Consider the following 57,671-nt stretch of genomic DNA (forward strand, 5'->3'; position numbering starts at 1 on the left):
AATAAAATCCCTGTACATAATCACAGCTCATTGATTGTAACAAACTCTCTTGCTCTACTGTTTCTACCCCTTCAGCAACTACTGCTAAATTTAAACTATGAGCAATTTCAATAACGGATTTTACAATCGTTCGTTCTGGTTGTGCGTGATCATAATGAAATTCACGAATAAAATTACGATCAATTTTTACAATATCCAGTGGTAGTTGTTTTAAATAATATAAGGAAGAATAGCCAGTTCCGAAATCATCCAAAGCAATTAAAACACCCATATTTCTTAATTCTTGTAATGTAGCAATAATATAATCAAAATGGCGAACTGCAATGCTTTCCGTTATTTCTAATATTAAACGGTTCGGAGGAAAACCAGTTCTCTTTAAAATGCTACGTACAGACAAAATAAAACGTTTCTGCATTAATTGTTGTATAGATAAATTCACAGATAACTTTAGTCCTTCTTGGTAATTTGGCAATGTTTTAAACAATCGGCATGACTTTTCTAATACCCAGTCTCCTAGCTTTATAATAAGTCCAGACTCTTCAGCAACAGGGATAAATTCGCTTGGTGAAATAGGTCCGTCTTCTGTCATACAACGTACTAGAGCTTCTATACCAGAATATCTCTTCGTTTTCAAATCAATAATAGGCTGCAATGCTACATCTAACTCTTCATCACGAATTGCCTTTTGCAAAGCAAACTCAACTTTCATTCTACGATTTATTTTCGCGCGTAGCTCATCTGTAAAGAAACATGCAGCGTTTCTCCCCTGTTCTTTTGCACTATACATAGCTAAGTCAGAGTTTTTCAATAAAGTTTCCACATCTTGTCCGTCTTGTGGATAAGAACAAAGTCCTAGACTAGCTGAAATGTATACTTCATGGCCTTCAAGGATAAATGGTGCCTGGAAACATGACAACACAGATGTCGCTAACTGACTCATATCATCTTGTCTATGATTTTTTGTTAACAGCACAAATTCGTCGCCACCTAGCCTAGCCAGAACATCTTTCTCTCCTAGTACATAATGCAACCTTGAAGCAACTTCGCTTAAAAGTAAATCTCCTATCATATGACCTAACGTATCATTTACTAATTTAAAACGGTCCAAATCAAAGTAAATCATACCAAATTCTTTTTTATCTGCAATCAATTTATTAACGGTCGTTATTAATTGTAAACGGTTAGGCAAACTCGTTAAAGCATCATGATAGGCAAGCTCCCTATAACGACTTTCACTTAGCCGCAATCTATGTTCCGCTTCTTTTCTACTACTAATATCATTTCGAATTGCGATAAACTGGTATGGCTCTCCTTTTTCATTTAAAAATGGAACAATTGTTGTTTTGACCCAATAATATGTACCATCTTTTGCTCGATTCCGAATCTCACCTGTCCATACTTTCCCATTCAAAATACGTTTCCATAAGTCTTGAAAAAAGGTTTTTGGATGATGTCCTGAATTTAAAATACGGTGATCTTTTCCAATTAATTCTTCTCTTTTGTATTTAGAGATTTCACAAAATTTATCATTTACATATGTAATAAGACCTTTTCGATCTGTAATTGCAACAATTGAAGACTCATCTAATGCTAACTTTAAATCTCGCAATGAAGAGTCATATAATGCATGACCTCTCTGTTCTAGCATGCGCATCTCTCCTTGCTTCTATCTGACTAAAACACAACCTGTTTCTCTTCATAGAAATAGAGATATTTCATTTTCTAATACTAGCCCATTACATAAATTATCTTTTTAAATAGACCGATTAAAATAACATAATATTATTTGTAATAAAAAGCAATATTATACCGTTCCAATTATAACTAGTAGCTTCTCATCTCCCTAATTATTTCGCGCCTTATTATACTGCAATCCCTTTAAGTGGCTCTATGCAAGCCTTGTTTCCAACTAATACCACTCACATCTGATCTCTTTGTTTTTAATAACGAAATAGAAATTAGAACATACTACATAACTATTCACGAATAATAATATAAAACTCTACATCAATGTATATGTTTTTGAATTACAATAACAAAATATTAACATATTTTCACCTTAATTTTGGAAGTATTTTATAAATAAATACCGTATTAAACTAAAAAAGAGGATAGCCTCTTTTTTAGTTTAATACGAATATGGTATTTGCTGATAACCTGGGTATGGCATTGGATACGTTACAGGGTATGGTGATGGATAAGCTACTGGATATGGAGCCGGATAATATCCTCCACTTGTTGCACCTGTTAATGCACCCGCTGTCAGTCCGCCTAATACTCCTCCTGCAAAGCTTCCAGGGAAAAATCCGCCTCCCCATGAACTACCACCACCCCAGCCCCATCCGCCTCCGTGATGATGATGGTGATCATAGTGATTGTGTCCTCCATGGTGATGATGTCCGCCGTTATGATTGTGCCCACCATGATTGTGTCCTCCATGATGATTCCGATAGTACAATCCATTATTTTCTATATAATTCATGTTTCTCCGCTCCTTTTCGATTTTTTCATTTTCATATGCGTTAAGAGTGAGATAAAAAATGGGATAGTACACTGTATGTAGGACAAATGCGGAAAGTATAGGTGAAATGTCTATATTTTGTAAAAAAAGCAAAACACCTTATAATAAAGATGTCATATTACATCTTCTATTTAAGAAGTCTATATTGAAAAAAGATTAGGGGAATTATATAGAAATGAAGAAGCCTATCGTTCAATTACTATTAATATTTACAATTGTATCTATCGTTCTGTTCCTATTAAATACATCGTATATCTCGTTATATACATTTGTCGGTGCTCTATGGTCCATCACAATCGTAGGAATTTCATTCGTTATTTTTATAGAAAATAGATCTCCACAAAGTACATTAGCATGGTTTTTAGTATTAGCACTTCTTCCTATTATAGGTGTGCTTTTATACGCTATTTTCGGACGCAGCCGCTGGAGAAGAAAAAAACATCTCCATCGTTCAGAAGAACAAAGAAAATTATTCCGTGAAATATTAGAAGGAAGAAGACTAGAGTTATTACTCACAGTCCCACTAAATGAACGTTCCTTACATTTAACAGAAGTCATACAAAAATTTGGAGGCGGTCCTGCCGCAGATAAAACAACTACAAAACTTTTAACAAACGGAGATCAAACATTTTCAGAAATTTTGCGAGCTATAGAGCAGGCAAAACATCATATACATATTCAATACTACATTTATAAATCTGATGAAATTGGTACAAAAGTTCGAGATGCTTTAATACAAAAAGCAAAAGATGGTGTTATTGTACGCTTCCTTTATGATGGCCTTGGAAGTAATACGTTAAGAAGACGATTTTTACAACCTATGAAAGAAGCTGGGATTGAAATTGTAGAATTTGACCCTATTTTTTCAGCTTGGTTACTTGAAACTGTCAATTATCGTAACCATCGAAAAATTGTTATTGTAGATGGAGAAATTGGTTTTACCGGAGGACTCAATGTCGGTGATGAATATCTTGGCCGTTCAAAGAAATTTCCTGTTTGGCGTGATAGTCATTTAAAAATAGAAGGAAAAGCATTATATAAATTACAAGCAATCTTTCTAGAAGACTGGCTCTATGCCTCTAGTGGTTTAAATACTTATTCCTGGGATCAATTCATGAATAGACAATACTTCCCAGGTAAAGAGATTTCAAATGCAGAAGGTGCTGTTCAAATCGTAGCCAGCGGACCAAGCTCCGATGATAAAAGTATTCGTAATACATTATTAGCTGTTATGGGCTCTGCAAAAAAATCAATTTGGATTGCTACACCCTACTTTATTCCAGATCAAGAAACTTTAACATTATTACGCTTAAGTGCAATTGCCGGAATAGATGTACGGATTTTATATCCAGGTAAAAGTGATAGCATCATTAGTGATCAAGCATCTCAATCCTATTTCACTCCGCTTTTAAAAGCTGGTGCTTCTATTTACAGTTATAAAGATGGTTTTATGCATGCAAAAATTGTACTCGTTGATGATACAATTGCAACTATTGGAACAGCAAACATGGATGTACGTAGCTTTGAATTGAATTACGAAATTATTAGCGTACTTTATGAATCAAAAACAGTTCACGATATTAAACGTGATTTTGAAGAAGACTTTAAACATTCAACTGAAATTAAATGGAACTCTTTCCAAAAAAGAAGTATAAAAAAACGCATATTGGAGTCTTTCATGAGGCTCATTTCTCCTTTACTGTAAGCAATCAACTTCATCTTGATTGCTTTTTCTTTTCCCTTTATCCTCCTTCCTTTTCTTTGCATACCATATTAAAACAAGTTATCATAAGATGTATTACTTTATGAAAATAATGTTAGGTGGGAAATACATGTTAGAACAATTTCATATACATTCTGATTTAAAACAACAGCTTTCTACGATTCATGAAAAGAATAAACAAGAAGCTGGTGAAAATGCACATTTAATCGGAACGAAAATATATAAAGCGTCTGATAATAGCATTATTGAAGATGCGATTACAGCACTTCTTCTTGGCAAGAACATTCTATTAAAAGGACCGACTGGTAGTGGTAAAACAGTACTAGCGGAAACTCTTTCTTCTTTATTCCAAAAACCAATGCATAGTATTAACTGCTCTGTCGACTTAGATGTAGAAGGTATTTTAGGATACAACACACTACAAACGAAAGATGGTGCATCTGAAGTTTCATTCGTTAACGGTCCTCTTATGAAAGCAATGAAGAACGGTCACTTCCTATATATTGACGAAATCAATATGGCAAAACCTGAAACTTTACCGCTACTTCACGGCGCATTAGATTACCGTAAAATGATCACAAACCCATTTACACAAGAGGTTGTATACGGTGATGACGAATACCGTGTAATTGCTGCGATTAACGAAGGTTACGTTGGAACAAGTGAACTAAATGAAGCATTAAAAAACCGTTTCGTTATTATTGAAGTTCCTTACATTCAAGGTGACACATTAAAAGAACTATTATTAGCAGAATCAAAATTAAATGATGTTGCAACAATTGAAAAGTTTGTTGCATTTGCAAGCGACCTTATGCCTTTAGCTCGCGATGGACGTGTAAGTGAAGAAGCAGCAAGTATTCGTGGTATTATCGACGCATGTGATTTAGGTGTATATATTCCTGTTATGCGCGCTATTGAACGAAGCATAATTGCAAAACTTAATGATGAAACAGAACAAATGACTGTCCGTGAATTAGCAGAAAGTTATTTCTTTGAGGGATAATTTATGAGACAAATTTTTAGTGACAAAAAAATTGATGCGTCGCTGTTTCTACAAATGGAAAATTTAATGTATGCCCTTCTAAAAGAAGACGATGCCTATCTTGAATATGGCTATAAAGCATACTACGACGAAATTGAAAAGAAAGTTGTCATTAGTCACTTTTGGGATGATCGAAAAGAAGAAGATACAGTAATCGGATTAAAAAGCGAAGTGTTCTTAAAAGCACTTGGTAATAAACATTACTCGGACATGACTTTAATTCGTTCGTATGCGATTGAATTGCAAGAATCGCCCCTAAAAAAGTTTTTAACACAATTATTTGTTCTATTAGAAGATTTACGCGTTGAGGAAATCGTAAAGAACTTACGTCCTGGCACGAAACATATTTTTAAACGCCGAAAAGAAATGTACCGCAATTATTTCGGCTCTCAAAATGAAATAAACCGCGTTCGTAATTATCACGGTGATCGTCTATTTTGCCTATGCTATCTTTCATTAACGAGCGATAAATATGAAATGTTTAATAATGAATATTTTGAGCAAATTGAAGCGATTTTACATGAAACATTCCAAGCACGTAATACAGAAGATATTATGTATATCGTTGAGAAAATTCGCTATCGCTTAGAGGCGCTTCTTGAAAGTGATATGCTTAACAACTATTTCGGACATGCTCCACTTTACTTATCTGTTCTTGCAGACGAAAAGAACTGTCGCGTCGAAGATTTAGCAAATGATGATACGCAGCTTATAGATGACGATGAAAATAAAAACAAAATGGATGAGAGTTTCTCCACATGGCATCGTGAAAATAAAAATAACGAAAACGAGAACTTTTTACGCTTTGAATTAGAAAGCGGAACAAAAACAAACATGATGGGCGATACTGCTCGTGAATCAGAAGATGGCGACCAAGCACTTGGTTCTGTACAAGGTACTTCTCAAAAAAGTACACAATCCAACTTTGATGGCGCTGATACAGAAGAAGCAAGGGCTTCACACGCTTCTAGCCAGCACGACGGTGCATATGGGAAGTATAATGTAGGTGCTTCTCATACATTTAAAGAAGCTCGCAAAGTAAATATTGATGAGAAAAAAGATTACCAAGCTATCAAATCAGTCGTCAATAAAGATGTAAAAGAATTAAAGAAAATTATCGAAAAAACGATTGAAAATAAAACGAATGCGAATAGTGATAAATATTACGGAAGACTTGGTAAGAAATTCCTTCGTATTTATACCGAAAAACAACCACGGATGTTTTATAAAAAAGGACAAGAGTCACAAGAACTCGATGTTGCATTCCAACTGTTAGTTGACTGTTCTGGTTCTATGTATAACAAAATGGAAGAAACGAAGAAGAGTGTTGTACTATTCCATGAAGCTTTAAAATCTTTAAAAATCCCGCACGCTATTAGCGGATTTTGGGAAGATGCCTCTAGCGCTAAACCTGAAGATAAGCCGAACGTTATCCATGAAGTTGTAAATTATAAAAACTCAACGTTACCAAACGTTGGTCCAGAAATTATGCAACTTCGTGAAGAAGAAGATAACCGCGACGGATATATTATTCGTATCGTTTCTGAAAAGCTTGCCAAAAGACCTGAGAAACATAAATTCTTACTAGTCTTCACAGACGGTGAGCCTTCTGCGCTAGACTATCAACAAGACGGAATTTTAGATACGCATGAAGCTGTTAAACTCGCGCGTAAAAGTGGTATGGAAGTAATCGGTATCTTCATCGAAGAAGGCGAAGCGAAAGAAGCAACTTATCAATTGATGAAAAACATTTATAACCATCACTTCTTAGTTGCAAATCACGCTGAAGATTTACGTCTAAAGATTAAACCACTATTGAAAAAATTATTACTGAAGACGATTGAATAGAAAATAGGAGCCTTGTGGCTCCTGTTTTTTCGTTCAATTACTTTGTTTCTGGTTGAAACTTGTATGGAATGGCTACTTCTAACAAAGATTCAAATCCTCCGTCATAGTATGGGAAGCGCTCATTCGCAATTGTTCGATCCACCCACTCTATTGCAGAAATTTCACCTTCATCTTCCGCAATAAGTTCACCTTTTACTACATTCGCTCGGAATGTAAAAAATAGCGCATGATTCCCTGATTCTTCAAAGAATTTTTCATTAATCGCAACAAGTCCAGCTAACGCAGCAGTTAAACCTGTCTCTTCTTTCACTTCTCTTATTAGTGCTTCCTCTAATATTTCACCTTTTTCCACAGCCCCGCCTGGCAATGACCAAACGTTTTGTTCTACATTATGTACCATTAATATTTTATCTGTTTCTTCGTCATGTATTAGTGCATATACGACATCAACTCTTTGCATGTTGCATTTCCCCTTCAATTAACTCATCCATTGTAAATAAGGAATGCAACTGCAATCCATCTTCTAATAAGTTATCTCTTCCTTCTTTTGTTCGTTCAATCACACCTAGAACATGATTAACTTTCGCACCTAGTTCTCTTAAATCTTTCGTGCTTAATAATATTTGACCGCCTGTCGTAATGACATCTTCAACAACACAAACATTTTTCCCAGCAATATCAACACCCTCTGCCAACTTACATGTGCCGTACTTCTTCGCTTCTTTTCTTACAAATACGACTGGTATACCTGTTTGTAAAGATAATGCCGTTGCTACTGGAATTCCTCCCATCTCTAAACCAGCGAGTGCTTCTGTATCAGGAGGAATGAGCTCTTTCAACTGTTTAGTAATTTCTAATAACAGTACTGGATTAGATTCAAATAAGTACTTATCAAAATATTGATTTGATACTTGTCCTGATCGAAGTTTAAATGTTCCCGTTAAACGTGACGTATTGTAAATTTCCTTTGCTAACTCCCATTTCTCCATTCCTTGTCTCCCCTTTACACACAAATTAACTCATTCTATCACATTTGTAATTATTTGCATATTCCCAAAATACAAATAAAAAGAGTCGATTCCTAAGAATCGACTCTTCCTATTAATTCATCACTAACTCAGCTGTGAGCTTTTTTTTTAACTTAGCCAGCATGTCAGTTGTCATTTTATCTAAATCGTATTCTGCTTTGAAGCCCCACTCTTTCATTGCTGCTGTTGCATCAATAGAGTTTGGCCAGCTATCAGCGATCGTTTGACGAGCTGGATCTACTGCATAATCCATTGTAAACGTCGGAATGTGTTTACGAATTGACGCTGCAATTTGCTCTGGCTCGAAGCTCATTGCTGTAATGTTAAATGCATTTCTATGCACTAGCTTACTTGGATCAGCTTCCATTAATGAAATGATCGCTTGTAAAGCATCAGGCATATACATCATGTCCATGTACGTTCCTTCAGCAATGTATGAGGTGTATGCACCTTTTTTAATCGCCTCATAATAAATTTCAACTGCATAATCAGTTGTTCCGCCTCCTGGAGGAGCTACGTAAGAAATTAAACCTGGGAAACGGACACCGCGCGTATCTACGCCAAATTTTTGATGATAATAATCACACAGTAATTCTCCTGCTACTTTGTTTACCCCATACATCGTAGTAGGACGCTGAATTGTATCTTGCGGTGTATTATCTTTTGGCGTCGATGGACCGAATGCACCGATAGAACTTGGCGTGAAGAACTTACAGTTTAATTCACGAGCTGCTTCTAGAGCATTTACAAGTCCACCCATATTTAAATTCCATGCAAATAACGGATTTTTTTCTGCTGTTGCTGAAAGTAAAGCTGCTAAATGAATAATTGTATCTACTTCATTACGCTTTGCGATATCATGTAGTTTTTGTCCATCTGTTACATCTAACGTTTCAAATGGACCAGACGTTACTACTTCACTGTCTGTTTCACGAATATCTGTTGCAATAACATTTGATGCGCCGTATACATCACGAAGTTTCATTACTAGTTCAGAACCAATTTGCCCTAAAGAACCGGTTACTAGAATTTTTTTCATTTTCCCCACTCCTCATTTGCAAGCTATTCAAAAGATGTCGTTACTTAAATGATGCCCATTTCTTTCCCTACTTTTTCATACTTACGAATTGCTTCATCTAACATTTCTTTCGTATGAGCTGCTGTAGGCATATTACGAACACGACCTGTTCCTTTTGCTACAGTTGGGAACACGATAGATTTTGCGTATACGCCTTCTTCATTTAGACGTTTACTAAATTCTTGTGTTAATACTTCGTCCCCAATAATACAAGGTGTAATTGGCGTTTCACTTTCCCCTATGTTAAAGCCAAGTTCTTTTAACCCTTGTTTTAAATAGCGACCATTTTCCCATAGACGATCATGTAACTCTGTGCTTTCCATTAAGATTTCAATTGATCTCATGCAAGCTGCCGCATCAGCTGGTGTTAATGCTGTAGAGAATAAGAATGGACGTGAACGAACTTTTAACCAGTCAATTAAGTTTTGTTTCCCTGCTACATATCCACCAATTACCCCAATTGCTTTTGATAATGTACCAATTTGGAAATCAACTTTATCAGAAAGACCGAAGTGCTTTACAGTTCCTGCACCTTTTCCAAGTACACCTGAACCGTGTGCATCATCTACGTATGTCATTAAATCTAACTCTTCTGCAATCTCAACAATTTCTGGTAGTTTTGCAACATCTCCATCCATTGAGAAAACACCGTCTGTAATTACCATTAATTTATTATAAAGACCTGATTCTTTCGCCGCGATTGCTTTTTGGCGTAAATCTTCCATATCAGAATGTTTATAAACAATAATTTTTGCTTTTGATAGACGACTACCGTCAATAATAGATGCATGATTTAATTCGTCTGAAAGAATCGCATCATTTTTATCCATAACAGCTGAAATCGCTGCCATATTACAGTTAAATCCTGATTGATAAGCAATCGCTGCTTCTGTATGTTTAAACTTTGCAATTGTTTCTTCTAACTTAATATGCAAATCTAAAGTACCGTTAATTGTACGAACAGCCCCTGCTCCAACACCGTACTTATGAATAGCACCAATTGCTGCTTCTTGCAAACGGCTATCTGTTGCTAATCCAAGATAGTTGTTTGAAGATAAGTTAATATATTCTTTTCCGCCAATTGTAATGATTGGTCCATTCGAACTCTCAAGCGGATCAATTACGTTATAAAGCCCCTTTGATTTTAAATCCTCTAAATTTTCTTCTAAAAATTTCGCAAGTGTTTTACTAGACATTGTGAAGCCTCCCATCGTTCATGTAAGCGGATTATTGTCTTAATAGTTCTAATAATCCCTCTACTAGCTTAACACGTTTTCAGAATTTATTATAGAAAAATAGTTTAAAGTAACCGCTTACAATTCTAGATTATATATGATTCATTACAATAAATCTATCATTTACTTTTCATATTTGATAGAATTAAAAAAATATTTAGGGAGGCTTCAAACATGGCATTTACAGAATCTGATGTATACAATAACACAGCATTTTTCGAACAATATATGAAACGAAGATACCGAGAAAATAGCCCAAATGAATCCATTGAAAAACCAGTATTCTTTCAGCTCATTGGTCATGTGCAAGGAAAACAAATTCTCGATTTAGGCTGTGGTGATGCTAAGTTTGGTGCGGAATTATTAGAGAAGGGATGCTACTCTTACACCGGCATTGAAGGCTCCGAGCTTATGTATGGAAAAGCTAAAAAACAACTAGAAAATAAAAATGGATCTGTTCATTTTTTAAACCTCAAAGATTATACCTATCCCTCTTCCACTTTTGATTTAGTAACCTCTAGACTCGCCTTACATTATATTGAACATCTTGATATCATTTTTCAAAATGTGTTTCAAACTTTAAAAACAAATGGCACCTTTACCTTTAGTGTTCAACATCCCGTTATTACTTCTTCATTTGAAAGCTTACAAACAAGTGCTAAAAGAACGAGTTGGCTCGTCGATGATTATTTTAAACTAGGCAAACGGGTTGAACCATGGATTGACCAAGAAGTTATTAAATATCATCGTACAACGGAAGAGTATTTCACATTATTACAGCAAGCCGGATTTACCATTACATCATTAAAAGAAGCTACACCAAATCCAACCTATTTTCAAGATGAAGAAGAGTATAAACGTCGCTTACGTATTCCTCTCTTCCTGTTATTCTCTTGTACCAAATAAAAAAAACGATGACTCACTCATCGTTTTTTTATCTCATTGCCTGAGCAACTTCTTTAACTACACGTCTTCCTCTTCCGTGAGGGATACAAAGCGGTGTTCCAAACAACGGATCCGTACTAATTTGACACTCCATTCGGAATACATCACGTACTAGTTTCTCATCTACCACTTCTTCAGGTTTACCTTGTGCATATATTTGTTTATCTTGAATTGCTACAATGTTATCTGCATAGCGGCATGCTAAATTCAGATCATGTAATACCATAACAATTGTTCTTTGTTCTGTTTCATTTAATTCGAATAATAAATCTAGCACTTCAATTTGGTGAGTCATATCTAAGTATGTAGTTGGCTCATCCAGTAAAATGATATCTGTATCTTGTGCAAGTGTCATTGCGATCCAAGCACGTTGACGCTGCCCACCTGAAAGAGCATGCACATCACGCTCAGCAAATTCTGTCATACCTGTTGCTGCAAGTGCCTTCTGTACCATTTCCTCGTCTTTTTCTGACCATTGCTTCAGCCATGTTTGATATGGATAGCGTCCTTGCTTTACAAGTTGTAATACTGTAAGTCCTTCTGGTGCTTGTGGTCCTTGCGGTAAAATCGCCATTTGACGAGCAATTTGCTTCGTTTGCATACTTTGAATTGCTTGATTATCTAACAAAATATCACCATTTGTTGGCTTTAATAATCTGGCTAGTGAACGTAATAAAGTTGATTTCCCACAACCGTTAGAACCGATAAAAATTGTAATTTCTCCTTTTGGAATTTCTAAGTTCAGCTCATCAATAATAATTGTTTCACCATAAGACAACGTCAAGCGTTTCGTCTCCAATGCTTTTTGCATATTCATCTCCCTTTATGAATTCCGACTTTTATAAAGTAAATAAATGAAATAAGGTGCACCAATTGCTGATGTAAATACCCCTGCTGGAATTTCAAGTGGTGTGAAAATTGTACGCCCTATTAAATCTGCAGCAAGTACTAGAATTGCACCGACAATAGCTGCAACTGGGAGTAATGCACCGTATAAAGAACCAACTAATCTTCGTGAAATATGAGGTGCCATTAAACCGACAAATCCAATCCCTCCGGCAAAAGCTACCGCACCACCAATTAAAGCTGTACTAAGTAATAACATAAATACACGCGACTTCGTTAAAGGAACCCCAAGTCCTACCGCTATATCATCCCCTAGCTCTTGTGCATTTAAATGCCTAGCTGCGATAAATGATATTACTGTTAAAATGAGAACCCAAGGCGCAAGTACCATAACATTTTGCCAAGAAGAGCCGTAAACGGTACCCGTAATCCATACATTCGCTTGGCTCGCTTGATAAATTGGTGCTAGCAACATAAATAATGTTGTCGCCGCCTTCGTTAATGCCCAAAATCCAACACCAATTAAAACGAGACTAATTGGTGATAATCCATCATTTTTCCATGCAAATAAGTATACAAAAACCGCTACAATCGTTGCTCCTGCAAAAGCTGCAAGCGGCATATAATGAATACTTACCGTTAGTGCATTATTTTTATCACTAAATAGCGCTAAAAATAATACAACTGCGACACTTGCCCCGCCCGTAATCCCGATGATATCAGGAGAAGCAAGTGGATTTCGAACGAGCCCTTGTAAAATACAGCCCGCTACCGCAAGCGCAATTCCTACGAGGATAGCAATTAAAATACGTGGCATACGAAACTTATTTACAACCATATTTGACATTGCATCGCCATTTCCGGTAATTGCTTGCCATACGTCATAAGGAGCAATTTTCATGTCTCCCATACCTGCGCTCGCAAAGAATAATCCTATTAAAACAACTAGTAAACTTAACAAGACGAGACAAGCTCGTTTATACATTAAAAACGAGAGCTCGCCTTTTCCTATACGAAACGGAATATATTTCTTCATTTGCTAAGCCCTCTCTTACGTGCAATATAAATAAAGAACGGTGCTCCAATAAATGCTGTCATAACTCCTACTGGTACTTCTTGTGGCATAATGACATATCTTGCTGCTATATCAGCCAATATTAGTAGTATTGCCCCTAACAATCCGCTATAAGGTACTCTCCACCTGTGGTTAACTCCAACAAGAAATCTAGCAAAATGCGGAGTAATAATTCCAATAAATCCAATTGGACCAGCAACCGCAACTGAACCACCAGACAACAGTACAATAATAAGTAACACGAATGATTTCATTAAAATTGTTCGTTGTCCAAGTCCTTTCGCGACGTCTTCTCCCATCATCAATGTATTTACTTTCCCTGCCATCATAAGAGATGCAATCCATCCTATTAATAAATATGGGAATACAGATTGTAAAATTTCTAACTTTCTCCCTTGCACAGATCCAGCAAGCCAAAATAATACCTCTTCAAGTGCTTTTTCATTTAACACAAGTAATCCTTGTGTTAATGATGAAAATAACGCACTAATTGCGACCCCTGCTAACGTTAACTTAAGAGGAGTAGTCCCTTCTTTTCCTAAAGAACTAGAAGCAAATACAAGTACAGCTGCAACCGCAGCTCCTAAAAAGGCAATCCATGTGAAAGCTGATAATGATGTTACTGAAAAGATTACAATTGCTACAACTATGAAGAACGCAGCACCTGAATTTAATCCAATAAAATCTGGAGAAGCAAGTGGATTCTTAGTTAAAGTTTGCATAAGACAACCCGCGATGGCTAAACTAGCACCAACACTTGCTGCTATAAGTGCCCTTGGAAGGCGCACATTTTGAATAATAATATGTTCATTAGAACCATTAAAATGGAAAAAAGCATCTAGCGCTAATTTCCAGCTCGTATTTGTATATCCGAAAATAATACTTCCCCAAATACAAATAACGACTGCAATGATTCCAACAAATAATCCAATCCATTTTGCTTGATTTGTTTTTAATAACATGCAGCGTTTCCCCTTCAATGTATAATGATACGTTGTAAGTGTATTTCAACTTAATTCTTATTGTCAACGGAAATGAGAATTATTTTCAACCATATGTATTGACAATCAAAAGATAAAGGCTTAATATCATGCTTGCTATTGAAAAATATTCTCAACATGTAGGGGGTACATAATGAATTTCATGCGGAAAAAATCGTTTACAGTATTTGTATTTTTACTAGCATTTTCAATGCTTTTAAGCGCTTGTGGAAAATCAAATAACAAAGAAGAATCTACAAAAGAAGATAATAAAAAAGAAGTGGTTACTGTAGAACATGCAATGGGTAAAACAGAAGTTCCTGCTAATCCAAAACGTGTAGTTATCTTAACAAATGAAGGAACTGAAGCTTTACTTGAATTAGGTGTGAAACCAGTTGGTGCTGTAAAGTCTTGGACGGGTGACCCATGGTATCCACATATTAAGGATAAAATGAAAGATGTAAAAGTTGTTGGTGATGAAGGACAAGTTAACGTTGAAACAATTGCTTCTTTAAAACCAGACTTAATTATCGGTAACAAAATGCGTCACGAAAAAGTGTACGAACAACTAAAAGCAATTGCACCTACTGTGTTCTCAGAAACATTACGTGGGGAATGGAAAGATAACTTCAAATTTTATGCAAAAGCATTAAATAAAGAAAAAGAAGGTCAAAAAGTTGTAGCTGATTACGAATCACGTATGAAAGATTTAAAAGGCAAACTTGGCGATAAAGTAAATCAAGAAATCTCTATGGTTCGTTTCATGCCTGGTGATGTTCGTATTTATCATGGCGATACATTCTCTGGTGTTATTTTAAAAGAACTTGGATTTAAACGTCCTGGAGATCAAAACAAAGATGATTTTGCAGAGCGTAACGTATCTAAAGAGCGTATTTCTGCTATGGATGGTGACGTATTATTCTACTTCACATTCGATAAAGGAAATGAGAAAAAAGGATCTGAACTAGAAAAAGAATACATAAACGATCCTCTATTTAAAAATTTAAATGCCGTAAAAAATGGTAAAGCATACAAAGTCGACGATGTTATTTGGAATACAGCTGGCGGTGTAATGGCTGCTAACCTATTACTAGATGATATCGAAAAGCGCTTTGTTAAATAATTTCATTCTAACCAGCTCTCTCTTTGATGGAGCTGTTTTTTTCATTTCACTGAAGTGTCACATTATTTCATTTTGTATTTTTATTCCCAATATGTTATATTATAAAAGTAAATAAAATATATTTTCTCTATATCAGAATAAATGTTTTAATCTAAATTTTCTGATTAATCACTATTTTATTTTCTTTTAGAATTCAATTATTACATTTGAAAACGCTTATCATCTCGTTTTCAGGGCAAAATACAGTAACGGTTGAAGAAAAATAGAACTTTTTTAGAAATTTTCTTTCTATTTCCATATAATTCTATTGACTTCTAAATATTTTGTAAATTAAAATGATTACATAAATATCCGTTATACAGGATTAGGGGGAAACAAACATGGATGCAGCTTTAAAATTAGACAAAGCTGGAGAGCAACAATCACCAAAAAAACATCCACCAGGGTTATACTTGTTGTTCTTTACAGAGGCATGGGAAAGATTTAGTTATTACGGAATGCGTGGCTTATTAGTTCTTTATTTAACAACGAGCTTAGTAAGCGGCGGTTTAGGATTTGATAAAGCAGTTGCAGTTCAAATTTACGGTATTTTCACAATGCTTGTATATTTCACACCTATTATTGGTGGTTGGTTAACTGACCATTTCATTACGAAGCGACATGCCATTACTATTGGTGGTATCATTATGGCGCTTGGTAACTTCGTACTATTTTCAATGAATACGAAAACTGGACTATTTTTAGGATTAGGATTATTAGTTATCGGTAACGGATTCTTCAAACCGAATATTTCGACTTTATTAGGTCAATTATATAGCGACAACGATTCTCGTCGTGATAGTGCCTTCACTATCTTCTACATGGGGATTAACTTAGGAGCTCTTATCGCTCCATTCATTTGCGGGTACTTCGCAGATTATAGATACGGTTTCTTAACAGCTTGTATCGGTATGATTATTGGACAGATTGCATTTAACTTATTAGCACCTCGTTACTTAGGATCAGCTGGAACAACAGTTGTGGGTAAAAAATCTAAAGAACAAAATGCAAAAGCTGTTGAGAAAAAACCTTTAACACCACAAGAGAAAAAACGTACTGTTGCAATTTTAATTTTAACTTGTTTCGTTGTATTCTTCTGGGCAGGCTTTGAACAAGCTGGTAGTTCTTTAACACTTTACACAGATAAGTTCGTAGATCGTACAATTGGTGGATTTACAATTCCAACACCTTGGTTCCAATCTGTAAACCCACTATTCATTATCTTACTAGCATTACCTGTTTCTGCGTTATGGATTAAGCTTTCAAAAACAAAAAATGGTGATTTAAAAATCCCAACAAAAATGGCATTAGGTATGATTTTACTAGGGATTGGATATTTAGTTCTAACTTTAGCTGTTTTAAAAACTGGTAGCGATGAAGGTAACATTACAATGAAAGCAAACTTACTATTCATTGTATTCACTTACATGTTCCACACAATCGGTGAGTTATTCTTATCACCAATCGGATTATCTATGGTAAGTGCAATCGCTCCTGTTAAATTAGCATCATTATTAATGGGTGTATGGTTAGCTGGTACTGGCTTCGCAAACTTATTAGCAGGACAATTAGCCGCTTTCACTCAATCTTTAGGATATTTAGAAGTATTCGCAAGCATCGGTATTATCGTAATTGTACTGGGATTAGTACTTCTTATGTTCTCTAAGAAAATTGCACATATGATGGAATAACAAAAAGACGCTTCTAAAATTAGAAGCGTCTTTTTTATTATTTCTCCTCTAAAGCTGTCACGTCCACATGAACGCTCTCACCAGGATTAGATACATCATACACTTGAGCACTCCCCTTCTGCTCATCACAGCTCTCAATCCATACTGGTACGCCCTCATATGTAACGTCAATTCTACTTGAAGAAGATAAGATTTGTTTCACACGTTTCACATCCATACTAATATCCCTCCTTTTGCTTACTACACTCCTTTCTATTTTTTCTTTTCCTTTTAGAATATATTCCGTAAAGCAGCATGTTGATTGATAGTCATTTCTTCCTCACATGCTAATATTTACTCTCTCGCTACCTTTCTGACAAATAAAAAAAGACGTATATTCTACACGTCTTTTTCCATAATATTCAAATTTTAAGAAAATAATGTTTTTACTACCGCACTTACTTTATCATTATGGATTTGGTAATACACTTCTAATCCTCGTCTTTCAAAGCGCACTACTTTATTTTGCTTTAACTTCGTTAAATGTTGTGAAACCGTTGATTGCGGAATTTCTAATACTTCCTGTAGTTGTGTTACATTACATGTTCCTCTTTGCATAAGTTCCATTACTAGACGTAGACGAAGTGGGTGAGCTAACGCTCTTAACATTTGTACATCTTCTTCTGAAATACGACATTCGAATTGATTTTGGCTCATAAAGTTCCCCTCATTTTCGTTTTTATTTGCGTTTTTATGTTCTTTTTATTTATTTATATATCTGTTCTTATATTTCCTGTTACGACATAACTTTATCAACCTATAAAGCCGAAAAATTTTTCCATTTTCATCAACAAAAATTCAGGAAAAAATCCTTGTTGATTTTGAATATTATACTATATGATATAACGAAAAAGCAAAATAATGGCCTACGAATACTTTGCTTGCAAACGTTGTTTTATCAGGCTTTTTGTTATATTTTCACCTCATTGAAATGCACAGTAACGGTATTGTAAAATACCGTCTATAATTGATAACCTATCGTAATGTAGCTGAACTATACTTAACCTCTTTGTTACGCTAAAAGGAATTTTCAGTAAAAAGAGATGATGTGGTATTAAAAATTTGTTTCTAATTTTTTATTCGTATTGCAAGCGGTTGGACTGTTGTGCAAAACTTCCTATTAAATCCACTCACCATTCCTCCCTCACTAGATCAAACAGGACAGATCAGTTCATATATCAAACTTTATACTCGATATAAAAGATGGCATCTAATATACGCCTATAAGGAACATGCCATCTGAATAAGCAAAATAATATGCAAATAACTTATACAGCACACTTAAATTCATTTGAGTGTGTTTTTTGTCTACTTTATGAACAAAGCTTTTCTTTTAACACTATTATGGAATAATTATACTTTTTTACGTTGACAATAGTGTTGAAGGAGAATATACTAAGCATGTAAGTTGATTGTGAATAGTTTCACAAATAATGTGAATTTCTTCACATATAATAGATAGGAGTTGTCATTATTATGAGTACTTGGACACAAATTTATGACCCATTAAACAATATTTGGTTATCTGCACTAATCGCAGCACTTCCAATCTTTTGTTTCATCATTTGTTTAATGGGATTCAAAATGAAAAGTTACATGGCTGGTCTTTATAGTGTGATTGTCGCTATTATCCTTGCAATATTTGTTTATAAAATGCCAGCAACAGTAGCTGTAGCATCTGCCGGGTTCGGTGTTTTATCTGGATTTTATCCAATTTGTACTATCGTTATCGCTGCAATTTTCCTTTACAAATTAACTGTTAAAACAGAGCAATTCAATATTATTCGCGATAGTATTTCAAGCATTACAAATGATCAACGTTTACAAGTGTTATTAATCGCTTATTCTTTCGGTGCTTTCTTAGAAGGCGCAGCTGGTTTAGGGGTTCCAGTTGCTATTACAGCTGCACTACTTGTAGGTATGGGATTTAACCCATTAAAAGCAGCAGGTATTTGTTTAGTAGCTAATATCGCTGGTGGTGCTATGGGTGCTATGGGTATTCCAGTTACAGTACCAGCACAATTAACTGAACTTGACGCATTAACTATCGGTCGTCAAACTGTTCTTATTTTACCTTTCATTAGTATCATCTTACCTTTCTTACTTGTTTCAATGGTCGATGGAATTAAAGGTATTAAAGAAACTTGGCAAGGTATTCTTGTAAGTGGTGTTTCTTTCGCAATTACTCAGTTCCTTGTAACTTACTTCTTAGGTGCAGAACTTACTAACATTTTCGCAGCCGTTGTAAGTATGATTGCTCTTGCATTATTCTTACGTGTTTGGCAACCAAAATCTTCTACTAAAGAAGAAAAACAAGAAACTAAAGTATCACATACATTCAATCAAATTTTATATGCTTGGTCTCCATTCGTATTCTTAACTGCATTTGTAACAATCTTTAACTTAAAACCGATTAAAGCTTTATTTGCTCCAGATGGTGCGTTAGCAAACTTAGTATTTAACATTCAGTTCCCTGGTCTTCATAATGCTGTTATGAAAACTACACCAATTACAAAAGCTGATACACCTTTCGCAGCTGTTTTCAAATTCGATGTATTCTCTTCTACAACTACTGCGATTGTACTAGCAATTATCGTTTCACTTATCGTTTACCGCGTAAAAGGTAAAATGGTTAAAGAATTAATGATTGAAACAATGAAAGAATTAAAAGCTCCAGTATATACAATTTGTAGCGTTATCGCTTTAGCTTACGTAGAGAACTACTCTGGTATGTCGTCTACACTTGGACTTGCATTCTCTTCTACTGGTAATGCATTCCCAGTTCTTTCTCCAATCTTAGGATGGATTGGCGTATTCATTACAGGTTCAGTAGTTTCAAGTGGTTCTTTATTCGCACCACTTCAAGCAGTAACAGCAGACCAGTTAAACATCGTTCCTTCTACACTCGTTGCCTTAAACGTAGTAGGTGGTACAATGGCAAAAATGGTTTCACCACAATCTGTAGCAGTTGCTTGTGCCGCAGTTGGACTAGTTGGGAAAGAATCTGCTCTATTTAAAACAGCAATGAAATACAGTTTAATCTTCTTAGCTGTTATTAGCTTACTTCAATTAAACGCTGTATTTAATATCTTTTAAAAATAAAACACCGATCCAAATGGATCGGTGTTTTTCACATTACATTTTTTTATTTTTTAATAAAGAAGCTCCAGCAATTTCAGGGTGAGTCATTTCGAATGGATCTAAAATAATATCCAATTCCTCTTCTGTCAGTACACCATGTTCTAAACATAACTCCCTAACAGATTTTCCTGTTTCAATTGCTTCACGTGCAATACGAGATGCTGCTTCATAACCAATATGAGGATTAACTGCTGTAATAATTCCAACACTTTTCTCAACATATTGCTTCAGCAATTCTTCATTTGCTGTAATTCCTTCAATACAATATTCACGGAATACACGGAATCCATTATTCATAATACTTATAGATTGAATTAAATTAAATACAAGCACAGGCTCCATTACGTTTAACTCTAATTGTCCTGCTTCTGATGCTAAGCAAATTGTATGATCGTTTCCGATTACTTGGAATGCGACTTGGTTAATCACTTCTGCCATAACTGGATTTACTTTACCTGGCATAATCGATGAACCCGGCTGACGTGCTGGCAATTGAATTTCAGCTAACCCAACACGTGGACCAGACGCCATAATACGAAGATCGTTTGCAATTTTAGACATGTTCATCATACATACTTTAAGTGCTGCAGATACTTCTGTGTATGCATCTGTATTTTGCGTTGCATCAACTAAATGCTCTGCACCAACAAGTGGGAATCCACTAAACGTTCTTAAATGTTTTACTACTTGTTCAATATACGTAGGATTTGCATTTAATCCTGTACCAACAGCTGTCGCCCCCATATTCACTTCATATAAATGTTGACGAGACTGTTTAATTCTTTTTATATCACGCGCAAGCACTCGGCTATACGCTTCAAATTCTTGCCCAAGGCGAATTGGAACTGCATCTTGTAAATGTGTGCGTCCCATTTTAATAACGTGATCAAACTCTTTTGCTTTTTTACGAAAAGCAGAATGAAGTTCTTCCATTGTAATAAGAAGCTTTTCTAACATCATAAGAGTTGCAATATGAATCCCTGTTGGAAACGCATCGTTCGTTGATTGGGCCATGTTCACATGAGTGTTTGGGCTAATTTTCGCATACGCCCCTTTTTCATATCCCATACGTTCTAACGCTCTATTCGCAATTACTTCATTTGTATTCATATTAATAGAAGTTCCGGCTCCGCCTTGAATAGGATCCACGATAAATTGATCATGAAACTTTCCATCAACAATTTCTTGCGCTGCTTCTGCAATTTCATATCCAATGTCTTTAGCTAAGTAACCAGTATCTATATTCGCAAGCGCCGCCGCTTTTTTCACAATTGCCATTGCTGTAATGAGTGATGGATGAATGCGATATCCTGTAATTGGGAAGTTTTCTACGGCACGTAATGTTTGTACACCATAATAAGCTGCACTTGGTACTTCTTTTTCACCTAAAAAATCTTTTTCTATACGTATATCCTTCATTGCTATCATTTTTATCACCTATACTTTTTCATTCTAAATCCTTATCCAAAAAATCCGCCCTCTAAAAACACGAGTATCATTCAGAAGAATTTTTCAGTATCCACCTTCACTATATAGCACCTTTTTTGAAAGCGCAAACATTTATTTTTCTGTATATCCTTTTTATTAAAGTTTATAGAAAATCATTCTTCTACTTTCCTTATTTCCACTCGTTTAATTTGATGCATATCCTTTTCAAGGACTTTAAAATAAAAACCGTGTTTCTCAATAACATCTCCTTCAGCAACGATTTGTTTTTGTACCATAATCCAGCCACCAATTGTATCTACATCATCAGCAATTAAATGTATGCCAAGCAAATCATTTACTTCACTAATAAGCACTTTTCCCTCTACGATTTTATACCCTTCACTTACATGCTCTATAGGTGGATTCTCATCTTCATCGTATTCATCTCGAATTTCTCCAACAATTTCTTCTAAAATATCTTCTAGTGTAACAATCCCTGCTGTACCACCATATTCATCATACAATACAGCTAATGGAATGTGTTTTCTTTGCATTTGTAATAGTAAATCATGAATTGGAATATTTTCTAGCACTTCAATAACTGGCCTTGTATATGGCATAATCGAGCACTCCTCGTCCCGATTCCCATCCATATAACGAATAAATAAATCTTTTACATTAACCATCCCAATAATTTCATCTTTATCTTCACCAAATACAGGATATCTCGTGTACTTTTCTTGTGCGATTACTTTAATATGTGTTTCAAATGGTTCGTCCTCATATAAGCCTACAACTTCCGTACGAGGTACCATAATTTCTTTTGCTACTCTATTATCAAATTCAAAAATATTATTTACATATTTAAATTCCCTTTGGTTAATCTCTCCGCTCTCATAGCTCTCAGATAAGATTAACCTTAATTCTTCTTCTGAATGAGCTACTTCATGTTCAGAAGCTGGATGTAATCCGAATAAACCAGTTACAACCCTCGCTGAACCATTCAAAGCCCAAATAAACGGATACATAACTCGGTAAAAATAAATAAGTGGTTTCGATAACAATAAGCTAACTTGTTCTGCTTTTTGTATAGCAAATGTCTTTGGAGCAAGTTCCCCAATGACAACATGTAAAAATGTAATTACTGCAAAGGCAATAATAAATGAAACTGTACTGGAAATTGCAGGTGAGAATTGTAATTTTAAAAACAACGGCTCGAGTAAGTGTTTAATAGTTGGTTCCCCTAACCACCCGAGCCCTAAAGCAGTAATTGTAATACCTAGCTGGCAGGCCGATAAATATTCATCTAAATTTGACGTTACCTTTTTAGCTGCCAGTGCACCTCGTCTTTTTTCGCTAACGAGTTGATCAATACGACTGCTACGTACCTTAATAATTGCAAACTCAACAGCCACAAAAAATGCTGTTAACCCAATAAGAATGACTACCATCAATAATTTTAAAATATCCACATATGTCCTTTAGCTTTCTTAGCTAAAGTTACACCTCCTTTTAAAAAGAAGTTTCACTTTAGTTTCTTCAATTATTGGAAAGCAACTCTATATAAAATCCACCAATTTTCAAACCTCATACAATTCTAAAGGTAAACCATCGGGATCTTGGAAAAAGACGAATTTCTTCTCCGTTATTTCATCAATACGGATCGATTCTGTCTCAACACCACATTGATTTAAATGCTTCACAGCTTCTTCTATATTTGTAACAGCAAATGCTAAATGTCTAAGACCTGCTGCTTCTGGAAAACTTTTGCGCTCAGGCGGATTTGGAAATGAAAATAATTCGATTTGATACTCTTCTCCTACACATAAATCTAATTTATAAGAATCTCGTTCCTTTCTATATACTTCATTCAGTTCTTTAAATCCTAATATTCTAGTATAAAAATCCTTTGACGTCTCATAATTCGAACAAATAATTGCAACGTGATGCACTCTACATATATTCATACTCTCTCTATTCCTTTCTTTACCAAAGATGCATATTCTCTCTTGAAATGAAAAACATATATAGCAGAATATCTCTTTTAGGGGGCTTATCATGAAATTCATTACTTTTTTCGTCGGACTAATTGTTGTTTTCTTGCTCGCTTATATTGCTAGCAATAATAAGAAGCATATTAAATTTAAACCAATTTTTATCATGCTTATTATACAGTTAATTTTAACCTATTTACTACTAAATACAGAAGTCGGCCTCATACTAATTAGAATCATTTCCAGTTTGTTTACCAAGCTACTCGAGTATGCTGCTGATGGAATAAATTTCGTATTTGGTGGTCTTGCAAATAAAGGTGAAATGCCATTTTTCCTTAATGTATTATTACCAATCGTCTTTATTTCTGTTTTAATTGGTATATTACAACATTTCAAAATACTACCATTTTTTATTCATTGGATCGGGTACTTTCTTAGTAAAATAAATGGTCTTGGGAAATTAGAATCTTACAACGCTATCGCCTCTGCCATTGTCGGCCAATCAGAAGTTTTTATTACAGTGAAAAAGCAATTGGCTCAAATTCCAAAACACCGTCTTTATACACTTTGTGCCTCTGCTATGTCAACCGTATCTATGTCTATCGTAGGTGCCTATATGACAATGATTGAACCTAAATATGTAGTAACTGCACTCGTTCTCAATTTATTTAGCGGTTTTATTATCGTACTCATCATTAACCCTTACGACGTTAAAGATGACGAAGATATTTTAGAAATCAAAGGTGAAAAACAGAGCTTTTTTGAAATGCTTGGAGAATACATTCTTGATGGTTTTCGTGTAGCCATTGTTGTCGGCGCTATGCTCATCGGATTCGTCGCATTAATTAGTTGTATTAATGACCTGTTCCTCATTATATTCGGTATTACGTTCCAACAATTAATCGGCTATGTATTTGCACCTATCGCATTCCTTATCGGTGTACCAAGTTCTGAAATTGTCGCAGCTGGCAGCATTATGGCAACGAAGCTTGTAACGAATGAATTTGTTGCCATGATGGACCTCAGTAAAATTTCTAATAGCCTTTCTCCCCGTACAGTTGGTATTATTTCTGTTTTCCTTGTGTCTTTTGCCAATTTCTCTTCCATTGGTATTATTTCAGGTGCGGTAAAAGGACTAAACGAGGAACAAGGAAACGTTGTCGCGAGGTTTGGCCTTAAATTACTATATGGAGCTACTCTCGTTAGCATTTTATCTGCAATTATCGTAAGCATTATGTTGTAATTAGGTAAAATTTTATCATTTTCTTATCCCTATCTTTTGTATACAATAACGAATAGATGTCTTATAAATAATCAAGACATCTATTTTTTATACATGTACAATCGCTTTTATTTAGCGTAAAATATTTTTTATGTGTTTGAATACACTTCTAAATGTATACACTTTGATAGTTTTAAAGGAGAAAAAATGATGAAATCCGACACGAACAACAATACGCGAGCCAAAAAAGGACGCTCAAAGAAAAAACGCCTACTTTGGTTCCTTCTTATTCCATTACTAATTGTAGCACTTGGAGCAGGAGGCTACTCCTTCCATATATACAGTAAAGCAAAGTCCGTCTTAAATAATGCTTATGCTGAACTAGGTCGAGGAGATAAGTCCAGCAAACGTGAAAAAGCTGTTAAACCTATGACCGACAACATTTCCGTACTTATTATGGGTGTTGATGAAAGTGAAATTAGGGAAAAAGGTTATGGAAAAGCGACTCGAACAGATGCGTTATTACTTGCAACAATTAATAAAAACGATAAATCCGTTAAACTTGTAAGCATTCCACGTGACTCACGCGTCTACATTAAATCACGTGATAAATACGATAAAATTACACATGCGCACGTATTCGGTGGTGTAGACAGCACAATTGATACGGTAGAGAACTTTTTAGATGTTCCAGTTGATTACTATGTAAAATTCAACTTTAAATCCTTTATTAAAATTGTTGATTCTCTTGGTGGTATTACTGTCGACGTTCCAGTTGAGTTCACAGAGCAAAATAGTAAAGATGAAGCAGATGCAATTCATCTTAAAAAAGGACGTCAACATTTAAATGGAGAAGAAGCATTGGCGCTAGCTAGAACTCGTCATATCGATAGTGATTATATGCGTGGCCAACGACAACAGCTTGTATTAGAGGCCATTGCTGAAAAGGCACTATCTCTTAATTCCATTAATAAAATCGGTGGCCTACTAGACGCTGTCGATAAGGATTTAAAAACCAATTTAACGTTTGATGATATGATGACAATTACAAAAAATTCAATGGATTCAAATTTAAAGATGGAAAAAATGCAAGTAGAAGGTACAGATAAATATATAGGTGGTATTTATTATTACGTTCCAAATGAAAAAAGCGTCGACACTATTTCAACTACCCTTCAAAAACATCTCGGTGTTACGAATAAAAATGAACATAAAAAATTATAATAAAAAGGCTGCTAGATCTTTCTAGACAGCCTTTTTATTATATTTTTCAACATATTTTTCATACACATTGTGACAATAAGTGACAATTATTACAGCGATGTAACATTTTTTATGAAAACATTACACACACAGTGAAAATAATAGTATACTAGTACGTACATAATGTTATTTTCATCATTTTTATACAAAAAATGTAATACATATATTTATACATAAATTTCTGGGGGGAAATAAATGAAGCTAAGTAAAATACTGATTGGTTCTGCAATTGCTGGGGGCATATTACTTTGTGTAGGCGGTGTTGGGGGATATAAATATGTATCCAAATTAAATAATCAATTAGATACTACTGCATTACCAAATACTACATTTGAAGGTATTTCTCTCGAAGGAAAAAATAAGAAAGATATTCAAGCAATTATTAATCAAAAGGTAACTGAGTTAGATCAAAAATCCCTTACCTACATATTCCAAAACGATAAACAAACTTACACATGGAAAGATTTAGGGATAAATTATAAAGAAAAAGATATTATTGACAAAATCTTCAAAGAACAAGAAGGAAACGTAATGAATCGTTACAAAATGCGTAAGCAAGCTGAAAACGGTGAATTAAAACGTGACTATAAATTAACACCACAATTAAATGCAACAGCTTATGAAACCTTTATAAAAGATAAATATAATGAAACATTAAAAAATCCTGTTAATGCAGAATTGAGTATTGAAGGCTCAACAGTAAATGTTAGTCAAAGCCAAAACGGAGAAAAAATTGATAAAGGGAAACTAAACGGTTTAACAAACGAAGCTATTACTACTGGTAAATCAGATGTTACATTGCCAGTTACATTTATAAAACCAGAACGTTCTACAGAAGACATACAGAAAATGGGTATTAAAGAAGTCATTGCTGAATATTCTACGCCAATGGCTGGCCGTAACGGAAATCAATCATTTAACGTAAATAAGTCAGCCAATACTTTAAGTGGGGTTATTGTCGCACCTGATGAAACATTTAGTTTTAATGGCCGCGTTGGCGTAACTGATGCTGCACATGGTTATAAATCTGCAGCAGTATATTCACAAGGTAAAGTAATACAAAGTGCAGGCGGAGGAGTTTGCCAAGTCAGTAGTACTTTATACAGCGCAGCTTTAAGGGCAGATTTAGGCATTGTTTCTCGAAGCAATCATTCTATGCCGGTAAATTATTTACCACTTGGGCAAGATGCAGCAGTAGCAGATTATGGTCCAGATTTAAAATTTAAAAATAATACGGGCAATCATATTTATATTCAAGCATTTTCAAATGGAGGTAGTATTACTACACGCATTTTCGGTACAAATACTGGTAAAAATGTTGAAGTTTCTTCTCAAGTAATTAGTAGGACTAGTGATAAAATCACAGCGGTTACGTATAAAAAAGTAACACAAAACGGGGCAGTAATATCAAATGGACAAATTTCAAAAAGCGTATATAAAAGCGCTCCAAAAGAATAGATAATATCAACCGAATAGCATAAAGAAAAAGGCGTGATTTAATCACGCCTTTTTCTTTTGCAGTAATAGTAAAAAAGTTTCAAGATGGTCCTTCGTTTCTTCTAAAGACCACATACGATTGCCTTGCTTCGCAGCTAATACACACGCCTCTTCCCACGCGTTCTTTTTCTTCATATTTATTAATTCATCACGTAATTTCAAAACAATTTCTTCGTCTTCTTGTTCAATAAACTCTTCCATCACGCTTACTATTTCATCCTCATGAATACTTAACGTACAGTACGATTTAAGAAAGTATTGTAATGTCGTATACATAATGTACTCCCCCTTCTTATTTATCAGATGGATAAGAAGTAATAATCTTAAACCCTAATTCTCCTGACTTATCTCTTGCTAAAACAGTAACAGTTTTTACCAACTTGTCTTTTACACTCATATTTTTCTTTATTACCGTTTTTCCAACCGGGAATGAATGTGTTGTATTTAGTACGAGACGAGCCTCTTTAGAATTTTTTAACCAGTCTTGAATTTCCTTATCATGCTGCTTCAAACTATCTTTTACAGCTTTCGTTGCTGTTTCCTTGTCATAGTATGTACTTGCTGCTGATACTTTATCTGTCTTCAAGCGATTCTTCAAATCTTCTTCTGATTTGCCTACATGTCTTTCAATCGTATGGCCATTTTTAGGTGGCCCTTCCATTTCATCTAAAATATTATCACTAATTTTTTCTACTGATGTCGATTGATTCCCTGTTTGTTTCTCTGTTTTTTGTTCTTTTCCTGCACATCCACTTAAGATCAGCATTAGTGCCAATAAACCACTCAAGAAAAGACTACTTATTCGTTTCATCATATCACCTCTTTCATGATTATTATCGCAACTTCACTAAAAGTCAATTTCACAACGAAAAAATCTATCAGTTTTCATTTTTTTCATCTATTTTTCCATATTTATCCGCGCAATTTCATCAATCCTCTATTTTTCGACTTTTATAATATATACCCCCTATATTTTATGATTATTTCCCATATGAAAACACTGATAATATCACTATAAAACTCTTTCACGAAAAGGTTTTTATAGTGTTTTTCAAAACATTTTAAAATACCCCTATTTTTATATACCCAATACCCATATAAGGTATAACTCCCCTTCTTATCAACGTTTTTCTACATTATGTAAATTTACCCTTGCCTATACAAACGAAATATGGTGTAATGCAAAAAAAGATAAAGGATTTTAAACAATGGCTGAAACGATTCAAAATTTCTTAACAGAATACTATTCAATCGCAATTCCACTTAGTATCTTAATTAACATCATCATTAGTCTTTTAGGCGTTATTCCTAGCATCTTTTTAACCGCCATTAATATACAGCTCTTCGGTGTAACAAATGGCACAATCATTTCGATCGTAGGTGAGGCCTTAGGGGCTATTATCTCGTTTTATATTTACCGCATAGGCCTTCAAAAGTTCACTCACGATAAAGTAAATAAGTACCCAAAGGTAGAGCGTCTTCTTTATGTACAAGGTAGAGAGGCCTTTCTACTCGTTCTATCGTTTCGATTGATACCTTTCATCCCATCAAGTATCGTGACTTTATTTGCAGCTCTAGGGAAAATGTCATTACTCTCCTTCAGTATTTCCAGTACAATAGGTAAAATACCGGCATTATTGATTGAAGTATATTCGGCATACCAAGTCATGAACGGAACAAATGAAGCGAAGTGGATTGTGACAATCGCAGGTTGCATTGGATTGTTCTATTTGTGGAAAAAATGGAGAAAAAAATAAAGAAGGAGCCTATGCTCCTTCTTTATTTTTGAGGTATCTTATTAATAGCTATCCTTTAAATCCTTAGTTAATACCAACAGCACTAAATGATTGCTTAACTGCTGCTACTTCCGCAGAAGTCGCACCATATAAATCAGCTGCAGCTTGTACTGCACCAGCACGAGCTTGGCTAAATGTAGTAGATTGCGTGAAATATTGTGTATTTGCACGGTAGTAAATCGCACCTAACTTATCTTTACCAATGCCCGTTACAGTTACACCCGAATGCGTACCACCATTTGCTAATAAATAAGCTTGTTTGTTAATGATACCACTGTTTGTATGAACCCCACCGTTATCACTAGTACCAGTGTAACGCTTAGAATAATGGTCTGGGTCACCATATTTCGCTGGATCACTCATAGAGCGAAGCGCATCTCCTGCTTTACCAGGCGTGTAAATATCTTCACCAATCTCCCAATCTGGGTTACGGTTATCATAGAATTCTACTAAAGTACCAAAGATATCAGAAATCGCTTCATTTAACGCTCCTGATTCATTTTGATAAATTAAGTCCGAGCTATTTTCCGTAACAGCATGCGTTAATTCGTGACCAATTACGTCAATTCCACCAGATAATGAAGTGAATGTTACACCATCTCCATCTCCGTATACCATTTGTGAGCCGTTCCAGAATGCATTATTATACTTACTTCCGTAATGAACTGTTGATTTTAACGGTGCCCCTGCATCATTAATAGAGTTTCTATTAAATGTAGCTTTATAATAATCATATGTTTTACCTGCATAGTAATGAGCATCTACTGCCGCTGCATCATACGCTGCATTGAAAACATTATCTGCATCTACCCATAAAGTTCCTGGCAATGTAGTACGATTTTTCGCATCATATGTGAAAATCGTTGCTCCGCGCGTATTATCTTGTAAGTAGTAAGATGAGCCAGATAATGTTGTATTGAGTGATTTCGTATCTCCTAATACACCTTTACCAGTTCCTACTTTATTTGTTCCTGTTACAGGTTTTACTACTGCTTTCGCATCCTGTTTAGGAGCCTCTTGCTTAATTGGTGATTTATCTTCATTTGCTACATGATCCAATTTATTATATTTATTTAATACTTTACCGCTGTCTGCCTCAATGAAATAGTAGTAGTTTCCTGGACTTGGATCTAAGAAGTTTAGATTTACAACGTATGCATATGTTGTTTCTTCACCATTTTGATATACATATAAGTCCGCTTTTGGTTCTACCTCATATTTCGGTGTTACCCCTAAATCTTGCTGTGCGATTTCAATCGCTTTTGCGCCTTCAATCTTATTTTTATTTTTCAACTTTTCCTTCTTGTCTAAATCAGGTGCAACTGTTCCAGACAATACTTTTAAAGAACCGTCTTTACTTACGTGAGCTACTTGAGTAGAACCCCATACAGGTACTCCTTCGTAAACTTGTTGCATACGTACTACTGTTGAATCAGTTACAGCATCTTTCTTCACTTGTTTCACTTTGAAAGAATCTTGCGCACTCTTTTCCCCTAGCTTGTAATCACCTTTTGCTGCGTTTAAGTAATCAAACACAACAGATTCTGCTTTCTTACCAGTCGCTCCAGTTAGATCACCAGAAATAAACTCAGGTGACTGTACTGTCTCATTGTACTTCTTCGTAGAGAGTACATTTTTAGAATCCGCAAATGCAGAGCCTGTCCCTCCAAACGTTGTAACTGCCATTCCTGTCGCTAACACTAACGCTAAACTTTTCTTTTTCATGAACCTTCCCCCTAATAAAAATTTTTTTGAAAAAGAGTAGTTTCATATTAGCATTATGTTTCCACTATTAATATACTAAAAATTCAATTAATTTATTTCTCAAGTTTTGTAGAATTTTGAGGAACAAATATTGAAAAACCCCCTTCCGATTGGAAAGGGGTTTCTGTTAAGAATTTATTAATTCTACTACTTTTTCTCCTTGACCATAAATATCCGATGTCCAAGCATATTGCGGTTCCAATACCACTAATACAGCTACCAAAGCCAAAGCACCAATAATTATTTTTTTCATATTATTTTCCTCCCTTTTCTTCTAATAAATTAATTGCTAATTTATAGTAGTTATTACTTTCCTTAAATTCTAGTAATTCCTCGTGATATCCTGCTAGTTCTAAATACACCATTTTTAATTCCTTTTTATTTTCTTCGCCTCTAAAAAATGGGATTGCCTCAACTTCTAAAAATCTTTTATAAACATCTTTCGTTTCAAAGTATTTATTCTTAAGCATTGAAAGTATATATAGCATACTTTTATACTTTTCATCCCTCTTGGCAACATCTATTCCTTTATTAATCCAATCTTTCGCTTCTTCAAATTCTTTTAATTCAATACACTGCAAAGCGATTTCATACACTGCATCAATATAATTTAAATCCTCTTCCTTTTTGTACTTTAGGCATTGTAAATAATAATCTTTTGCTTTTGAATAATCTTTTAAGTTATAGTACAAGAAGCCTAAATTATTTAAAGCAATAGCTGTTATACTTTCTTTATCAGCAAAAGAATTTGCTTCCCTCAAAATATTATTATAAATAGATAGTGCTTCATTATATTGCTTTTTTTGTATATAACTCAACGCAATAAGTAACTGGCAATTTATCACATAACGGAATTTATATTCATTCTTAAATCCTTCCATTGCTACATTAGCAAAATGTAAAGTCATATGTTCAACTTCTAATTCATTATAAACAAGAGCCAAATTGAAATATATTCCATTCTCATGATAACCTTGTTCCTTTGCCATTACTTCTGTTCGAGTCAAATACTCCAATGCCTTCTTATATCTATGTTGTAAAAAATAATATAACCCTTTGCTATACGTATATAATAATTTTTGGAATGGTGAATACTTTTTGTACATCTTCTTTAAGCTCTCTAACTCTTTTTCGACAGCAGGAAAATCCCTTTTCATAATTAAATAACGTGTATACAGCAGTTTATAATAATTTATAATTTCAAAATCCAACACATGCTTCATTTCACCTTGCAACTCTTCATATATACGTTCTACTTGTTGCTTGTCTAAATGAACTAGTGCATTTAACCATTCATCCAGCTTCCCCTTCACATCTTCTTCTACATCTCTCAAATCCGTCACGGCAATTTCTAGTCTTGTGCAGAGCAATTGTAGAATTTCTTCTGATGCTTCGATCTTTCCATTTTCAATCTTACTTAAGTATGAGACAGAACAAATGCCCTGACATAATTCTTCTTGTGTCATTTTTTGCTGGAGCCGTTTATAAAAGACTTGTTTGCCTATTTTTTCTAATGTTTGTTGCATTGTCCTCCTCCATTCTCATTACCCCCATTACTCTAATAATACATAAAATTTGGAGAAATATAAATTGATAAATATAAATTTTCTAAAAAATATGCATAATTTCATTTTTTTCTCTCTTGACTTCACATCAATATCTCTTCTTTGCTACGAATGGTGAAAAATTGGTATACTATAACCAAATTATGGAGGTGTTCTCGCGATGACTCATTATAAAGACGATAGTTATGCCTTACATACAGACCTATATCAAATCAACATGGCTTATACATATTGGAAAGATGGTATTCATAATCGCCGTTCTGTTTTTGATTTATATTTTCGAAAGCTTCCATTTGAGAACGGCTACGCTGTTTTTGCTGGCCTTGAGAAAATTGTAGAGTACATAGAAAATTTCAGTTTTACTGAAAGCGATATCGCTTACTTAGCAGAATTACAATTCGAAGAAGAATTCCTTCATTATTTACAAAATATGAAATTCACTGGGACGATTCGCAGTATGCAAGAAGGTGAAGTTGTATTTAATAACGAGCCTTTATTACGTGTTGATGCACCACTTGGTGAAGCACAAATTATTGAGACTGCCCTCTTAAATATTGTGAATTACCAAACATTAATTGCCACAAAAGCAGCACGTATGAAACATGCTGCAAGTAATGATGAGCTTTTAGAGTTCGGCACAAGACGTGCCCATGAGTTCGATGCTGCCCTTTGGGGGACGCGTGCTGCCTTTATTGGCGGTTTCTCCTCTACAAGCAACGTTCGTGCTGGGAAACGCTTTGGCATCCCTGTAGCTGGCACACACGCTCACTCTTTCGTTCAAGCATATCGCGATGAATACGTCGCGTTTAAAAAATACGCTGAAACTCATAAAAAGTGCGTCTTTCTCGTTGATACATATGACACATTGAAATCTGGTGTTCCAAATGCGATTCGTGTTGCAAAAGAATTTGGGGATCGTATTGATTTCTATGGCATACGTCTTGATAGTGGTGATATGGCTTATTTATCGAAAAAGGCACGAAAACTACTAGATGAAGCAGGGTTTACAAATACAAAAATTATCGCTTCTAGCGATTTAGATGAATACACAATTATGCACCTTAAATCTCAAGGAGCAAAAATTGACGTATGGGGTGTTGGGACGAAATTAATTACGTCCTTTGAGCAACCTGCATTGGGGGCTGTTTACAAACTCGTTGCGATTGAAGATACTGACGGAAAATTAAATGATACGATTAAAATTTCATCTAACCCTGAAAAAATTACCACTCCAGGACTGAAACGAATTTATCGTATTATCAATCGGGTTAACGATCATGCAGAAGGCGATTATATTGCGTTAGATTCTGAAGAACCAGGAAAAGAAGAGCGCTTAAAAATGTTCCATCCAGTTCACACATATATAAGTAAATTCGTAACAAACTTTGAAGCCCGTGAACTGCATAAAGACATTTTCGTTAACGGTGAAAGAACATATGAACTACCAAGTATATTAGATATTCAAAAATATAATGAACAGAGCCTCTCTCTATTTTGGGAAGAATATATGCGAACTTTAAACCCTGAAGAATACCCTGTCGATTTAAGCCAAGAGTGCTGGGATCATAAAATGAATTACATTCAAACAGTTCGAGAACAAGTTGAAAAAAACATACAAAAGTAAACAGAGAAGTTTCCCCTTCTCTGTTTTTTCAATACTATATGGATATTTGTAAAAAATATATTAAAATAATAAGATGAATGTATTTTATTTGTAAATTTTAATATTATACTATTTTAAAGTAAAATAATATTTGATATTATTTTATTGAGTCAATTTCAACCAAATCACCAATAAAAAAGAGGACGCGGTTCGCGTCCTCTTTTTTATAAATCTTTCACTCGTAATACACGCATTGCATTTAACACTGCAAGTAGTGTCACACCAACATCTGAGAAAACAGCTTCCCACATTGTTGCAATACCAAAGGCACCAAGTAATAAAACGATCCCTTTTACACCTAGAGCAAAGATGATATTTTGCCACACTATACTTCTTGTGCGTTTTGCAATTTTTACAGCTGTCGCAATTTTTGAAGGCTCATCAGTCATAATAACGATGTCTGCCGCTTCAATTGCTGCATCTGACCCTAAACCACCCATCGCAATACCAACGTCTGCACGGGCTAATACTGGTGTATCGTTAATACCGTCACCAACGAAGGCAATTTTTTCTTTTCCGTGCTTCGCTGCATCAATTTTTTCAATCTCTTCTACTTTTTGTTGCGGTAGTAATTCCGCATGAACTTCATCTAAGCCTAATTCTTTACCAACAGCTTCGCCAACTGGTTTTGCATCACCAGTTAACATTACTGTCTTTTTAATACCTAGTTCTTTTAACTTTTGAATCGCTTGTTTCGAATCCTCTTTTACCTCATCAGAGATAACAATATAACCTGCATATCTTCCATCTACAGCAACGTGAACTAATGTACCTACTGTTTCTGGTTGTTTAAATTCAATATTTTCTTTTCTCATTAATTTTGCATTACCTGCAAAAATTTCTTTTCCTTGTACTTTTACGACTGTACCGTGACCAGAAATTTCGTTATAATCATCGATTATTTTTTCATCAATTGATTTTCCATATGCCTTTCGAATAGATTGGGCAATTGGATGGTTAGAATATACTTCAGCAAATGCCGCATACTCTAATAACTCTTCACTTGTAGTACCTTCGCTCGGTTCCATTTTTGTAACTTTGAAAACACCTTTTGTTAATGTTCCTGTTTTGTCAAAAACAATATATTTCACATCATTTAAAGCTTCTAAATAGTTACTACCTTTTACTAACACACCACTTTTAGATGCACCACCAATACCTCCAAAGAATCCAAGAGGAATTGATACAACTAACGCACATGGACAAGAGATTACTAAGAACACTAAAGCTCTATAAATCCACTCAGAGAATGTAGCTCCTTCTAAAATAAGTGGTGGAATAAACGCCATGATTGCCGCTGTAATAACTACAACTGGAGTGTAGTAACGTGCAAACTTCGTAATAAAGTTTTCCGTTGGTGCTTTTTTACTGCTTGCATTTTGAACTAAATCTAAAATTTTCGATACAGTTGATTCACCGAATTCTTTTGTAACTTCAATTGTCAACACACCGTTTTGGTTCACAAAGCCACTTAATACATCATTTCCAACTTCAACTTCACGTGGTACAGATTCACCTGTTAATGCTGAAGTATCTACCATTGATGTTCCTTCAATTACTTTTCCGTCTAACGGCACTTTCTCACCTGGCTTAACGATAATATAATCGTCAATTTGTACATCTTCTGGTGATACTTGTTTCGTTTCATTTCCAACCTTTACATTCGCATAATCAGGACGAATATCCATTAATGAAGTAATTGATTTTCGAGAGCGGTTTACCGCAATGCTTTGGAATAGTTCTCCTACTTGATAAAATAGCATTACTGCTACGGCTTCTGAATATTGCTGAATTGCAAAGGCTCCTACAGTTGCAATTGCCATTAAGAAGTTTTCATCAAATACTTGGCCGCGAGTTATGTTTCTTACCGCTCTCCAAACGATATCTCCACCTATTAATAAATAAGCAAGGACGAATAACGGAATTGTTACCATTTGTGGTAAGCTCGCTAATGCAGCAATTGCTGTCAAAATTCCGCCGACCACTAATCTCCCTACCATCTTTTTCACGTTTGCTTCACCATGATCGTGACTATGTCCGTGGTCATGACCGTTCTTCTCTTCACGAACAACTTTCACATCTGGCTCTAACTTTTGAACGACATTTGTTATATTTGCTACAGTTGCTTCTAGTTCTCTTTTATTCGCAACTTCTACTCGTAGTTTCTTCGATACGAAATCAACAGTTGCTTCTGAGACAGCTGGCATTTCCTTCACTTTATTTTCAATTTTCATTGCACAGTTCGCGCAATCTAAACCTTCTAATATAAATACTTCTTTAGCAATTTTATTTTTTTGCTCTTCTTGCACTTTAATATGCGGTTCTAATTTTGTAACGAGTTGTTTTGCTTCCGTAACAACTTCGTTTTCTTTATTTTGTGCTGTTTCTAAGATCATTGTCTTTGTTGCGAAGTTTACAGAGCAAGAATTTACTCCTTCTATATTCCCAACACCTTTTTCAATTTTCATTGCACAATTCGCACAATCTAAACCTTCTAACATCAGTTTCTTTTTCACTAACGCTTCAGCCATCGTTCTCCCTCCTCGCGTTCTTTTTATTCTTCTTCGTTTACGTGTTCAAACGCTTGCTCGAAGATATGAATTACGTGCTGGTCAGCTAACGAATAATAAACAACCTTTCCTTCTTTACGATTCTTCACAAGTTTCGCTTGCTTTAACACACGAAGCTGATGCGAAATAGATGATTGTGTCATTCCTAATAAATAAGCTAAATCACAAACGCACATTTCAGCTTCAAATAGCGCATGTAATATTCTCGTACGTGTACGGTCACCTAATACTTTAAATAGTTCTGCTACTTTACTTAAACTTTCATCAGTTGGAATTGTTTGTTTTACTTGCTCTACAACTTCTTCATGAATTATCGTTTGAGAACATGTCTCTTGTGGTGTTTCTACTTTATTTCCAGCCATAATAGCTCACCTCTTTAATTGAACATATGAACAATCATTCATATATCTTATACTCTTATTATATGAGCGCCTACTCATATGTGTCAATGAAATCTGAATTTTTTTTATGAACATTCCGTTCACATTTTAGTAAGGCATATACATATTTTCCGCATCCTCTATATTCTCATACAAAAAAGGATGTACAATTCGCACACCCTTTTTTCATATTCCGACATAAAAATTCAACAAAGTAATATATGTTCCCTTTATTTCAACAAAAGAAAAAGCCTTGCGCGCTCCCTAGACGCACAAGGCTTACTGTGTTTATATCCCTTTAATTAGCTTGTTCTAAATTATCCTGCGAACTTCCATCGTCTTTTAAATGACTATGTTTTTTCGAATAAACAAAGTATACAACTACTCCAATCGCCAACCAAATACCAAAGTATATCCATGTTGTTAACGGTAAATTTACCATTAAGAATAGACAACATGCAATTGAAATAATCGGTAAGATCGGTACAAGTGGTACCATAAATCCACGTTGTAATTTAGGATGCGTTTTACGAAGAATGATAACAGTTACACCAACCATGGCGAATGTTAATAACGCTCCAATATTCGCTAAATTCGACAATTCTTTTAAATCGATAAATCCAGCAATTAAAGCACTACCAATTCCTGTTAACCAAACTGAAAATGTTGGCGCTTCAGTCTTCTTGTTAATTTTCGCAAAAGATTTTGGTAATAAACCGTCACGACTCATTGCGAAGAATACACGTGTTGTCGCATAAATGTAAGCGAAAATTACAGCCATAATACCGATTACAGCTCCAATAGCAATTACACCAGCCACTTTATCTTGTCCTACAACCTCTAACACATATGCCATCGCTTCTGGTACATCTAGCTCTTTATAAGAAACCATACCCGTCATAACGAGACAAACTACAACATAAATGATTGTACAAATAACTAACGAAGCAATAATACCAATTGGTAGATCACGTTGCGGGTTTTTTACTTCTTCAGCAGAAGTTGCTAATGCATCAAATCCTAAGAAAGCAAAGAATACTGCTGCTCCCCCTGCGAACACTCCACTTAAACCGTAAGGTGCAAATGGTATCCAGTTTTCTGGTTTCACGTAGAATACACCAACTGCAATGAATAAAACAACAATACCAATTTTAATTAATACCATTATGTTATTCACACGCTTACTTTCTTTCGTACCTCGTGATAATAACCAAGTTATCACTAACGTAACGATAACTGCTGGTAAGTTTACCATACCACCTTGCGCTGGAATTGTTAGCAACGCTTTCGGAATTTCAAGTCCCAGTCCACTCACTAAATTATTGAAATAACCAGTCCATCCGCCAGCTACTGCGGCAGTCGTTACGACATATACGGATAGTAATGTCCATCCCATTAAATGAGCAACAAACTCACCAATTGTTGCATACGAATATGTGTACACACTACCTGAAACAGGAAGTGTAGATGCAACTTCTGCATAACATAATGCTGCAAATCCACAAACAATTGCTGCAATCATAAATGAAAAAATAACTGCTGGACCAGCATCTCTTGCTGCTACTAATCCAGTTAATACTAGAACTCCTGTACCAATTATCGCACCAATCCCTAGCATTGTTAGGTCAAATGCCCCTAGCGTTTTCGTCAAAGTTTTACTTTTACTTTCCCCTAACAATTGCGTAACGGATTTCTTTTTAAATAGGTTGGCCACGATGTATGCCCCCTTTTACTAAGAAGAGCTAAGAGGTATTATCTCTTAGCTCTTATCATGTTGTATTATATATTGTTCGATTTTGTTTTGTATAATGCTTCTATTAGCAAGATACTGTTTCTGCTTCTAATAATTCTTTAGCACCTTTGTACTCTACACCGTGAGCTTCTGCAACTGCTTCAAATGTTACATAGCCATCTAATGTGTTAATACCTTTTAGTAATGCAGAGTTGCCTAGGCAAGCTTCTTTGTAGCCTTTGTTAGCAATTTGTACTGCATATGGTACTGTTACGTTTGTTAATGCAAGAGTTGATGTACGTGGAACCGCACCTGGCATGTTTGCAACTGCATAATGAACAACGCCGTGTTTTTCGTAAGTTGGGTTATCATGAGTTGTAATACGGTCAGTTGTTTCGAAAATACCACCTTGGTCAATCGCGATATCTACAACAACAGAACCTGGTTCCATTGATTTAATCATTTCTTCTGTTACAAGTTTTGGCGCTTTTGCACCTGGGATTAATACTGCACCGATTACAAGATCAGACTCTTTTACAGCTTCTGCAATATTGTAAGGATTAGACATTAAAGTTTTTACTTGGTTTCCGAAAATGTCATCTAATTGACGAAGACGTTCTGCACTTAAGTCGATGATTGTTACATCCGCACCTAGTCCAACTGCAATTTTAGCAGCATTTGTACCAGCTTGTCCACCACCGATGATTGTTACTTTACCACGTTTAACTCCTGGAACACCTGCAAGTAAGATACCTTTACCGCCTTTGTTTTTCTCAAGGAATTGCGCACCAATTTGTGCAGCCATACGACCAGCTACTTCACTCATAGGTGCAAGTAATGGTAGAGAACGGTTTTCTAATTGTACTGTTTCATATGCAATCGCAACAACTTTCTTCTCAATTAACGCTTTTGTTAATTCTGGCTCTGGAGCTAAGTGTAAGTATGTGAATAAGATTAAGCCTTCACTGAAGTGTTTGTATTCGCTTTCAATTGGTTCTTTAACTTTCATAACCATTTCCATGTTCCAAGCTTCTTCAGCTGTATCAACAATTTTTGCTCCCGCTTCAACATACTGAGCGTCTGTGAAACCAGATCCTAAACCTGCACCCTTTTGAATGAATACTTCGTGATTGTTACGAATTAAATGTACAACACCTGCTGGTGTCATTGCCACACGGTTTTCGTTGTTTTTAATTTCTGCTGGTACCCCAATACGCATAATGAAATGCCCCCTTATAATTAACAGAAAAAAGAGATTCTTTTTTCTTTTTGTAATAATTAATAACTTATGTCCTTATTCTAGCATAACTTAAAAGTTATGAAAACGCTAACATATCATTTTTCTAAAGTTTATATATTTAGAATAGTGTAAATATATAAAACATTGATTCTATTAGGGGTTTCGTGACATTCCATTATCTTTCACTCAATTTTTATTATACTTCTTCAAAATAAACAGTAATCATTTATTATTTGACAATAATGTAACAATGTAAAAAACTAAGCGATAACGTATACATATACAGTTATTACTTTACTTAATACTTTAGAGATATATTCTTTTCACAAAAAAACAGCTGCTAGCATTTAGCTAGCAGCTGGGTAACTTATAAATAATTTTAAAAACAAATCATCTGTCGTTTCAGTAATTTTATCAAACAGATCACTTTCTTCCGCTTCTTGCTCTTTTAACATCTTAATTGTTTCACGTGCATCTTCAGGGTAATCAGTTATGATACCATCTACGTTTAACTTATAATATGCCTTTAAATTTTCCATATCATTTACTGTCCATACGTAAATTGGTTTGTTTAACTTCCTTGCTTCTTTTACTAATTTCTTATTTAACATATATTCTTCTGCTACGTAAAAGTCAGCCTTCACATTCTTTAAGTTAGCTCTACTTGCATACAATATATACCCTACTTTTATATCTGGATTTGCACGCTTAAACTCTTTAATAAGCGGATAGTGTAACGTTTGAATTACACATTGCTTCTCAAATTCATTATCTTTAATCGTTTTTAAGACTTTGTTTACAAAGTCTTTTTCGCCCCCATGAAGCTTCACTTCTATATTAAGTTTGATTTTGCCATTTGCTAGCTTAATGATTTCATCAAGTGTACTTATTTGTCCTGAAAGTCCATCTTGACTAAGGGTAAGCTGCCTTAACTCAGCCATCGTTAAATCTGACACATGCACATTTGCATTTGCGAGACGTTTCAGCTTCAAATCATGTATAACCGCTAGTTCACCGTCTTTCGTTTGTAATACATCTATTTCAGCGTAGTCTGCTTTTGCATCAATAGCACCTTGCACAGCTTCTTTCGTATTTTCTACGCCTTTTGATATATACCCGCGGTGCGCCATAATAATCGGTTCTTTATACGAATTTGAAATAAACGTTACAATGAAGGCAACAACCATTCCGGCAGTAATAATTCCTACAATGTATACGCCAATGAATTTCCAACGATGTTTTTGGAAGAAACATTTATCTGCTTTCGTTTTCGAATAATCTAATCCTTCTTCTAATAAAACATCTTCAACCGGTACCTTTTGTAAGTATAATCGCGTAATCGCCATAATATAAAATGGCGTCACGATAAAACTAAATAAATACAATGTACTCGTTAAAAATACAGAAATCGTTGATTCTGCTAATAATGCAAATGTTCCTTTCGGGTTTGTAAATTCATAAACACCCCATAAGCACAATAAATATATTCCCAAAAATACGACATATACAATTCCAATTGAAATAAAAAATCCTACTAAAAAGAGTAGTACTTTAAAAAAGCTTTCCTTTACTAAATTTGCACTTTTACGTGCTGCCACGCGAAATGATTTTTGCTCTAAAACAACAATAGGTAGAACGAAAATCCATCGAAGATTCAAATACGCGACTACAGCAAAGAACGTGTAATAACCAACTTGCCCCATCGTTGTCTTAAACAGTTCTCCTGTAATAAAGTTAGGAATTTGAATTTGCGGGATTAATGCCGTTTCATATCCCATATTTAAAAGAGGCAACAATACGACAGCATATAAAATAAATCCTGGTAAGCAATATGTGAAAAGAGTAGGTAAATACGTTACCGTTTTATATAAAATCGGACGTAATTTCACCTTCTGTCTTTTATGAGCGAAATACGAAATAATAATAAGCACCGCAAATTCCGTAAAGATAAGAAACAGTGCTAACAATGACAAAATCACGATTGCTAAGATGCCATAAGGCGTCTTTAAAAACGCTAATAATTCATCATTTGTCGCATTTGCATAACCACCAAAATACAATAACTTATTAAAAATTATTCCAAATAGCGGAACAAACACAATCGCTGCTAATAATTTATAAGCAAGTTGAAAAGTTAATACATTCCAAAAAGCAAATTTAACTGTTTGAAAGGAATGTCTCATTACTCCTGGTATAGATAGTTTTTTACGGTGTTGCATATATTCCTCCAAATTCTAAAACGGTATTTGAGATGGATTCCATATTTCCAGTTCTAATCCATCTTTTTAATAATAATATATTCCGCTTAACATGAACACTCTTATACATATAATGAAAAAAGTGATGGCTACTTCCCATCACTTTTTCATTTATTCTATTTTTTCTCTAGCCCTTGCCCGAATGCTTTTAAAAAGCTAAAACCAAATGTAATTGCTCGATTGATATCGGGATCTTTTAATACCTTAAAGAAATCCATCACTTTTGTTTTCTTTCCGTTTTTCAGCTCATCCGTTGCAAATTGTAATCCAGTGACTAAACTAGATGTTATTTGCTTCGTTATTTCTGGGTCAACTGAAGATAACGCTTCTCCTGCCCCCATCATATTATTTAACGCATTTTTAACGGGTTCACGATTTAATTGCTCCACAGCGATTTTTGAAACATCTTCCTTCGCAGCAAGTAAACTAATTGCCGCATCTAATATACCAGCCTTCTGCAACTGTGCTAAAAGCTGCATCATTTCTTCTACTGCTTCACGATTATTAGATAGCTCATTTAGAAGTTCATCTGCTACTTGCTGTTTCTGTTCTTCCTCTGTTACAACTTTCTTTTTAATTACAGTAATTTCTTTCGCCACTATCTCCGCCCCCTAGTCCACAAGTGATACGTATTGTTTTCTTTGCCATTTTTGCTGGATTTCAACACCGTTTTGCGGATTACGCTTTTTATCTCTCGGGTTTGAAGATGGTAACGGACGATTCCCTTTTTCACGTAGTACACGCATCTTTACCATCGTTTGTTTGTACGCTGGTGTACACGTATAAAGATCTGTCGCCGTTCCAGTTAAAATATTGATTGCCTCTTCATTTACCGTTGCATGCATCGGTAAATATAGCTCTTTCCCCGTTACACGATCTGTAACAAGTGCCTGTACTTTAATTTTCCCAAATGGTGATGCTAATTCTACAAGACCACCATCTTTCACATTGCGCTCTAGGGCAAGTTCAGGCGAGATTTCAACGAACACTTCAGATACTTTAGATAAAATACCAGCCGATTTATTCGTCATATTCCCTTCATGGAAATGTTCTAACATACGACCATTATTTAAAAGTAAATCATACTCATCTGGCGCTACAACTGGTGGTACCCATTCATCTAATGATAGACGAGCTAGTTTATCTGGGAAGTTAAATCCGTCCACATATAATAGTGGTGTATCGCTGCCATCATGGCTACCCCAACATAAACTATTCCATCCTTCTAAACGATCGTATGTTGCCTGAGAATATAAAGGTGCAAGCGATGCAATTTCATCCATGATTTCACTTGGATTTTCATAATTCCAGTCCCCGCCAAGTGCACGAGCTACTTTTTGTAAAATCCACCAGTCTGGCTTTGAATCACCAAGCGGCTTCAATACTTCATATAATCTTTGAATACGGCGCTCTGTATTCGTAAATGTTCCCTCTTTTTCTAAGCTTGGTGCTGCCGGTAAAATAACATCAGCAAAACGAGCTGTTTTCGATAAGAACATATCTTGAACAACAAGGAAATCTAAATTCGCTAAAATATGTTGTACATGGTTGGCATTCGAATCTACTAAAGCCATTTCTTCACCCATAACATACATACCACGCAGTTTTCCTTCATCTGCCGCAAGTAACATTGCAATATTATTTAAGCCTGGTGCTTTCGGAATTGTAGTACCGTATGCTTTTTCAAATTTCGCACGGAGCGCATCATCTGAAACTGCTTGGTAACCTGGAAGCCAGTTTGGTAATGTTGCCATATCACAAGCGCCTTGTACGTTATTATGTCCGCGTAATGGATATGCTCCTGCACCAGGACGACGATAATTACCCGTAACAAGCAATAGATTTGAAATTGCTGCTGAAGTTGTACTTCCTCCAGTATTTTGAGTTACACCCATTCCCCAAAGTACACAAGTACCATCTGCTTCATATACCATACGAGCCATTTCTTTCAGATTTTCTTTCGAAATCCCCGTAATTTCTTCTGTATAATCAAGCGTATACTTTTCTACCATTTTGCTATATTCATCAAAATTCTTCACATTTTCAGCTATGAACTTTTTATCGTGCCAATCTTGATCAATAATATATTTCGTAATACCAGCGAGCCATACATAATCAGTTCCTTGGCGCGGATGAATGAATAAATCCGCACGCTCTGCCATTTCATGTTTACGAAGGTCCGCCACAATTAATTTTTGGTCATGTAATTTATGAGCACGTTTTACACGCGTTGCAAGTACAGGATGTCCTTCTGTTGGATTTGCTCCAACGATAATGACAAGGCCAGCTTCCGCAATATCTTTCACTGTTCCAGCGTCCCCGCCCATACCGACAGTTTTAAATAAACCGTCTGTTGCTGGAGATTGACAATAACGGGAACAGTTGTCTACATTATTCGTTCCATATATTTGACGGGCTAGTTTTTGCATAAGATAATTTTCTTCATTCGTTACTTTCGAAGAAGAAGTAAATCCAAATGCATCACTTCCATATTCTGATTTAATATGCTGCATATTGGATGCAACAACTTCAAGAGCCTCTTCCCATGAAGCTTCAACAAACATATCTCCTTGGCGAATTAATGGCTTTGTAATACGATCTTCACTGTTTACAAAATCCCATCCAAATTTTCCTTTTACACATGTGGAAATACCGTTAACCGGCGCATCTGAAACAGGCTGTACTTTCAAAATGTGGCGGTCTTTCGTCCATACTTCAAATGAACAACCTACACCACAAAATGTACAAACTGTTTTTGTTTTATTCACTTTCGTCTTACGCATCGCAGCCTCTACTTCTGAAACTGCTAAAATACTACTATATCCAGGCTCTACATCCTTTACAAAATCAATCATCGGATCTAACACATCCGGTTTCAATCCAGTCATGAATCCGGCTTCACCCAGCATTGTTTTTTCCATTAACGCATTACATGGACATACTGTTACACACTGTCCACAACTTACACAAGATGAGTCATTTATACTTACACCATTGTCCCATATAACACGTGGACGGTCTAAGCTCCAGTCTATCGATATAGTTTCATTCACTTGTAAGTTTTGACATACTTCTACACACTGTCCACAAGCAATACATTGATTTGGATCATATCGATAAAATGGATGTGACATATCCACTTCACACGCACTTACTTTTGGCTCATACGGATATTTCTGTTCCTCAATTCCCATCATATGTACTGTATTATGGACTTTACAGTTACCATTATTGTTATCACAAACGGTACAATACAGTAGATGATTCTCTAATATTCGATCCATTGCCTCAGTCTGTGCCTCTTTTGCACGCTGGGACTGTCTTTCGATATGCATACCGTTCTCTAATTTCGTTGAACAAGCACGCAATAACTTTCCATTTACTTCTACAATACACGTATCACAAGTTTGAATTGGATCTACTTCTGGTACATGACAAATTTGAGGATGTTCCAAATTACTCTCGTTAAATAATTGTAGTATCGTCTTTTCACCTGATGCAGAAAATTCTTTACCATCGACGGTTACACGGACTGTCTGTTCTGCCATAGTTTCCCCTCTCCTTACAACCAACTGTACAACACAATTATGAATCCGTTTTCAAAACCGCATTACTGTACATATTTTTGAAACGCTCTACCCAAATACTTTCTTATGAAGTCGATTCTAGATGTTATAAGGTATAACTACGAAAGCTTGAAAATATCACTATTCTACAGTTCTATTATATCGTACATATACAATAATAACCAAAATAATCTGTGATCTTCTTGTTAATAGGTGTTTTTATTTTTTCCATTGTTTTATGATAAATGTGGGAGAGAAATACATATAAAAGGGGAATTAAATATGGGGCCTACGCAAGAGACTTATACAATTGTACGTTATCAATCTGGTACATTTTCAAAACAACTTGACGAGATTGTTACAGAATCTCCTATTACTATTAAATTGAATGGTGAAGAATATGTAACAGTCGTATGCACACCAAATTATATTGAAGATATGGTAATTGGTTTTTTAATTTCTGAGGGGATTATTTCTTCCTATAACGATGTTGAAGAACTATGGGTTCAAAAAGATAACGGAATTGTCCATGTAAAATCATCAAAAGTGAATCCGCTCTATCAAACTTTATATAATAAACGATACATCACTTCTTGCTGCGGAAAAGGTAGACAAGGTTTTATTTTCGTAAACGACGCAGCAAAAGCAAAAGACTTACATGATATACATGTAAAAATTACTCCTGAAGAATGTTTTTACTTAATGAATACTTTACAACAATCTTCCACTACCTTTCGCCAAACTGGTGGTGTTCACAATACCGCGCTATGTGATCGAAATAATATCCTTCTATCAAGAATGGATATCGGAAGACATAATGCATTAGACAAAATATACGGTCATTGTTTACGCAATGATATATCTGTTAAAGGAAAAATTATCGCATTTAGCGGACGTATTTCATCCGAAATTTTACTCAAAGTTTCAAAAATCGGATGTGAAATTGTTCTATCTAAATCTGCCCCAACAAAACTAGCATTGCAACTCGCTCACGATTTAGGCATTACAGTCGTAGGATTTATCAGAAATGAATCCTGCAATATTTACACACATCCACATCGAATTGATGGTTATCAATCGAATAACTAAAATAACTCCTCAATTGAGGAGTTATTTTAGTTATGAAAATGTAATATATTAAAGACTTGAATAGTTAATAAAGTTAATATATAATTTCATTACATATTAAAAAACAAAACATTGTAGCATATATCTTTTCATTCTTTTACAAATTAAAAGAGACTGCTAACAAAACACATACACAATCTTATAAAAGTAATGGATTTATTTTATTTGAAATCGACCAAGGAGGTTACAACTATGGAAATTCGCTTATTAACGACAGAAGACGCAGAAATATATTTAAAAGTTTGTATGGAAGGTTTAACGAAGAACCCGGAAGCTTTTAGCTCTTCCTATGAAGATGTTCTTAAACATGAGGATCCTGTAGCTGCTATGGCAAAACGATTAAGCAATCCGGATAAGTATACTCTAGGGGTCTTCAAAGATGATGATTTAATCGGCATTGCTACTTTAGAAACAAAGCCTTTTATTAAACAAGAACATAAAGCAAAAATCGGTTCCGTTTTCGTTTCCCCAAAAGCGCGTGGCCTTGGAGCAGGACGAGCTCTAATTAAAGCAATTATTGAAAATGCCGATAAATTACATGTAGAACAACTTATGCTCGATGTTGTAGTTGGTAACGATGCAGCAAAAAAATTATATGAGTCATTAGGTTTCCAAACTTACGGCGTACAAGAGCGTTCATTAAAACATAACGGTCAATATTGGGACGAGGAACATATGGTTCTGTTCTTAAATGATTAATACTTCAATATAAGGTGAAACTTTACTCAGTGGGGGAGTTTTCCAAAAACATCTTTCTTAATAAGAAAGATGTTTTTTCATTACAACAATGTAATCTTCATGTCACCTTTATCGATCGTACCAAACCTTTCCATTCATTATACTAAAAATATAAAGTGAAACTTTACTCAGTGGGGAACTACATCCCGCGCTGATCGCATGTACTTGATATGTAGAGGAGAATGTGACATGAAACAAAACAAACGAGCTATGCTTTTAATATTTACTACAGCAATTGTAACTTCTGGATTAGCAATTTTACCTTGGTTTATTATATGAACACTCCCCCTAACAATGAAAAAAGCTGATTGCTTCTTAAGAAGCAATCAGCTTTTTTTATATTATAAAATCCCCAAAATTTTATTTACGCAACTTATAATAATAACCATAGATACGGCAACGCACATGACAACCGTATTACGATCTTGCTTTTCTTTTTTTGAAATTTCTTCTTTTGAATTCATGTGTATGATCTCCTTTTAAAAAAAGTGTGAGATAGGAAATTTTTCTTATCCGATGCGAGGTGAATACGAAAACCCTCTCTATCTCACATACACAATAGAATGGAATTGTCATTTTATAAATAAAATGACATGACGTTATGTCGCAACATAGGGTATTTTGTGTCGCTACGTTTTCTATTATAAAAAATAGTTGTGCAAAACTAGTGCATTTTTTATGTCAATTACTCTGAGCGAAAAAATCAGCCCTCCATTCAATCACATAAAAAGAGTTTTTTATTATTTTCATGTAAACTATACAAGTAGAATGAACAGTTTGGGGTGCACAAGATTATGGTAAAAATTTTATTAGTAGACGATGAAGAACGTATGTTACGATTATTAGATCTGTTCTTAAGCCCTCTCGGCTATTTTTGTATGAAAGCTACCTCTGGCCTTGAAGCACTAAAATTAATCGAACAAAAAGAATTCGATATTATTTTATTAGATGTTATGATGCCAAATATGGATGGATGGGATACTTGCTATCAAATTCGTCAAATTTCCAACGTTCCTATCATTATGTTAACAGCTCGCAACCAAAACTACGATATGGTGAAAGGCCTCACGATGGGCGCAGATGATTATATTACAAAACCATTTGATGAGCATGTATTAGTCGCGCGAATCGAGGCTATATTACGCCGTACAAAAAAAGATGGCTTTGTTAGTTTCAATGGTATTGAGTGGGATAAAACGAAACATACTGTCACAGTTTATGATGAAAAAATCTCGCTAACTCCTATCGAATTTTCGTTACTCGGGCTATTTTTGCAAAATACAAACCGTGCTTATAGCCGAGATGATTTAATCGAAAAAATTTGGGGCTATGAAACAGATATCGAATATAGAACAATTGACTCACACATTCGTAATATCCGTGATAAACTACGCAAAAAAGGATTTCCGATTGAAGATTACCTAGAAACGGTCTATAAAGTCGGATATAAATGGAAAAGTGAATAATTACTTCGGTCAGTGGGAAATCGTATACCACTGACTCTTTATTATGAATAAGGTATGGTGAAAAAATGAGTAAACTTTCCCTTAAAATTGGGACATACTTTTTAATATTAGCTTTATGTATTGAAACAATTGCTTTCGTATCTTTTTATAAAAGCCTTTCAAAAATGCGTATTGTAGAGGAAACAGATGCTCTTTTAGAGAAAGGTAATCGCTATAGTAAAAAAATTAAAAGCCGCGAGAGACGGGATGAATATTATAAAGAAATGAAACACGCTGAACATAATAAAAATCCTAAACGTCCTGTGTACCCTGAGTTCGATATTACGAATGAGGCTGCACACTTAGTTGAATCGGAATCAATTTCTAACTCCGATATAGCTATCATTATTACTGACCATAACGGCAAAATTATTTCCACCTCAGAACCCGTAACAAAAGATATGCAAAAACAACTTACTTGTAAAACAGAAACTGTCCCAGACGGCGGCTTAGTCGTTGAAAGGAACTGGAAAAAATCAAAGTTCATCACAACAGTAAGCCCACTTAACACAACAAAGTTTCAAGGAAAGCTATATATGTTATTAAAAACATCTTTCCTAGAAAATATGTTGCTTAAACTCATGAACCAATTTCTTATCATTAGCGTTTTAACAATTATTTTAACAACAATTTCTGTCTTTGTTTTTTCACGCGTTATTACAGAACCACTTGTAAAAATGAAAAGAGCGACAGAAAAAATATCAAAATTAAACAAGCCAATTCAATTAGGTATTAAACGAAATGATGAACTCGGTAGTTTAGCAAAAACAATTGAAGATTTATCGAGTGAACTTACGTATATGAAAAAAGAGCGCAATGAATTTCTCGCTAGTGTCGCTCATGAACTATTAACTCCATTGACCTATATGAAAGGTTATGCAAAGGTAGCAAAGAGAGACTCTTTAACAAAAGAGGAGCGAGAAGAATACTTACAAATCATTGAGGATGAAACGGATAGTGTAACCGATCTCGTCCAAGATTTATTTATGCTTGTACAATTAGAACAACACCAATTTGTTATAAAAAAACAAAAAGTACTTCTCCAGCCATTTTTAGAACGAATGGTAGAAAAAACAAAAACAACATTAACAAATAAGCAAATGCAGCTTCATGTATATTGCAAAGATGATTTAGAAGTTTGTATAGACGAAAGACGTATGGAACAAGTTATGTTAAATTTATTACACAACGCTTATCAACATTCGCCAGAAAACACAGCCATTACGATACGTGTACTTACAAAAACAGATTCTTTTACAATAAGTGTACAAGATGAAGGTGAAGGCATTCCTGAAGAAGATATCCCGCATATATTTGACCGTTTTTATCGTGTCGATAAATCTAGAACACGAGCTACAGGCGGAAAAGGCATCGGGCTAGCTGTTGCAAAGGAAATTGTAGAATTGCATAACGGTTCTATTCTAGTAACAAGCCAATTAGGAGCAGGAACAAACTTTATAATTAAACTCCCTTTTGAATAATATGCGTGTGAAAACACCAGTAGTAGTAAACACTACTGGTGTTATTTTGTTCATAAAAACAGCTCATATAAGCTAAGCTTTTGAAATTATTCTTATTTCAATATAAAATAAAGGTACATTTGCAAAGATTTGGAGGGTGATATAATTGGATATCCATGTATTAACAAAAGACGAAGCAGAAATTTACTTAGAACTTCGCGTAGAAGGATTAAAGCAAAACCCTGAAGCATTCAGCTCTTCTTATGAAGATATTATTAATAAAGAGTGTGCGATTGAATATAAAGCACAAAAATTAGCACAAGATGAAAACTATACGCTAGGTGCATTTAAAGATGGAAAATTAATCGGGGTTGCAACACTGGAAACGAAACCATATGTAAAACAAGAACATAAAGCTAAAATCGGTTCTGTATATGTATCTCCAAAAGCGCGCGGACTTGGAGCAGGAAAAGCACTTATTAAAGAATGTCTTGAGCTTGCTAAATCTTTAGAAGTAGAACAAGTTATGCTTGATGTTGTCGTTGGCAACGATGGAGCGAAAAAACTTTATGAATCATTAGGTTTTAAAACATTCGGTGTACAAGAACGTTCATTAAAATATAACGGACAATATTGGGACGAAGAGCATATGGTCTTATTCTTAGATGAAAATAAATAATAAAAAACATCCTCATGTTTGGAGGATGTTTTTTACTTTCTTGTAAACCATGCCTTATGTAATAATTGAATCGCTTTCGCAATCTCTTCCTCTGATAATATCGCAAACCCAAGTAAAACTACACTCTCAGGTGCCGTACCGTCTTTATAGTACGTAGACACAGGATATATTTTGATACTATGTTTCGCAGCTTCTTGAATTAATTCTTCTTCCCGCATTCCATTATGCACTTTTAATAAAATGTGTAATCCCGAATCTTCTCCTATCACTTCAACACGATTAGAGAAATACTTCTCTATTTCAAAAACAAGTCGATCTCTCTTCTTTCGGTAGACAACACGCATTTTATGAATATGTTTTTCCCAATATCCTTCATTTAAAAATCTTCTAATCACTTCTTGATCTATTCTTGAAACACTTTGTGTATAAAATAAATATTGCTGTTGATACTTTTTAATTAATTTCTTCGGCAACACCATATAGCTCATCCGTAGCGATGGCAATAATGCTTTAGATAGCGTCCCCATATAAATAACTTTCCCCTCTGTATCTAACCCTTGCAGCGCCGGTATAGGCTTTCCAGAATAGCGAAATTCACTATCATAATCATCTTCAATAATATACCTGCTCTCTTCTTTCTTCGCCCATTGTAAAAGCTGCGTCCTTCTCGTAATAGGCATAATCATTCCATATGGGAATTGATGAGAGGGCGTTACAAATACAACATTTGCATCGCTATTTTCTAAATCTGCAATACAAATTCCATCTCTATCTAAAGATAACATTTGGACCCTTCCTTCTCCCTGTTCAAAAACAACCATCTTCCTATGATACCCTGGGTTTTCAACTGCATAATTGCTTCCCTTTAACAATTGAAACAATAGTTTCACTAATATTTGTGTTCCCGCTCCTAATACAATTTGACTAGCTGAACAACGTACACCTCTAGATTCATACAAATAATTCGTAATCTCTTCTCTTAAGCTCGCTTCCCCTTGAGGGTGTCCTAGAAAGAGAAGTTCATTATTATGCGGCTGCCATACTTCATTTACAATTTTCCGATACATATTAAATGGAAATGCATTCGTATCAATTCCTGTTTGTGTAAAGTCAAATTTATAACTCTTCTCCTGAAACAGTACTTCTTCTATTCTCTCTCCGCTATCCTCTACATGAACCATTTGCTCAATCTTGCATACAAAATAACCTTTTCTCGATATCGACTCAATATAACCTTCTGCAAGTAATTGTTCGTACGCTGCCTCTACTGTATTTTTACTTACTTGTAAATGTATCGCTAACTTTCGCTTAGCCGGTAATTTCGTAAAAGGGACAATCGATCCATCTTTAATCTCTTTTTTTATATACTCATACAATTGCACATACAATGCCTTTTTACTATTCATATTTAAATTAGGCGTTAATTCTAACATAATATCTGACCCCTTAATAAAACTAAAATCTGATACTTTTTACAGTACCAGATTTTATATATAATTCCTTTTATCATGTCACACATAAAAAATCAAATACCGGAGAGGAGAAACATGATAATGAACAATGGTAGACGTATCGGACTCATTATGATTATTACAGGGGCTACATTATGGGGATTATCTGGTCCAATGATTCAGTGGCTATTTCAACATACTAATGTATCCTCAATTGATTTTTTAACAATTCGATTGTTGCTTGCAGGAATATTTATTTTGTCTTTCTTACTTATAAAGAAACAAAACATATTTCAAATTTGGAAACACCCTAGATATTCTATACAACTTATTATTTTTTCTATTCTCGGCATGCTTGGTGCGCAATACGCCTTTATCGAAACAGTTCATATTAGTAACGCGGTCACAGCAACACTATTTCAATTTCTAGGTCCTGTTCTTATAACCATGTATGTTGCATTTGAACAAAGAAAATTCCCTGCTTCCATGCAACTATTCGCAATTATAGCCGCGCTAATAGGAACATACTTTATTATTACAAATGGCTCAATTGAAAATGTTGTTTTATCTAAAGAAGCTATTATTTTTGGACTATTAACAGCAATTGGATTTGCATTTTATACCCTTCATCCGGCTTCTCTCATTAAAGAATGCGGGACAACTGTAGTAATTGGTTGGGGGATGTTAATCGGAGGAATTGCACTACTTATTTATAATCGTTCATTCGGGTGGAATCACTTTTCACAAACCCTTACACTAAAAACTTTTTCTATGCTTATTCTTATCATTATTAGTGGTACCCTTTCTTTCCTTCTATATATCGGTAGTCTTAAATATTTAGCAGCAACAGAAACAAGCATTTTATCTAGCATTGAACCCCTTGTAGCTGCCATCGTTTCAATTACTTGGCTAAATGAATCTTTTGGAACATATCAATTATTAGGCGGCGTATGTATCGTTCTGTCCGTTATTTTTTTGACGATGCCTCAAAAAGAAACCGAACCAACCTATACAACTGAACAAGTATAAAGTGAAACTTTAATTAGTGGGGCTATCTCCCACTGATTATTAACCTACACCAATCGGGCTTTTACGGGATAAAAAATGTCAAAAGAGGTCGTACAAAACTTACGACCTCTTTTTATACTTTAAAGGAATTGTCCCGCCTTCTAGCAAATACAATTACACTAACAATAAAAACTAGGAGTGTGGCACCATGAAAAAAATCGGAACTATGCTACTTCTCTCCTTCCTCATCACTGGATGCACACCAGCACAACCTGATTCAAAAGCATCTAAAACTGAAGCTGTCGCAACGTCATCCAATCAAGTGAACGCACCTTCCTTCTTTCATCTTAGTGTTTTAAAAGATGTAAATTGGGAAGAAGCCCCCTCATTCATAGACGGAAAAATACCTTTAAAAGGCATCGAAGGAAAAATCGCAATGGCTGATAGTCCTATTATCGCGAATGAACAAAATGAAATAATGTGGTACTTTCTAGATTCTGAAATACCAACTGGAAAATTGTCTATTATTGCGCTAAAACAAGGATCTGTAACTCCGACACCAGTACTCTTTCAAAAAGAAACTTCCAAACAAACTTGGACCACTTCAAATACAATCGATTCTACTACAAACGAACTCCCTCTCACTATGTCACTACCTTCATCTGGATTATGGTTATTAAATATATATGTGAATGAAAAATATTATGATCAGTTTGTAATCACTGCTGAGTAAAGTGACAAAAATAAACCACTTTCTTACAATAATGTAATTTCTACGTCATGTACTTCGATAGTTGAATTATCTCTCTTCTCTTATACTTAAAGTAAGAAATGAAACGAGGAGAGATGAGAGATGAAAAAAATGATAGAAGTAATCGTAGCAGTAACTGAGGTTTTAGTGAATGGTAAACAAGTTGCAATGGAATTAAATAAATAGTGAAGAAACATAAATAATTCTACACTTCTTCATTATTTTGATTTCTTATCTCAAAAAAGCAGTGCCTTTTAGGCACTGCTTTTCGCTATTAATAACTTGGTATTTTCGTAATTTGCGCCACGCCCGAATCAATAGCTGCTTTCGCTACTGCTTCTGCAACACTTGGAACAACTCTTTTATCTAATGGATTCGGGATTACATAATTCGCATTACGTTCTTCGTCAGTAATGATGTTAGCGATCCCATATGCTGCCGCTAATTTCATCTCTTCTGTAATATCAGTTGCGCGCACATCTAACGCACCGCGGAATATTCCGGGAAACGCCAATACATTATTTACTTGATTCGCATAATCCGAGCGCCCAGTTCCTACTACAGCTGCCCCAGCCTCTAATGCATCCTCAGGGAAGATTTCTGGAATTGGATTCGCCATTGCAAACACAATTGCTTTCTCATTCATCGTCTGTACAAGTTCTTTCGTTAATACGTTAGGAGCAGATACGCCAATAAAAATATCAGCTTGGTGAATCGCTTCTTTTAACGTTCCACGCACATGTTCACGATTTGTCTTTTTTGAAACTTCAATTTGTGCTTCGTTCATCCATGTTTCACCTTCACAAACAATACCTTCTAGGCTAACTAGCGTAATGTGCTTTGCACCAGCCTTTAATAATAATTTTCCAATTGCAATTCCTGCCGAACCCGCACCGTTAATAACGATTTTTACATTATCCATTTGTTTGCTAACAACTTTTAATGCATTAATAACAGCTGCTAAAACGACAATAGCTGTTCCATGTTGATCATCATGGAATACAGGAATATTCGTTTCTTCTTTTAATCGTTTTTCAATTTCAAAACAACGCGGTGCTGCAATATCTTCTAAATTAATCCCTGCAAATGTAGGCTCTAAATTTTTTACAAGGGTAACGATTTCATCTACATCCGTTGTGCCTAAACATAATGGGAAAGCATCTACATTCGCAAACTTCTTAAACAAAATACTTTTTCCTTCCATAACAGGCATAGCCGCTTTCGGTCCAATGTTTCCTAAACCGAGTACCGCTGTTCCATCTGAAACAACTGCCACCATATTGCCACGTGCTGTATAGTCATACACTGTTTCTTCATCTGCCGCAATTGCTTTACACGACTCCGCTACACCTGGTGTATACGTCAGGCTTAAATCATCCGCTGAATTTACCTCCACTTTACTTGTAATTTCAATTTTCCCTACTAATTCTTTATGCAATAACAATGATCTTTCATTAATTTGATTTGCTAACATACTTATAATCTCCCCTTAATTTGACAAGCTAGCTATATGAATATAGCTAGCTTGTTTGATCATGAAAACATTTTTAATAATATTGTCGCCGTTACAACCATTGCCGCCCCGCCTAAACGAGTTGAAATTTGCGCGAACGGCATTAATTCCATACGATTTGAAGCTGATAAAATAGCAACATCTCCAGTTCCGCCTAAACCGCTATGACATCCAGTTACAATCGCCGATTCAACTGGATACATCTTCATCACTTTCCCTACAAGAAAACCTGATGCTACCATTGTAAGAACAACCGATGCGCACACAACAACATATCCTACTGAAAGAACTGCTGCTACGTCTTTTAATGGAATATATAGCAATCCTAATCCAACCATTAAAGGCCAAGTTAAATTCTTCGAAATAAATTTATATAAATGGAATGCTCCTTGCTCCATTTTTGCTGGCATTAATTTAAAGTATTTCACAAGTGCTGCTGAAAAAATCATAATGATTGCCCCAGGAATACCGATGAACTTAGAAGCAAATCCTCCGAAGATGAAGAACGTACACGCAATTAATAAACCTGCTCCCATTAATGAGAAGTCAATTGGCTTCTCTGTATTTTGTTCTTTTAATAATTCTGCTTGATTGTCTGTTTTCACTAATACACCGTTACCACTAAGCTCCGGTTTCTTCTCACCTAAACGCTTCATATACCCTGCACTTACAATTGCGAACATATTTCCAATAATAGCTGCTGGAATAAGCTGTGATACAAACGTTACTGATGATTCATTTAAAATATCACTATACGCTAGCGACAATGGTAAAATCCCTTCCCCGATACCACCACTCACAATTGGTACGATGATAAAGAAGAATGTGTGCTTCATTTCAAATCCAAATAATGAACCGACCAATAACCCTACTGCTACAGAAGCTAACGTCCCTACTACTAAAGGAATAAACATGCGAACGAAACCTTGTACTAACACTTTACGGTTCATTCCTAAAATACTTCCGACTACTAAACAAGAAATATATAAATATAAAAAGTTCGATTTTTTCATTAACATAGTCGCAGCTTCCATTGAAGCTGGATTCATCCAGTTAAAAAATACAAGTAATGATGGAATAAATAACGAAAGTATTGCTGGACCGCCGATATTTTTTAAAATTGGAATTCTCATCCCAATATCGCCT

At 35.1% G+C, this 57,671-nt stretch carries 49 protein-coding genes (2 of these 49 running past the window's edge); 19 read left to right on the forward strand and 30 right to left on the reverse strand.

Features of this window, described 5'->3' with window-relative positions; genetic code table 11:
* Together IBT51_RS19410 and IBT51_RS19415 are read right to left on the reverse strand one after the other, a co-directional pair.
* Window positions 1–1,648 carry the 5' portion of a putative bifunctional diguanylate cyclase/phosphodiesterase gene (locus IBT51_RS19410; protein ID WP_064532017.1) on the reverse strand. Its footprint begins 56 nt before the window's first position, so only the first 1,648 of its 1,704 coding nucleotides appear in the window; the start codon lies at window positions 1,646–1,648; the stop codon falls past the left edge of the window.
* Between the two features lie 480 nt (window positions 1,649–2,128).
* Window positions 2,129–2,482: a hypothetical protein gene (locus IBT51_RS19415; protein WP_001106379.1), complete on the reverse strand. Its 354-nt coding sequence runs from the start codon at window positions 2,480–2,482 to the stop codon at window positions 2,129–2,131.
* A 214-nt stretch (window positions 2,483–2,696) separates the two neighbouring features.
* Here IBT51_RS19415 and IBT51_RS19420 point away from each other — a divergent pair, with 214 nt between their 5' ends.
* The 3 genes from IBT51_RS19420 to IBT51_RS19430 all read left to right on the forward strand — a co-directional run bounded on the left by IBT51_RS19420 (window position 2,697) and on the right by IBT51_RS19430 (window position 7,134).
* On the forward strand, window positions 2,697–4,226 hold the full coding sequence (locus IBT51_RS19420) for a cardiolipin synthase (protein ID WP_023521037.1): 1,530 nt from the start codon (window positions 2,697–2,699) through the stop codon (window positions 4,224–4,226).
* 127 nt (window positions 4,227–4,353) lie between these two features.
* Complete coding sequence (locus IBT51_RS19425) at window positions 4,354–5,247, forward strand: ATP-binding protein (RefSeq protein ID WP_000892988.1); 894 nt, start codon at window positions 4,354–4,356, stop codon at window positions 5,245–5,247.
* A 3-nt stretch (window positions 5,248–5,250) separates the two neighbouring features.
* The gene (locus IBT51_RS19430; RefSeq protein ID WP_200458538.1) at window positions 5,251–7,134 is read left to right on the forward strand and encodes a vWA domain-containing protein; all 1,884 of its coding nucleotides are present in this window, start codon (window positions 5,251–5,253) and stop codon (window positions 7,132–7,134) included.
* A 37-nt stretch (window positions 7,135–7,171) separates the two neighbouring features.
* Here IBT51_RS19430 and IBT51_RS19435 read toward each other — a convergent pair whose 3' ends face one another.
* From IBT51_RS19435 to IBT51_RS19450, 4 genes are all read right to left on the reverse strand, one after another.
* A complete protein-coding gene (locus IBT51_RS19435) occupies window positions 7,172–7,594 on the reverse strand; it encodes an NUDIX hydrolase (RefSeq protein ID WP_069354954.1) in 423 nt (140 codons plus the stop codon).
* Window positions 7,581–8,123: an orotate phosphoribosyltransferase gene (pyrE, locus tag IBT51_RS19440; protein WP_000417032.1), complete on the reverse strand. Its 543-nt coding sequence runs from the start codon at window positions 8,121–8,123 to the stop codon at window positions 7,581–7,583. The genes IBT51_RS19435 and pyrE overlap by 14 nt, the downstream gene beginning before the upstream one ends.
* A gap of 112 nt (window positions 8,124–8,235) precedes the next feature.
* Window positions 8,236–9,201: an L-threonine 3-dehydrogenase gene (locus IBT51_RS19445; protein WP_000723125.1), complete on the reverse strand. Its 966-nt coding sequence runs from the start codon at window positions 9,199–9,201 to the stop codon at window positions 8,236–8,238.
* Window positions 9,202–9,245: 44 nt separating this feature from the next.
* Window positions 9,246–10,436: a glycine C-acetyltransferase gene (locus IBT51_RS19450; protein WP_000095906.1), complete on the reverse strand. Its 1,191-nt coding sequence runs from the start codon at window positions 10,434–10,436 to the stop codon at window positions 9,246–9,248.
* Between the two features lie 213 nt (window positions 10,437–10,649).
* Here IBT51_RS19450 and IBT51_RS19455 point away from each other — a divergent pair, with 213 nt between their 5' ends.
* Window positions 10,650–11,381, forward strand: coding sequence for a class I SAM-dependent DNA methyltransferase (locus IBT51_RS19455; protein WP_088022949.1), 732 nt, complete (start codon window positions 10,650–10,652; stop codon window positions 11,379–11,381).
* Between the two features lie 28 nt (window positions 11,382–11,409).
* On the opposite strand, the gene IBT51_RS19460 is transcribed toward IBT51_RS19455, so the two are convergent.
* The 3 genes from IBT51_RS19460 to IBT51_RS19470 are packed head-to-tail and all read right to left on the reverse strand — an operon-like array spanning window position 11,410 to window position 14,303.
* On the reverse strand, window positions 11,410–12,231 hold the full coding sequence (locus IBT51_RS19460) for an ABC transporter ATP-binding protein (RefSeq protein ID WP_001167953.1): 822 nt from the start codon (window positions 12,229–12,231) through the stop codon (window positions 11,410–11,412).
* Between the two features lie 12 nt (window positions 12,232–12,243).
* Window positions 12,244–13,302 carry a FecCD family ABC transporter permease gene (locus IBT51_RS19465; protein WP_000760057.1) on the reverse strand — a complete coding sequence of 353 codons (1,059 nt, stop codon included), beginning with the start codon at window positions 13,300–13,302 and terminating at the stop codon, window positions 12,244–12,246.
* Window positions 13,299–14,303, reverse strand: a complete 1,005-nt coding sequence (locus tag IBT51_RS19470) for a FecCD family ABC transporter permease (protein WP_200458539.1) — start codon at window positions 14,301–14,303, stop codon at window positions 13,299–13,301. Before IBT51_RS19470 ends, IBT51_RS19465 begins: the two co-directional genes overlap by 4 nt.
* Window positions 14,304–14,475: 172 nt before the next feature.
* On the opposite strand from IBT51_RS19470, the gene IBT51_RS19475 reads away from it, so the two are divergent.
* Window positions 14,476–15,444, forward strand: a complete 969-nt coding sequence (locus IBT51_RS19475) for an ABC transporter substrate-binding protein (protein ID WP_001010277.1) — start codon at window positions 14,476–14,478, stop codon at window positions 15,442–15,444.
* 380 nt (window positions 15,445–15,824) lie between these two features.
* Entirely contained in the window at window positions 15,825–17,174 is a 1,350-nt protein-coding gene (locus tag IBT51_RS19480) for a peptide MFS transporter (RefSeq protein ID WP_000338315.1), read from the forward strand.
* A gap of 37 nt (window positions 17,175–17,211) precedes the next feature.
* Here IBT51_RS19480 and IBT51_RS19485 read toward each other — a convergent pair whose 3' ends face one another.
* Window positions 17,212–17,391, reverse strand: a complete 180-nt coding sequence (locus IBT51_RS19485) for an acid-soluble spore protein H (RefSeq protein WP_000382679.1) — start codon at window positions 17,389–17,391, stop codon at window positions 17,212–17,214.
* Between the two features lie 191 nt (window positions 17,392–17,582).
* A complete protein-coding gene (locus IBT51_RS19490) occupies window positions 17,583–17,870 on the reverse strand; it encodes an ArsR/SmtB family transcription factor (protein ID WP_000081428.1) in 288 nt (95 codons plus the stop codon).
* 819 nt (window positions 17,871–18,689) lie between these two features.
* Between IBT51_RS19490 and IBT51_RS19495 the strand changes: the two genes are divergently transcribed.
* Window positions 18,690–20,309, forward strand: coding sequence for an L-lactate permease (locus IBT51_RS19495; RefSeq protein ID WP_016083562.1), 1,620 nt, complete (start codon window positions 18,690–18,692; stop codon window positions 20,307–20,309).
* Between the two features lie 39 nt (window positions 20,310–20,348).
* On the opposite strand, the gene aspA is transcribed toward IBT51_RS19495, so the two are convergent.
* The 3 genes from aspA to gloA2 all read right to left on the reverse strand — a co-directional run bounded on the left by aspA (window position 20,349) and on the right by gloA2 (window position 23,749).
* Window positions 20,349–21,782 carry an aspartate ammonia-lyase gene (gene aspA / locus IBT51_RS19500; protein ID WP_200458540.1) on the reverse strand — a complete coding sequence of 478 codons (1,434 nt, stop codon included), beginning with the start codon at window positions 21,780–21,782 and terminating at the stop codon, window positions 20,349–20,351.
* A gap of 173 nt (window positions 21,783–21,955) precedes the next feature.
* Window positions 21,956–23,254 carry a hemolysin family protein gene (locus IBT51_RS19505; protein ID WP_000353320.1) on the reverse strand — a complete coding sequence of 433 codons (1,299 nt, stop codon included), beginning with the start codon at window positions 23,252–23,254 and terminating at the stop codon, window positions 21,956–21,958.
* Window positions 23,255–23,362: 108 nt separating this feature from the next.
* Window positions 23,363–23,749 (reverse strand): SMU1112c/YaeR family gloxylase I-like metalloprotein, encoded by a 387-nt coding sequence (gloA2, locus tag IBT51_RS19510; RefSeq protein WP_001017676.1) that lies wholly within the window; start codon window positions 23,747–23,749, stop codon window positions 23,363–23,365.
* Window positions 23,750–23,840: 91 nt separating this feature from the next.
* Between gloA2 and IBT51_RS19515 the strand changes: the two genes are divergently transcribed.
* The 3 genes from IBT51_RS19515 (at window position 23,841) to IBT51_RS19525 (ending at window position 27,719) form a co-directional block, all read left to right on the forward strand.
* Window positions 23,841–25,019, forward strand: coding sequence for a NupC/NupG family nucleoside CNT transporter (locus tag IBT51_RS19515; RefSeq protein WP_000668875.1), 1,179 nt, complete (start codon window positions 23,841–23,843; stop codon window positions 25,017–25,019).
* Window positions 25,020–25,205: 186 nt separating this feature from the next.
* On the forward strand, window positions 25,206–26,222 hold the full coding sequence (locus tag IBT51_RS19520; RefSeq protein ID WP_002153524.1) for an LCP family protein: 1,017 nt from the start codon (window positions 25,206–25,208) through the stop codon (window positions 26,220–26,222).
* A gap of 234 nt (window positions 26,223–26,456) precedes the next feature.
* Complete coding sequence (locus IBT51_RS19525) at window positions 26,457–27,719, forward strand: VanW family protein (RefSeq protein ID WP_088022945.1); 1,263 nt, start codon at window positions 26,457–26,459, stop codon at window positions 27,717–27,719.
* A gap of 42 nt (window positions 27,720–27,761) precedes the next feature.
* On the opposite strand, the gene IBT51_RS19530 is transcribed toward IBT51_RS19525, so the two are convergent.
* The gene (locus IBT51_RS19530) at window positions 27,762–28,034 is read right to left on the reverse strand and encodes a hypothetical protein (protein WP_000288803.1); all 273 of its coding nucleotides are present in this window, start codon (window positions 28,032–28,034) and stop codon (window positions 27,762–27,764) included.
* Window positions 28,035–28,050: 16 nt separating this feature from the next.
* Window positions 28,051–28,569: an RNase A-like domain-containing lipoprotein gene (locus tag IBT51_RS19535; protein ID WP_000822706.1), complete on the reverse strand. Its 519-nt coding sequence runs from the start codon at window positions 28,567–28,569 to the stop codon at window positions 28,051–28,053.
* Window positions 28,570–28,966: 397 nt separating this feature from the next.
* On the opposite strand from IBT51_RS19535, the gene IBT51_RS19540 reads away from it, so the two are divergent.
* Window positions 28,967–29,515 (forward strand): TVP38/TMEM64 family protein, encoded by a 549-nt coding sequence (locus IBT51_RS19540; RefSeq protein ID WP_200458541.1) that lies wholly within the window; start codon window positions 28,967–28,969, stop codon window positions 29,513–29,515.
* A gap of 63 nt (window positions 29,516–29,578) precedes the next feature.
* Here the strand turns inward: IBT51_RS19540 and IBT51_RS19545 are convergent, their stop codons facing one another.
* From IBT51_RS19545 to IBT51_RS19555, 3 genes are all read right to left on the reverse strand, one after another.
* Window positions 29,579–31,279: a M4 family metallopeptidase gene (locus tag IBT51_RS19545; RefSeq protein ID WP_000730376.1), complete on the reverse strand. Its 1,701-nt coding sequence runs from the start codon at window positions 31,277–31,279 to the stop codon at window positions 29,579–29,581.
* A 166-nt stretch (window positions 31,280–31,445) separates the two neighbouring features.
* Entirely contained in the window at window positions 31,446–31,571 is a 126-nt protein-coding gene (locus tag IBT51_RS19550; protein ID WP_000720172.1) for an NprX family peptide pheromone, read from the reverse strand.
* Window position 31,572: 1 nt separating this feature from the next.
* Window positions 31,573–32,844, reverse strand: a complete 1,272-nt coding sequence (locus tag IBT51_RS19555; RefSeq protein WP_053565271.1) for a helix-turn-helix domain-containing protein — start codon at window positions 32,842–32,844, stop codon at window positions 31,573–31,575.
* 199 nt (window positions 32,845–33,043) lie between these two features.
* Here IBT51_RS19555 and IBT51_RS19560 point away from each other — a divergent pair, with 199 nt between their 5' ends.
* On the forward strand, window positions 33,044–34,507 hold the full coding sequence (locus tag IBT51_RS19560; RefSeq protein WP_000150184.1) for a nicotinate phosphoribosyltransferase: 1,464 nt from the start codon (window positions 33,044–33,046) through the stop codon (window positions 34,505–34,507).
* A gap of 203 nt (window positions 34,508–34,710) precedes the next feature.
* Here the strand turns inward: IBT51_RS19560 and IBT51_RS19565 are convergent, their stop codons facing one another.
* From IBT51_RS19565 to fdhF, 7 genes are all read right to left on the reverse strand, one after another.
* Window positions 34,711–37,077, reverse strand: coding sequence for a heavy metal translocating P-type ATPase (locus IBT51_RS19565; RefSeq protein WP_200458542.1), 2,367 nt, complete (start codon window positions 37,075–37,077; stop codon window positions 34,711–34,713).
* Window positions 37,078–37,100: 23 nt separating this feature from the next.
* Window positions 37,101–37,478, reverse strand: a complete 378-nt coding sequence (locus tag IBT51_RS19570) for an ArsR/SmtB family transcription factor (protein ID WP_000918378.1) — start codon at window positions 37,476–37,478, stop codon at window positions 37,101–37,103.
* A 316-nt stretch (window positions 37,479–37,794) separates the two neighbouring features.
* Window positions 37,795–39,210 (reverse strand): amino acid permease, encoded by a 1,416-nt coding sequence (locus IBT51_RS19575; protein WP_001284897.1) that lies wholly within the window; start codon window positions 39,208–39,210, stop codon window positions 37,795–37,797.
* Between the two features lie 103 nt (window positions 39,211–39,313).
* Window positions 39,314–40,447, reverse strand: a complete 1,134-nt coding sequence (gene ald, locus IBT51_RS19580; protein ID WP_001219741.1) for an alanine dehydrogenase — start codon at window positions 40,445–40,447, stop codon at window positions 39,314–39,316.
* Between the two features lie 368 nt (window positions 40,448–40,815).
* A complete protein-coding gene (locus tag IBT51_RS19585) occupies window positions 40,816–42,687 on the reverse strand; it encodes a glycerophosphodiester phosphodiesterase (RefSeq protein WP_001164720.1) in 1,872 nt (623 codons plus the stop codon).
* 155 nt (window positions 42,688–42,842) lie between these two features.
* Window positions 42,843–43,325, reverse strand: coding sequence for a DUF1641 domain-containing protein (locus IBT51_RS19590; protein WP_200458543.1), 483 nt, complete (start codon window positions 43,323–43,325; stop codon window positions 42,843–42,845).
* Window positions 43,326–43,337: 12 nt separating this feature from the next.
* Window positions 43,338–46,274 (reverse strand): formate dehydrogenase subunit alpha, encoded by a 2,937-nt coding sequence (gene fdhF / locus IBT51_RS19595; protein WP_200458544.1) that lies wholly within the window; start codon window positions 46,272–46,274, stop codon window positions 43,338–43,340.
* A 300-nt stretch (window positions 46,275–46,574) separates the two neighbouring features.
* On the opposite strand from fdhF, the gene fdhD reads away from it, so the two are divergent.
* Window positions 46,575–47,381 carry a formate dehydrogenase accessory sulfurtransferase FdhD gene (fdhD, locus tag IBT51_RS19600; protein WP_000529238.1) on the forward strand — a complete coding sequence of 269 codons (807 nt, stop codon included), beginning with the start codon at window positions 46,575–46,577 and terminating at the stop codon, window positions 47,379–47,381.
* Window positions 47,382–47,612: 231 nt separating this feature from the next.
* Window positions 47,613–48,119 carry a GNAT family N-acetyltransferase gene (locus tag IBT51_RS19605; RefSeq protein WP_016125450.1) on the forward strand — a complete coding sequence of 169 codons (507 nt, stop codon included), beginning with the start codon at window positions 47,613–47,615 and terminating at the stop codon, window positions 48,117–48,119.
* Between the two features lie 380 nt (window positions 48,120–48,499).
* Here the strand turns inward: IBT51_RS19605 and IBT51_RS27240 are convergent, their stop codons facing one another.
* Window positions 48,500–48,622, reverse strand: coding sequence for a hypothetical protein (locus IBT51_RS27240; RefSeq protein WP_001085006.1), 123 nt, complete (start codon window positions 48,620–48,622; stop codon window positions 48,500–48,502).
* 330 nt (window positions 48,623–48,952) lie between these two features.
* Between IBT51_RS27240 and IBT51_RS19610 the strand changes: the two genes are divergently transcribed.
* From IBT51_RS19610 to IBT51_RS19620, 3 genes are all read left to right on the forward strand, one after another.
* Complete coding sequence (locus tag IBT51_RS19610) at window positions 48,953–49,624, forward strand: response regulator transcription factor (protein WP_200458545.1); 672 nt, start codon at window positions 48,953–48,955, stop codon at window positions 49,622–49,624.
* 65 nt (window positions 49,625–49,689) lie between these two features.
* Complete coding sequence (locus IBT51_RS19615; protein ID WP_200458546.1) at window positions 49,690–51,144, forward strand: sensor histidine kinase; 1,455 nt, start codon at window positions 49,690–49,692, stop codon at window positions 51,142–51,144.
* Window positions 51,145–51,289: 145 nt separating this feature from the next.
* On the forward strand, window positions 51,290–51,802 hold the full coding sequence (locus tag IBT51_RS19620) for a GNAT family N-acetyltransferase (RefSeq protein ID WP_000351212.1): 513 nt from the start codon (window positions 51,290–51,292) through the stop codon (window positions 51,800–51,802).
* Between the two features lie 32 nt (window positions 51,803–51,834).
* Here IBT51_RS19620 and pdxR read toward each other — a convergent pair whose 3' ends face one another.
* Window positions 51,835–53,235, reverse strand: coding sequence for a MocR-like pyridoxine biosynthesis transcription factor PdxR (gene pdxR, locus IBT51_RS19625; RefSeq protein WP_200458547.1), 1,401 nt, complete (start codon window positions 53,233–53,235; stop codon window positions 51,835–51,837).
* A gap of 120 nt (window positions 53,236–53,355) precedes the next feature.
* Here pdxR and IBT51_RS19630 point away from each other — a divergent pair, with 120 nt between their 5' ends.
* Both IBT51_RS19630 and IBT51_RS19635 read left to right on the forward strand, forming a co-directional pair.
* Window positions 53,356–54,282 carry a DMT family transporter gene (locus IBT51_RS19630; protein WP_001059057.1) on the forward strand — a complete coding sequence of 309 codons (927 nt, stop codon included), beginning with the start codon at window positions 53,356–53,358 and terminating at the stop codon, window positions 54,280–54,282.
* A 187-nt stretch (window positions 54,283–54,469) separates the two neighbouring features.
* A complete protein-coding gene (locus IBT51_RS19635) occupies window positions 54,470–54,994 on the forward strand; it encodes a DUF4871 domain-containing protein (protein ID WP_053565280.1) in 525 nt (174 codons plus the stop codon).
* A 292-nt stretch (window positions 54,995–55,286) separates the two neighbouring features.
* On the opposite strand, the gene IBT51_RS19640 is transcribed toward IBT51_RS19635, so the two are convergent.
* Both IBT51_RS19640 and IBT51_RS19645 read right to left on the reverse strand, forming a co-directional pair.
* On the reverse strand, window positions 55,287–56,486 hold the full coding sequence (locus IBT51_RS19640) for an NAD(P)-dependent malic enzyme (RefSeq protein WP_000880781.1): 1,200 nt from the start codon (window positions 56,484–56,486) through the stop codon (window positions 55,287–55,289).
* Window positions 56,487–56,545: 59 nt separating this feature from the next.
* Window positions 56,546–57,671: the 3' portion of a 2-hydroxycarboxylate transporter family protein gene (locus IBT51_RS19645; RefSeq protein WP_200458548.1), read on the reverse strand. Its footprint extends 221 nt past the window's final position; only the last 1,126 of its 1,347 coding nucleotides appear in the window; the start codon falls outside the window, past its right edge; it ends in the stop codon at window positions 56,546–56,548.

Origin of the sequence: Bacillus sp. S71 (genome assembly GCF_016625265.1) — a bacterium.
GTDB classification, from domain to species: domain Bacteria; phylum Bacillota; class Bacilli; order Bacillales; family Bacillaceae_G; genus Bacillus_A; species Bacillus_A cereus.

Bases quoted from the DNA above. Each gene is read 5' to 3' on its own strand.
- IBT51_RS19455 (WP_088022949.1), top strand. From the start codon at position 10,650: ATGGCATTTACAGAATCTGATGTATACAATAACACAGCATTTTTCGAA.
- IBT51_RS19470 (WP_200458539.1), bottom strand. From the start codon at position 14,303: ATGTTATTAAAAACAAATCAAGCAAAATGGATTGGATTATTTGTTGGA.
- fdhF (WP_200458544.1), bottom strand. From the start codon at position 46,274: ATGGCAGAACAGACAGTCCGTGTAACCGTCGATGGTAAAGAATTTTCT.
- IBT51_RS19415 (WP_001106379.1), bottom strand. From the start codon at position 2,482: ATGAATTATATAGAAAATAATGGATTGTACTATCGGAATCATCATGGA.
- IBT51_RS19515 (WP_000668875.1), top strand. From the start codon at position 23,841: ATGAAATTCATTACTTTTTTCGTCGGACTAATTGTTGTTTTCTTGCTC.
- IBT51_RS19445 (WP_000723125.1), bottom strand. From the start codon at position 9,201: ATGAAAAAAATTCTAGTAACCGGTTCTTTAGGGCAAATTGGTTCTGAA.
- IBT51_RS19635 (WP_053565280.1), top strand. From the start codon at position 54,470: ATGAAAAAAATCGGAACTATGCTACTTCTCTCCTTCCTCATCACTGGA.
- IBT51_RS19530 (WP_000288803.1), bottom strand. From the start codon at position 28,034: ATGTATACGACATTACAATACTTTCTTAAATCGTACTGTACGTTAAGT.
- IBT51_RS19560 (WP_000150184.1), top strand. From the start codon at position 33,044: ATGACTCATTATAAAGACGATAGTTATGCCTTACATACAGACCTATAT.
- IBT51_RS19525 (WP_088022945.1), top strand. From the start codon at position 26,457: ATGAAGCTAAGTAAAATACTGATTGGTTCTGCAATTGCTGGGGGCATA.
- fdhD (WP_000529238.1), top strand. From the start codon at position 46,575: ATGGGGCCTACGCAAGAGACTTATACAATTGTACGTTATCAATCTGGT.
- IBT51_RS19435 (WP_069354954.1), bottom strand. From the start codon at position 7,594: ATGCAAAGAGTTGATGTCGTATATGCACTAATACATGACGAAGAAACA.
- IBT51_RS19615 (WP_200458546.1), top strand. From the start codon at position 49,690: ATGAGTAAACTTTCCCTTAAAATTGGGACATACTTTTTAATATTAGCT.
- IBT51_RS19430 (WP_200458538.1), top strand. From the start codon at position 5,251: ATGAGACAAATTTTTAGTGACAAAAAAATTGATGCGTCGCTGTTTCTA.
- IBT51_RS19630 (WP_001059057.1), top strand. From the start codon at position 53,356: ATGAACAATGGTAGACGTATCGGACTCATTATGATTATTACAGGGGCT.
- IBT51_RS19550 (WP_000720172.1), bottom strand. From the start codon at position 31,571: ATGAAAAAAATAATTATTGGTGCTTTGGCTTTGGTAGCTGTATTAGTG.
- IBT51_RS19450 (WP_000095906.1), bottom strand. From the start codon at position 10,436: ATGTCTAGTAAAACACTTGCGAAATTTTTAGAAGAAAATTTAGAGGAT.
- IBT51_RS19610 (WP_200458545.1), top strand. From the start codon at position 48,953: ATGGTAAAAATTTTATTAGTAGACGATGAAGAACGTATGTTACGATTA.
- IBT51_RS19555 (WP_053565271.1), bottom strand. From the start codon at position 32,844: ATGCAACAAACATTAGAAAAAATAGGCAAACAAGTCTTTTATAAACGG.
- gloA2 (WP_001017676.1), bottom strand. From the start codon at position 23,749: ATGAATATATGTAGAGTGCATCACGTTGCAATTATTTGTTCGAATTAT.
- IBT51_RS19605 (WP_016125450.1), top strand. From the start codon at position 47,613: ATGGAAATTCGCTTATTAACGACAGAAGACGCAGAAATATATTTAAAA.
- ald (WP_001219741.1), bottom strand. From the start codon at position 40,447: ATGCGTATTGGGGTACCAGCAGAAATTAAAAACAACGAAAACCGTGTG.
- IBT51_RS19545 (WP_000730376.1), bottom strand. From the start codon at position 31,279: ATGAAAAAGAAAAGTTTAGCGTTAGTGTTAGCGACAGGAATGGCAGTT.
- pdxR (WP_200458547.1), bottom strand. From the start codon at position 53,235: ATGTTAGAATTAACGCCTAATTTAAATATGAATAGTAAAAAGGCATTG.
- IBT51_RS19585 (WP_001164720.1), bottom strand. From the start codon at position 42,687: ATGCAACACCGTAAAAAACTATCTATACCAGGAGTAATGAGACATTCC.
- IBT51_RS19570 (WP_000918378.1), bottom strand. From the start codon at position 37,478: ATGGCTGGAAATAAAGTAGAAACACCACAAGAGACATGTTCTCAAACG.
- IBT51_RS19520 (WP_002153524.1), top strand. From the start codon at position 25,206: ATGATGAAATCCGACACGAACAACAATACGCGAGCCAAAAAAGGACGC.
- IBT51_RS19540 (WP_200458541.1), top strand. From the start codon at position 28,967: ATGGCTGAAACGATTCAAAATTTCTTAACAGAATACTATTCAATCGCA.
- aspA (WP_200458540.1), bottom strand. From the start codon at position 21,782: ATGATAGCAATGAAGGATATACGTATAGAAAAAGATTTTTTAGGTGAA.
- pyrE (WP_000417032.1), bottom strand. From the start codon at position 8,123: ATGGAGAAATGGGAGTTAGCAAAGGAAATTTACAATACGTCACGTTTA.
- IBT51_RS19485 (WP_000382679.1), bottom strand. From the start codon at position 17,391: ATGGATGTGAAACGTGTGAAACAAATCTTATCTTCTTCAAGTAGAATT.
- IBT51_RS19640 (WP_000880781.1), bottom strand. From the start codon at position 56,486: ATGTTAGCAAATCAAATTAATGAAAGATCATTGTTATTGCATAAAGAA.
- IBT51_RS27240 (WP_001085006.1), bottom strand. From the start codon at position 48,622: ATGAATTCAAAAGAAGAAATTTCAAAAAAAGAAAAGCAAGATCGTAAT.
- IBT51_RS19480 (WP_000338315.1), top strand. From the start codon at position 15,825: ATGGATGCAGCTTTAAAATTAGACAAAGCTGGAGAGCAACAATCACCA.
- IBT51_RS19465 (WP_000760057.1), bottom strand. From the start codon at position 13,302: ATGAAGAAATATATTCCGTTTCGTATAGGAAAAGGCGAGCTCTCGTTT.
- IBT51_RS19420 (WP_023521037.1), top strand. From the start codon at position 2,697: ATGAAGAAGCCTATCGTTCAATTACTATTAATATTTACAATTGTATCT.
- IBT51_RS19475 (WP_001010277.1), top strand. From the start codon at position 14,476: ATGAATTTCATGCGGAAAAAATCGTTTACAGTATTTGTATTTTTACTA.
- IBT51_RS19490 (WP_000081428.1), bottom strand. From the start codon at position 17,870: ATGAGCCAAAATCAATTCGAATGTCGTATTTCAGAAGAAGATGTACAA.
- IBT51_RS19535 (WP_000822706.1), bottom strand. From the start codon at position 28,569: ATGAAACGAATAAGTAGTCTTTTCTTGAGTGGTTTATTGGCACTAATG.
- IBT51_RS19425 (WP_000892988.1), top strand. From the start codon at position 4,354: ATGTTAGAACAATTTCATATACATTCTGATTTAAAACAACAGCTTTCT.
- IBT51_RS19495 (WP_016083562.1), top strand. From the start codon at position 18,690: ATGAGTACTTGGACACAAATTTATGACCCATTAAACAATATTTGGTTA.
- IBT51_RS19565 (WP_200458542.1), bottom strand. From the start codon at position 37,077: ATGGCTGAAGCGTTAGTGAAAAAGAAACTGATGTTAGAAGGTTTAGAT.
- IBT51_RS19460 (WP_001167953.1), bottom strand. From the start codon at position 12,231: ATGCAAAAAGCATTGGAGACGAAACGCTTGACGTTGTCTTATGGTGAA.